The sequence below is a fragment of the Enterococcus sp. DIV0682 genome, assembly GCF_051712685.1.
Classification (GTDB): domain Bacteria; phylum Bacillota; class Bacilli; order Lactobacillales; family Enterococcaceae; genus Enterococcus; species Enterococcus faecalis.
On the sequence record NZ_JBIOPK010000001.1, the window covers coordinates 856615 to 913540 of the forward strand.

At 35.5% G+C, this 56926-nt stretch carries 64 protein-coding genes and 4 pseudogenes (2 of these 68 running past the window's edge); 49 read left to right on the forward strand and 19 right to left on the reverse strand.

Annotated elements, in window-relative coordinates; all coding sequences use genetic code 11:
* Positions 1-1447: the 3' portion of an ATP-dependent chaperone ClpB gene (clpB, locus tag IGK96_RS04135; protein WP_002362158.1), read on the forward strand. It extends 1160 nt beyond the left edge of the window; the window shows 1447 of its 2607 coding nt (coding positions 1161-2607); the start codon falls outside the window, past its left edge; its stop codon occupies positions 1445-1447.
* 34 nt (positions 1448-1481) lie between these two features.
* Here the strand turns inward: clpB and IGK96_RS04140 are convergent, their stop codons facing one another.
* Complete coding sequence (locus tag IGK96_RS04140) at positions 1482-1961, reverse strand: nucleoside 2-deoxyribosyltransferase (protein WP_002362157.1); 480 nt, start codon at positions 1959-1961, stop codon at positions 1482-1484.
* Between the two features lie 23 nt (positions 1962-1984).
* Positions 1985-3205, reverse strand: coding sequence for a GNAT family N-acetyltransferase (locus tag IGK96_RS04145; RefSeq protein WP_002356813.1), 1221 nt, complete (start codon positions 3203-3205; stop codon positions 1985-1987).
* Positions 3206-3451: 246 nt separating this feature from the next.
* On the opposite strand from IGK96_RS04145, the gene lepA reads away from it, so the two are divergent.
* The gene (lepA, locus tag IGK96_RS04150) at positions 3452-5287 is read left to right on the forward strand and encodes a translation elongation factor 4 (RefSeq protein WP_010709699.1); all 1836 of its coding nucleotides are present in this window, start codon (positions 3452-3454) and stop codon (positions 5285-5287) included.
* A 185-nt stretch (positions 5288-5472) separates the two neighbouring features.
* Positions 5473-6297, forward strand: coding sequence for a helix-turn-helix domain-containing protein (locus tag IGK96_RS04155; protein WP_438755863.1), 825 nt, complete (start codon positions 5473-5475; stop codon positions 6295-6297).
* A 29-nt stretch (positions 6298-6326) separates the two neighbouring features.
* Here IGK96_RS04155 and IGK96_RS04160 read toward each other — a convergent pair whose 3' ends face one another.
* Positions 6327-7007: an IS6-like element IS1216 family transposase gene (locus IGK96_RS04160; RefSeq protein WP_001015311.1), complete on the reverse strand. Its 681-nt coding sequence runs from the start codon at positions 7005-7007 to the stop codon at positions 6327-6329.
* A 284-nt stretch (positions 7008-7291) separates the two neighbouring features.
* Between IGK96_RS04160 and IGK96_RS04165 the strand changes: the two genes are divergently transcribed.
* The 10 genes and pseudogenes from IGK96_RS04165 (at position 7292) to IGK96_RS04210 (ending at position 13630) form a co-directional block, all read left to right on the forward strand.
* Positions 7292-7462, forward strand: a complete 171-nt coding sequence (locus IGK96_RS04165; protein ID WP_000713595.1) for a hypothetical protein — start codon at positions 7292-7294, stop codon at positions 7460-7462.
* 13 nt (positions 7463-7475) lie between these two features.
* Positions 7476-8093 carry a recombinase family protein gene (locus tag IGK96_RS04170; RefSeq protein ID WP_001062587.1) on the forward strand — a complete coding sequence of 206 codons (618 nt, stop codon included), beginning with the start codon at positions 7476-7478 and terminating at the stop codon, positions 8091-8093.
* Complete coding sequence (locus tag IGK96_RS04175; RefSeq protein ID WP_013438841.1) at positions 8093-10237, forward strand: type IA DNA topoisomerase; 2145 nt, start codon at positions 8093-8095, stop codon at positions 10235-10237. The genes IGK96_RS04170 and IGK96_RS04175 overlap by 1 nt, the downstream gene beginning before the upstream one ends.
* Positions 10238-10370: 133 nt before the next feature.
* Positions 10371-10610, forward strand: coding sequence for a peptide-binding protein (locus IGK96_RS04180; protein ID WP_000635249.1), 240 nt, complete (start codon positions 10371-10373; stop codon positions 10608-10610).
* Between the two features lie 48 nt (positions 10611-10658).
* Positions 10659-10742, forward strand: coding sequence for a 23S rRNA methyltransferase attenuation leader peptide (locus IGK96_RS04185; RefSeq protein WP_001814874.1), 84 nt, complete (start codon positions 10659-10661; stop codon positions 10740-10742).
* Positions 10743-10866: 124 nt separating this feature from the next.
* Positions 10867-11604, forward strand: a complete 738-nt coding sequence (erm(B), locus tag IGK96_RS04190; protein ID WP_001038795.1) for a 23S rRNA (adenine(2058)-N(6))-methyltransferase Erm(B) — start codon at positions 10867-10869, stop codon at positions 11602-11604.
* A gap of 169 nt (positions 11605-11773) precedes the next feature.
* Positions 11774-12034: pseudogene (locus IGK96_RS04195) on the forward strand (topoisomerase DNA-binding C4 zinc finger domain-containing protein); the annotation flags it as partial.
* 102 nt (positions 12035-12136) lie between these two features.
* The gene (locus tag IGK96_RS04200; RefSeq protein ID WP_104802047.1) at positions 12137-13033 is read left to right on the forward strand and encodes a ParA family protein; all 897 of its coding nucleotides are present in this window, start codon (positions 12137-12139) and stop codon (positions 13031-13033) included.
* Positions 13034-13124: 91 nt separating this feature from the next.
* Positions 13125-13340: a peptide-binding protein gene (locus tag IGK96_RS04205; protein ID WP_001835296.1), complete on the forward strand. Its 216-nt coding sequence runs from the start codon at positions 13125-13127 to the stop codon at positions 13338-13340.
* A 17-nt stretch (positions 13341-13357) separates the two neighbouring features.
* On the forward strand, positions 13358-13630 hold the full coding sequence (locus IGK96_RS04210) for an antitoxin (protein WP_002326825.1): 273 nt from the start codon (positions 13358-13360) through the stop codon (positions 13628-13630).
* Between the two features lie 132 nt (positions 13631-13762).
* Here the strand turns inward: IGK96_RS04210 and IGK96_RS04215 are convergent, their stop codons facing one another.
* Both IGK96_RS04215 and IGK96_RS04220 read right to left on the reverse strand, forming a co-directional pair.
* A complete protein-coding gene (locus IGK96_RS04215) occupies positions 13763-14443 on the reverse strand; it encodes an IS6-like element ISEnfa1 family transposase (protein WP_000191454.1) in 681 nt (226 codons plus the stop codon).
* A gap of 38 nt (positions 14444-14481) precedes the next feature.
* A complete protein-coding gene (locus IGK96_RS04220) occupies positions 14482-14646 on the reverse strand; it encodes a helix-turn-helix domain-containing protein (RefSeq protein ID WP_001808810.1) in 165 nt (54 codons plus the stop codon).
* Between the two features lie 36 nt (positions 14647-14682).
* On the opposite strand from IGK96_RS04220, the gene IGK96_RS04225 reads away from it, so the two are divergent.
* The 5 genes from IGK96_RS04225 (at position 14683) to bcrD (ending at position 18282) form a co-directional block, all read left to right on the forward strand.
* Positions 14683-15009 (forward strand): DNA-binding protein, encoded by a 327-nt coding sequence (locus IGK96_RS04225; RefSeq protein ID WP_002387760.1) that lies wholly within the window; start codon positions 14683-14685, stop codon positions 15007-15009.
* Positions 14999-15613 (forward strand): bacitracin resistance transcriptional activator BcrR, encoded by a 615-nt coding sequence (gene bcrR, locus IGK96_RS04230; RefSeq protein ID WP_000395511.1) that lies wholly within the window; start codon positions 14999-15001, stop codon positions 15611-15613. Before IGK96_RS04225 ends, bcrR begins: the two co-directional genes overlap by 11 nt.
* 182 nt (positions 15614-15795) lie before the next feature.
* The gene (gene bcrA, locus IGK96_RS04235; protein ID WP_002346952.1) at positions 15796-16713 is read left to right on the forward strand and encodes a bacitracin ABC transporter ATP-binding protein BcrA; all 918 of its coding nucleotides are present in this window, start codon (positions 15796-15798) and stop codon (positions 16711-16713) included.
* The gene (locus IGK96_RS04240) at positions 16706-17455 is read left to right on the forward strand and encodes an ABC transporter permease (protein ID WP_000933358.1); all 750 of its coding nucleotides are present in this window, start codon (positions 16706-16708) and stop codon (positions 17453-17455) included. The genes bcrA and IGK96_RS04240 overlap by 8 nt, the downstream gene beginning before the upstream one ends.
* Positions 17455-18282, forward strand: a complete 828-nt coding sequence (bcrD, locus tag IGK96_RS04245) for a bacitracin resistance undecaprenyl-diphosphatase BcrD (protein ID WP_086321365.1) — start codon at positions 17455-17457, stop codon at positions 18280-18282. Before IGK96_RS04240 ends, bcrD begins: the two co-directional genes overlap by 1 nt.
* Positions 18283-18489: 207 nt before the next feature.
* On the opposite strand, the gene IGK96_RS04250 is transcribed toward bcrD, so the two are convergent.
* The gene (locus tag IGK96_RS04250; RefSeq protein ID WP_000191454.1) at positions 18490-19170 is read right to left on the reverse strand and encodes an IS6-like element ISEnfa1 family transposase; all 681 of its coding nucleotides are present in this window, start codon (positions 19168-19170) and stop codon (positions 18490-18492) included.
* Positions 19171-19364: 194 nt separating this feature from the next.
* Here IGK96_RS04250 and IGK96_RS04255 point away from each other — a divergent pair.
* Positions 19365-19853 (forward strand): annotated as a pseudogene (locus tag IGK96_RS04255) (DnaJ domain-containing protein).
* A gap of 84 nt (positions 19854-19937) precedes the next feature.
* On the opposite strand, the gene IGK96_RS04260 reads toward IGK96_RS04255, so the two are convergent.
* Positions 19938-20534, reverse strand: a complete 597-nt coding sequence (locus IGK96_RS04260; RefSeq protein ID WP_002326773.1) for a TetR/AcrR family transcriptional regulator — start codon at positions 20532-20534, stop codon at positions 19938-19940.
* A 310-nt stretch (positions 20535-20844) separates the two neighbouring features.
* On the opposite strand from IGK96_RS04260, the gene narA reads away from it, so the two are divergent.
* Positions 20845-21726 (forward strand): ionophore ABC transporter ATP-binding subunit NarA, encoded by an 882-nt coding sequence (gene narA, locus IGK96_RS04265; RefSeq protein WP_002326774.1) that lies wholly within the window; start codon positions 20845-20847, stop codon positions 21724-21726.
* 23 nt (positions 21727-21749) lie between these two features.
* Positions 21750-23363 (forward strand): ionophore ABC transporter permease subunit NarB, encoded by a 1614-nt coding sequence (gene narB, locus IGK96_RS04270; protein ID WP_002333004.1) that lies wholly within the window; start codon positions 21750-21752, stop codon positions 23361-23363.
* Positions 23364-23434: 71 nt separating this feature from the next.
* Here the strand turns inward: narB and IGK96_RS04275 are convergent.
* The 4 genes and pseudogenes from IGK96_RS04275 to IGK96_RS04290 form a co-directional block, all read right to left on the reverse strand.
* Positions 23435-23995: pseudogene (locus tag IGK96_RS04275) on the reverse strand (IS30 family transposase); the annotation flags it as partial.
* Between the two features lie 5 nt (positions 23996-24000).
* Positions 24001-24681 carry an IS6-like element IS1216 family transposase gene (locus IGK96_RS04280; RefSeq protein WP_001015311.1) on the reverse strand — a complete coding sequence of 227 codons (681 nt, stop codon included), beginning with the start codon at positions 24679-24681 and terminating at the stop codon, positions 24001-24003.
* Positions 24682-24708: 27 nt separating this feature from the next.
* On the reverse strand, positions 24709-25077 hold the full coding sequence (locus IGK96_RS04285; protein WP_113826336.1) for a sigma-70 family RNA polymerase sigma factor: 369 nt from the start codon (positions 25075-25077) through the stop codon (positions 24709-24711).
* 262 nt (positions 25078-25339) lie between these two features.
* Positions 25340-25561: a hypothetical protein gene (locus IGK96_RS04290; RefSeq protein ID WP_225588169.1), complete on the reverse strand. Its 222-nt coding sequence runs from the start codon at positions 25559-25561 to the stop codon at positions 25340-25342.
* 267 nt (positions 25562-25828) lie between these two features.
* Between IGK96_RS04290 and arsD2 the strand changes: the two genes are divergently transcribed.
* The 8 genes and pseudogenes from arsD2 to IGK96_RS04330 all read left to right on the forward strand — a co-directional run bounded on the left by arsD2 (position 25829) and on the right by IGK96_RS04330 (position 33233).
* The gene (gene arsD2, locus IGK96_RS04295; RefSeq protein WP_003744430.1) at positions 25829-26140 is read left to right on the forward strand and encodes an arsenite efflux transporter metallochaperone ArsD-related protein; all 312 of its coding nucleotides are present in this window, start codon (positions 25829-25831) and stop codon (positions 26138-26140) included.
* Positions 26141-26159: 19 nt separating this feature from the next.
* On the forward strand, positions 26160-27899 hold the full coding sequence (gene arsA, locus IGK96_RS04300) for an arsenite efflux transporter ATPase subunit ArsA (RefSeq protein ID WP_003744432.1): 1740 nt from the start codon (positions 26160-26162) through the stop codon (positions 27897-27899).
* A gap of 90 nt (positions 27900-27989) precedes the next feature.
* Positions 27990-28283 carry an ArsR/SmtB family transcription factor gene (locus tag IGK96_RS04305; protein WP_002333381.1) on the forward strand — a complete coding sequence of 98 codons (294 nt, stop codon included), beginning with the start codon at positions 27990-27992 and terminating at the stop codon, positions 28281-28283.
* Positions 28284-29333, forward strand: a pseudogene (locus IGK96_RS04310) (FAD-dependent oxidoreductase); the annotation flags it as partial.
* 24 nt (positions 29334-29357) lie between these two features.
* Entirely contained in the window at positions 29358-29537 is a 180-nt protein-coding gene (locus IGK96_RS04315) for a hypothetical protein (protein ID WP_003744454.1), read from the forward strand.
* Positions 29538-29614: 77 nt separating this feature from the next.
* Positions 29615-30550 (forward strand): ABC transporter ATP-binding protein, encoded by a 936-nt coding sequence (locus IGK96_RS04320; protein ID WP_002372158.1) that lies wholly within the window; start codon positions 29615-29617, stop codon positions 30548-30550.
* A complete protein-coding gene (locus tag IGK96_RS04325; RefSeq protein ID WP_003744460.1) occupies positions 30543-31313 on the forward strand; it encodes an ABC transporter permease in 771 nt (256 codons plus the stop codon). The genes IGK96_RS04320 and IGK96_RS04325 overlap by 8 nt, the downstream gene beginning before the upstream one ends.
* A 282-nt stretch (positions 31314-31595) precedes the next feature.
* On the forward strand, positions 31596-33233 hold the full coding sequence (locus IGK96_RS04330) for a peptide ABC transporter substrate-binding protein (RefSeq protein ID WP_162782692.1): 1638 nt from the start codon (positions 31596-31598) through the stop codon (positions 33231-33233).
* A 71-nt stretch (positions 33234-33304) separates the two neighbouring features.
* Here IGK96_RS04330 and IGK96_RS04335 read toward each other — a convergent pair whose 3' ends face one another.
* The 5 genes from IGK96_RS04335 to IGK96_RS04355 all read right to left on the reverse strand — a co-directional run bounded on the left by IGK96_RS04335 (position 33305) and on the right by IGK96_RS04355 (position 37047).
* Positions 33305-33985: an IS6-like element IS1216 family transposase gene (locus IGK96_RS04335; RefSeq protein ID WP_001015311.1), complete on the reverse strand. Its 681-nt coding sequence runs from the start codon at positions 33983-33985 to the stop codon at positions 33305-33307.
* A gap of 394 nt (positions 33986-34379) precedes the next feature.
* On the reverse strand, positions 34380-34634 hold the full coding sequence (locus IGK96_RS04340; RefSeq protein WP_010709162.1) for a hypothetical protein: 255 nt from the start codon (positions 34632-34634) through the stop codon (positions 34380-34382).
* Positions 34635-34750: 116 nt separating this feature from the next.
* Positions 34751-35419, reverse strand: coding sequence for a CPBP family intramembrane glutamic endopeptidase (locus tag IGK96_RS04345; protein WP_113851217.1), 669 nt, complete (start codon positions 35417-35419; stop codon positions 34751-34753).
* Between the two features lie 35 nt (positions 35420-35454).
* Positions 35455-35772 carry a heavy metal-binding domain-containing protein gene (locus IGK96_RS04350; protein WP_010818065.1) on the reverse strand — a complete coding sequence of 106 codons (318 nt, stop codon included), beginning with the start codon at positions 35770-35772 and terminating at the stop codon, positions 35455-35457.
* A 102-nt stretch (positions 35773-35874) separates the two neighbouring features.
* On the reverse strand, positions 35875-37047 hold the full coding sequence (locus IGK96_RS04355) for an IS256-like element IS256 family transposase (RefSeq protein ID WP_438755877.1): 1173 nt from the start codon (positions 37045-37047) through the stop codon (positions 35875-35877).
* Between the two features lie 674 nt (positions 37048-37721).
* On the opposite strand from IGK96_RS04355, the gene IGK96_RS04360 reads away from it, so the two are divergent.
* On the forward strand, positions 37722-37922 hold the full coding sequence (locus tag IGK96_RS04360; protein ID WP_010717203.1) for a hypothetical protein: 201 nt from the start codon (positions 37722-37724) through the stop codon (positions 37920-37922).
* 22 nt (positions 37923-37944) lie between these two features.
* Here the strand turns inward: IGK96_RS04360 and yajC are convergent, their stop codons facing one another.
* Entirely contained in the window at positions 37945-38220 is a 276-nt protein-coding gene (gene yajC, locus IGK96_RS04365) for a preprotein translocase subunit YajC (protein WP_265643739.1), read from the reverse strand.
* A 224-nt stretch (positions 38221-38444) separates the two neighbouring features.
* Here yajC and IGK96_RS04370 point away from each other — a divergent pair, with 224 nt between their 5' ends.
* From IGK96_RS04370 to IGK96_RS04380, 3 genes are all read left to right on the forward strand, one after another.
* On the forward strand, positions 38445-38660 hold the full coding sequence (locus tag IGK96_RS04370) for a leucocin A/sakacin P family class II bacteriocin (protein ID WP_010709166.1): 216 nt from the start codon (positions 38445-38447) through the stop codon (positions 38658-38660).
* The gene (locus IGK96_RS04375) at positions 38661-39002 is read left to right on the forward strand and encodes a bacteriocin immunity protein (protein WP_104680787.1); all 342 of its coding nucleotides are present in this window, start codon (positions 38661-38663) and stop codon (positions 39000-39002) included. It begins immediately after the preceding gene.
* Between the two features lie 323 nt (positions 39003-39325).
* Positions 39326-39415 (forward strand): type I toxin-antitoxin system Fst family toxin, encoded by a 90-nt coding sequence (locus IGK96_RS04380; RefSeq protein WP_233701589.1) that lies wholly within the window; start codon positions 39326-39328, stop codon positions 39413-39415.
* Positions 39416-40345: 930 nt separating this feature from the next.
* Here IGK96_RS04380 and IGK96_RS04385 read toward each other — a convergent pair.
* The gene (locus IGK96_RS04385; protein WP_000195429.1) at positions 40346-41518 is read right to left on the reverse strand and encodes an IS256-like element IS256 family transposase; all 1173 of its coding nucleotides are present in this window, start codon (positions 41516-41518) and stop codon (positions 40346-40348) included.
* A gap of 244 nt (positions 41519-41762) precedes the next feature.
* On the opposite strand from IGK96_RS04385, the gene IGK96_RS04390 reads away from it, so the two are divergent.
* From IGK96_RS04390 to IGK96_RS04415, 6 genes are all read left to right on the forward strand, one after another.
* Positions 41763-43700: a BspA family leucine-rich repeat surface protein gene (locus tag IGK96_RS04390; protein WP_240186056.1), complete on the forward strand. Its 1938-nt coding sequence runs from the start codon at positions 41763-41765 to the stop codon at positions 43698-43700.
* A gap of 15 nt (positions 43701-43715) precedes the next feature.
* On the forward strand, positions 43716-44354 hold the full coding sequence (locus tag IGK96_RS04395; RefSeq protein ID WP_014862303.1) for a SpaA isopeptide-forming pilin-related protein: 639 nt from the start codon (positions 43716-43718) through the stop codon (positions 44352-44354).
* A gap of 73 nt (positions 44355-44427) precedes the next feature.
* Positions 44428-44994: a WxL domain-containing protein gene (locus IGK96_RS04400; protein ID WP_014862302.1), complete on the forward strand. Its 567-nt coding sequence runs from the start codon at positions 44428-44430 to the stop codon at positions 44992-44994.
* A 185-nt stretch (positions 44995-45179) separates the two neighbouring features.
* Complete coding sequence (locus IGK96_RS04405) at positions 45180-45419, forward strand: hypothetical protein (protein ID WP_240186057.1); 240 nt, start codon at positions 45180-45182, stop codon at positions 45417-45419.
* A gap of 22 nt (positions 45420-45441) precedes the next feature.
* Positions 45442-45648 (forward strand): hypothetical protein, encoded by a 207-nt coding sequence (locus IGK96_RS04410; RefSeq protein WP_113851221.1) that lies wholly within the window; start codon positions 45442-45444, stop codon positions 45646-45648.
* Positions 45645-46658 (forward strand): DUF916 and DUF3324 domain-containing protein, encoded by a 1014-nt coding sequence (locus tag IGK96_RS04415; protein WP_104837108.1) that lies wholly within the window; start codon positions 45645-45647, stop codon positions 46656-46658. Before IGK96_RS04410 ends, IGK96_RS04415 begins: the two co-directional genes overlap by 4 nt.
* A 216-nt stretch (positions 46659-46874) precedes the next feature.
* Here IGK96_RS04415 and IGK96_RS04420 read toward each other — a convergent pair whose 3' ends face one another.
* Positions 46875-48206 (reverse strand): IS1182 family transposase, encoded by a 1332-nt coding sequence (locus tag IGK96_RS04420; protein WP_014862281.1) that lies wholly within the window; start codon positions 48204-48206, stop codon positions 46875-46877.
* Between the two features lie 388 nt (positions 48207-48594).
* Between IGK96_RS04420 and IGK96_RS04425 the strand changes: the two genes are divergently transcribed.
* The 10 genes in view from IGK96_RS04425 to IGK96_RS04470 are tightly spaced (at most 36 nt apart) and all read left to right on the forward strand, a layout consistent with a single transcriptional unit that may run on beyond the window.
* Positions 48595-49374: a hypothetical protein gene (locus IGK96_RS04425; protein ID WP_014862297.1), complete on the forward strand. Its 780-nt coding sequence runs from the start codon at positions 48595-48597 to the stop codon at positions 49372-49374.
* A 36-nt stretch (positions 49375-49410) separates the two neighbouring features.
* A complete protein-coding gene (locus IGK96_RS04430; RefSeq protein ID WP_113851223.1) occupies positions 49411-50355 on the forward strand; it encodes an LCP family glycopolymer transferase in 945 nt (314 codons plus the stop codon).
* Positions 50356-50370: 15 nt separating this feature from the next.
* A complete protein-coding gene (locus IGK96_RS04435) occupies positions 50371-51150 on the forward strand; it encodes a YveK family protein (protein ID WP_014862295.1) in 780 nt (259 codons plus the stop codon).
* 11 nt (positions 51151-51161) lie between these two features.
* A complete protein-coding gene (locus IGK96_RS04440; RefSeq protein WP_014862294.1) occupies positions 51162-51854 on the forward strand; it encodes a CpsD/CapB family tyrosine-protein kinase in 693 nt (230 codons plus the stop codon).
* Between the two features lie 19 nt (positions 51855-51873).
* Positions 51874-52635 carry a tyrosine-protein phosphatase gene (locus IGK96_RS04445; protein WP_010709693.1) on the forward strand — a complete coding sequence of 254 codons (762 nt, stop codon included), beginning with the start codon at positions 51874-51876 and terminating at the stop codon, positions 52633-52635.
* A gap of 12 nt (positions 52636-52647) precedes the next feature.
* Entirely contained in the window at positions 52648-54465 is a 1818-nt protein-coding gene (locus IGK96_RS04450) for a polysaccharide biosynthesis protein (protein ID WP_014862293.1), read from the forward strand.
* Between the two features lie 10 nt (positions 54466-54475).
* Positions 54476-55108, forward strand: coding sequence for an acetyltransferase (locus IGK96_RS04455; protein ID WP_014862292.1), 633 nt, complete (start codon positions 54476-54478; stop codon positions 55106-55108).
* A gap of 1 nt (position 55109) precedes the next feature.
* A complete protein-coding gene (locus tag IGK96_RS04460) occupies positions 55110-56228 on the forward strand; it encodes a DegT/DnrJ/EryC1/StrS family aminotransferase (protein WP_010709690.1) in 1119 nt (372 codons plus the stop codon).
* Positions 56221-56838, forward strand: coding sequence for a sugar transferase (locus IGK96_RS04465; RefSeq protein WP_010709689.1), 618 nt, complete (start codon positions 56221-56223; stop codon positions 56836-56838). Before IGK96_RS04460 ends, IGK96_RS04465 begins: the two co-directional genes overlap by 8 nt.
* A 7-nt stretch (positions 56839-56845) precedes the next feature.
* Positions 56846-56926, forward strand: partial view of a glycosyltransferase family 4 protein gene (locus IGK96_RS04470; RefSeq protein ID WP_104837106.1) — the 5' portion only. It continues 1134 nt past the right edge of the window; the window shows 81 of its 1215 coding nt (coding positions 1-81); it begins with the start codon at positions 56846-56848; its stop codon lies off the right edge, out of view.

The window sequence follows — 56926 nt, forward strand, 5'->3', positions numbered from 1 at the left end:
CTTACCAGATAAAGCGATTGACTTAGTCGATGAAGCTAGCGCAACGATTCGAGTGGAAATGAATTCAATGCCAACAGAGCTCGATCAAGTAACACGTCGGTTAATGCAACTAGAAATTGAAGAAGCGGCCTTGAAAAAAGAATCGGATGATGCAAGTAAAAAACGGTTAGCCAACTTGCAAGAAGAATTAGCAGATTTGCGTGAAGAAGCCAACTCAATGAAAATGCAATGGGAAACGGAAAAAGAAGAAGTTAATGCGGTTTCCAACAAACGTGCAGAGATTGATAAAGCAAAACACGAATTAGAAGATGCTGAAAATAATTATGATTTAGAACGAGCGGCTGTTTTGCGTCATGGAACAATTCCACAATTAGAACATGAATTGAAAGAATTGGAAGAAAAGAACGCTAAAGATAACGTTAAAATGGTACAAGAATCGGTTACTGAAAACGAAATTGCGCAAGTGGTCGGTCGTTTAACCGGCATTCCTGTGACAAAATTAGTTGAAGGCGAACGAGAAAAATTAATGAAACTGAATGAAACATTACACAAACGTGTGATTGGTCAAGATGAAGCCGTGGATGCTGTTAGTGATGCGGTGATTCGTTCAAGAGCAGGCTTACAAGATCCAAATCGCCCACTCGGTTCGTTCCTTTTCCTAGGACCAACTGGTGTTGGTAAAACAGAACTTGCTAAAGCTTTAGCTGAAGATTTGTTTGATTCTGAAGATCATATGGTACGGATTGACATGAGTGAATACATGGAAAAACATGCCGTGTCTCGTTTGGTTGGTGCCCCTCCAGGCTATATTGGTTATGAAGAAGGTGGTCAGTTAACAGAAGCTGTTCGTCGAAATCCATATACAATTGTTTTATTAGACGAAATTGAAAAAGCGCACCCAGATGTCTTTAATATCTTATTACAAGTTTTAGATGATGGTCGTTTGACAGATTCTAAAGGTCGGGTCGTTGATTTTAAAAATACGGTTTTAATTATGACAAGTAACATCGGCTCTCAGCTTTTATTGGAAGGTGTGACACCTGAAGGAACAATTCCAGAAGAAGTTGAAAATCAAGTCATGAATATTCTAAAAGGACACTTTAAACCAGAGTTCTTAAACAGAATTGATGATACTATTTTATTTACACCATTAAGCTTGGATAATGTGAAAGGAATCATTGGTAAAATGACCGCACAACTTGCTCATCGTTTAGAGCAACAAGAAATTGTGTTGGAAATCACTGATGAAGCTAAAACATGGATTGCTGAAAATGGGTATGAGCCAGCTTATGGAGCTCGTCCGTTAAAACGTTTCATTACTCGCGAAGTCGAAACACCATTAGCAAAAGAAATTGTTTCTGGACGAGTAATGCCAAAAACAAAAGTCACGATTAGTCTATTAGACAATCAATTAGTTTTTGAAAATGAACCGATAGAAGAAGTATAAAAAAAGAACGAGCGAATTCGCTCGTTCTTTTTTATTATGACAATCGTTGCTTAATTTCTTCCAACAAATCCTCTTCTGAAGAAACAACCCGACCATTCAATTTAATCAAACCAACTGTATAAAGGTTTAAATAATGGAATTGATTTTCAGCGACTTCGTTCAAAGCATCAAGCTTTTGGTGATTATCAGCACCTTGTTGGCGGCTGTCTGTGTAAAGGGCAACCACCGGAATTCCTTTGGCATAAGCAACACCAATTTCGGAAGCTACGCCCGCATCAATGGTTGGGCCGTCTAATAAAGCAACCAATAAATCGCTAGCAAGGACATTTTCTGTATCTGCTAAGGCAATCATTTTACTATCGGCATAAGCAGATTTGTCGTTAATCGCCGCATTTTCTTGTGGTAAATAAAGATCGATTGTTTTATCCAATTGTCGAATTTGTTCGACTAAATAGGCATTATAACGTAAGTCAGCTTGCGAAAATAAAGGTCCTGCAAAATAAATTTTTGTCATTTGTCTGTCTCCAATCCAAGGGTTTAGAAATAATCACTGAAATAAGCTTCTTGGTCAGGAAAAATCCGTTCCAAAGAATTTAAAGTTTCTTTATCTGTATCAATGCGCTCAATTCGATGTAAGTACGAAGGGCGTCGGTAATTCATGACTAAACAAGTTAGTGTTTGAATATCTAAGTGAACGGCGGTGCCTAAAGGTTCATCCGTAATGGTTACTTGATCATTTTCATCCCAAATTAAGCCAAAAATACCATTATTCCACTCAGCAACAGGATCTTTAACGACAAAATGGAAGGGCTTAGCTGTACTTTCAAAAGGAAAATTTTCTAAAAAGGCTTTGACATCGACAATTCGAGCCATATAATAGGGCTCAATGCTTTCTTTAATTTGGCTGTCTTCTAAAAGAAAGGCTAATGGTTCATTTTTATAGATATCGCCCTTGACCCAATAAACCATCGAAAAATGCGCAGTAATAAAATTCCACAAGCCATTTCGGGCTTCTTGGTTCAAGTAAAACATTTCCTTAATATGAAATACCTCATCGGCCACCCAATAGAAAAGTACTCCTAAAGGTTCTTGATTGGCACCATAATAGACAGCAGCAGTCCGTTCTTCCTCGTTTTCGAAACGCCAATATTCTTCCCAGTTGAAGGCACTACGAATGAGCGCGCCGTGATTTTGACGAGCGAATCGCGCATAGACATCAAAGACATCTGGGTGATCGACAGCTAACCGTTCAATCATTCCTGGAACAGGAACGGTTTTTGGTAATTGCGTATCCCGAATTTTAAAAGATAACTTGTCGGACATGATTTCCCAACCTTTACGTCGGTAATAAGGAATGTTGTAAGGGAAAAGATAAGAAATCCACTGTTTATCTTGGCGCATTTCTTCTAATGCCGTTTGAATCAAGTCTTTCATTAAACCGTGGTTGGCATATTCAGGATAGGTACCGACACCAGTAACGCCGCCCATTTTATACAAAGCACCATGGATATTGACTTCGCATGGATAGATAGCAATTTGTGAAATTAATTGATTTTCGTGAAACCAGCCAAATACTTTTGAAAGTTCTAAAATCGGTTGTTTTGATTTGATAAATGCGCGTTTGTTTTCAAAACCACTTTCTTCAATATCTGCTTCAGTCACTTGAAAAACATAGGAAAGAAGTTCATTAAATTGATCAATGTGTTCTTCCTCAACAGGCTTTAAGGTCAGTTGCTTTCGAAATTCTTGTTCATCCATTTTTCCATCTCCAATAAATTTACTGTTTTTAGTATACCAAATTTTTCGAAACTCTGTTAGCCTTTCGAAACCAAAAGAATAAAAGGGAAGTGCTTTAAATCTTCTTCAAAAATTGGTATAATGAAAAGTGCTGATTATCCTAGACCTTTAAACATGATAATTTGATAAAAAAGGCAACTAAAATATAACAATTGATTGATGAAGCTAGCAGGGAGCTAGCTTTTCTTAAAAGAAATGAGGCAAAAAATGAACAATAAAGAAATGAAAGCAAGACAAGAGAAAATTCGTAATTTCTCGATCATTGCCCACATTGACCATGGGAAGTCAACTTTAGCCGACCGGATTTTGGAAAAAACAAATACAGTTAGCAGTCGAGAAATGCAAGATCAATTACTTGATTCAATGGATTTAGAGAGAGAACGCGGCATTACCATCAAATTAAACGCAATTGAATTAAACTATACAGCCAAAGATGGTGAAACCTATACTTTCCATTTGATTGACACACCAGGGCACGTCGATTTCACCTACGAAGTTTCTCGTAGCTTGGCAGCTTGTGAAGGGGCTGTTCTAGTTGTTGATGCGGCGCAAGGAATTGAAGCGCAAACGCTAGCAAATGTCTATTTGGCATTGGATAATGACTTAGAAATTTTACCTGTTATTAATAAAATTGATTTACCCGCCGCTGACCCAGAGCGTGTTCGGACAGAGATTGAAGACGTAATTGGAATTGATGCATCGGAAGCTGTTTTAGCAAGTGCCAAAGCAGGGATTGGGATTGAAGATATTTTAGAACAAGTGGTGGAGTATGTACCAGCTCCATCAGGCGATATTGAGGCTCCTTTAAAGGCTTTGATTTTTGACTCTATTTACGATAGTTATCGGGGGGTCGTTTTAAACATCCGTGTAATTGACGGTGTCGTTCGTCCTGGGGATAAAATCCAAATGATGAGTAACGGTAAAACGTTTGATGTAACAGAAGTCGGCGTTTTTTCACCGAAACCAATTGCTCGTGATTATTTAATGGTTGGTGATGTGGGTTATATCACTGCTAGCATTAAAACGGTTCAAGATACACGGGTCGGGGATACAGTGACTTTGGCCGACAATCCAGCAGCAGAAGCACTACCAGGCTACCGCAAAATGAATCCAATGGTTTATTGTGGCTTATATCCAATTGATACGTCGCGCTACAATGATTTACGGGAAGCATTAGAAAAATTACAATTAAATGATGCGGCGTTACAATTTGAACCGGAAACATCGCAAGCCTTAGGGTTTGGTTTCCGTTGTGGTTTCTTAGGTTTGCTACACATGGATGTTGTTCAGGAACGTTTGGAACGAGAATTTAATTTAGAGTTAATTACAACAGCACCGTCTGTAATCTATCACGTTAATAAAACTGACGGAACAACCGTTGTTGTTGACAACCCAGCTGAATTTCCAGAACCAGTAACGATTGAATCTGTGGAAGAACCTTATGTTAAAGCGCAAATCATGGTGCCAAACGATTATGTAGGAGCAGTAATGGAATTATCACAACGTAAACGTGGCGAATTCATTACAATGGATTACTTAGACGATTATCGTGTAAACGTAGTTTATGAAATTCCGTTATCTGAAATCGTGTTTGACTTTTTCGATAAATTGAAATCAAGTACAAAAGGCTATGCATCCTTAGATTACGAAATGGCTGGCTATCGTACCAGCCGCCTAGTGAAAATGGATATTCTATTAAATGCTGAAAAAGTGGATGCGTTAAGCTTTATTGTTCACCGAGATTTCGCATTTGAGCGTGGTAAAGCGATTGTTGAGAAACTGAAAAAACTAATTCCACGTCAACAGTTTGAAGTCCCAGTTCAAGCGGCGATTGGTCAAAAAATTGTGGCTCGTTCAGATATTAAAGCCTTACGCAAAAACGTACTGGCTAAATGCTATGGTGGCGATGTTTCTCGTAAACGTAAATTGTTAGAGAAACAAAAAGAAGGGAAGAAACGGATGAAACAAATTGGGTCCGTGGAAGTTCCTCAAGAAGCCTTTATGGCGGTTCTGAAAATGGATGAGCAAGATAACGAGAAATAGCTTGTTATCAATATGAAAGCCTATTAAATAAGGGTTTTCGAGTTGTTGGAAAAGCGTGATTTTGCTGTTTAAAGAAATTTAAACTGTCATATTACTGTCACAGCTATAAAAAAATTAACAAAAATGGAATATTTTCTTGAAGATTTTTTTCTATCAGTGTAGGATAAAAGCATCTCATTAAGGAGGTGCTTTTTATTTTTGAAAATAATAGTGGGAATATCCTAAAATCTTTAAGGAAAGAACAAAAATTGACTCAAAAGAAGCTATCTGAGTTAACAGGGATTTCTCAAAGTGCTTTAGTCAAGTATGAGAATGGTACAAGAGGTATTTCAAAAAATGTAGATATTGCGCTAAGCAAGGCTCTGAATGTAGATTCATTGCTTAAAAATGAAGTAGAGAATTTGAGTTATATGATTAACCGAATAATAGAATATAGGGATCTAAATAATTTATCTAATAAAAATTTAGCAAATAAAATCGGAATTAGTGAAGCTTTACTAAGTTATATTTTAAATGGAAGGAGAAAACTTTCAAAAGAGATTCAAAGAAAAATTGCATTATTTTTGTTAAATGATGGAAATGAAAGTTTGATAGATACTAAGTTAGGTGGTGCTTCTTTAAATTTTCCGAGTATTGATAAAAATTTGATGGGGAACAGAATAAAAACTATTCGAAAAAATAGAGGAGAGAGTTTAGAAAAATTTGGTCAAAACTTCACTTGTCCAGCTAGAAAAAATGTGATTAATAGATGGGAAAATGGTGTAAATATTCCTGATGTAGAAAGATTGATGAACGTTGCTTACCTTGGGGGGACGACTGTTCCTGCTCTCTTATATGGAGAAGGTTATAAAAATATGTTAAAAGAGGGAAAGAAGATTAGAAAATTTGAAAAATTGGCTCCTTCTATGCTGGGGGTTAGATTTCGTAAAATTCGAAGTGATTATCGTTTAGAAAGAATAAATTTCGGTAAACTTTTTTCCCCATCGGTTCTGTTGCAAAGTTTTAAATAAAGAATAAAATCCCTTACGGTATCTATGATTTAAGCTGGGATTCCCAATAATACCTTGATTTCAGTACAGACCGAAAACCCGAAGAGAGTGCCTTCTTTTCGGGTTTTCTTATATAATCCTCGGATGGCTTCCATACCTTTAATCGTGGTAGAGGCAGTGCGTAAACTTCGATAGAATTTATTGCGTCTCTTTACTGGACGATGGTCTTGTTCAATCAAATTATTCAGGTATTTAATGGTACGATGTTCTGTCCCTTGATAAAAGCCGTATTCTTTTAGTTTCTTAAAGGCACTTGTAATAGAGGGGGCTTTATCTGTGACTACAACCTTCGGTTCATCAAACTGCTTCACTAACCGCTTAAGAAAAGCATAGGCTGCTTGTGTGTCCCGTTTTTTACGTAACCAAATATCCAAGGTTAAACCATCTGCATCGATGGCTCGATACAAATAATGCCATTTTCCTTTAATTTTGATGTACGTTTCATCCATTTTCCATGAATAAAAGGATTTTTTATTTTTCTTTTTCCAAATTTGATAGAGTAGTTTGCCATATTCTTGCACCCAACGATAAATCGTCGTATGAGAAACGTTAATGCCACGATCATATAAGATTTCTTGAACTTCACGATAGCTAAGGTTATAACGAAGATAGTAGCCCACGGCTACAATAATCACATCCTGCTGAAATTGCTTTCCTTTAAAATGATTCATCGTCATTCCTCCTGCTATCTTTTTCTATTATTCTACCTTATTTGATAGTAGATTTAAAACTTTGCAACAGAACCCCGAAAACTTTTAGTTGGCTTGGACTGAACGAAGTGAGGGAAAGGCTACTAAAACGTCGAGGGGCAGTGAGAGCGAAGCGAACACTTGATTTTTTAAGTTGCTATCATTTATAGGTCAATAGAGTATACCTATTTGTCCTAATATGATTTTAGCAGTATAATTGACTTGGTGAATAGGTCATTTAAGTTGGGCATAATAGGAGGAGTAAAATGAAAAAATTTATTTATCGAGTTTTAGAAAATGACGAAGTGGTGGCTATTTTTAATGAGCAACAATATGCGCAAGATTTTATCGCTTACGAAAAGACAATTTCTGATAAGCAATTTGAAATTGAAAAAGTAGATATTGCTGATTGGTTATTGCAACCGAGAGAATTTTAGAGGTTGGTTGAAAATGGCTAAAATTGGTTATGCACGTGTCAGTAGCAAAGAACAGAACTTAGATCGGCAATTACAAGCGTTACAGGGCGTTTCTAAGGTCTTTTCAGACAAATTAAGCGGTCAATCGGTCGAACGCCCACAATTACAAGCTATGCTTAACTATATTCGTGAAGGGGATATTGTTATTGTTACTGAATTAGATCGATTAGGACGAAATAATAAAGAATTAACAGAATTGATGAATCAAATTCAAATTAAGGGGGCAACCCTGGAAGTCTTAAATTTACCCTCAATGAATGGTATTGAAGATGAAAATTTAAGGCGTTTGATTAATAGCCTTGTCATTGAATTGTACAAGTATCAAGCAGAATCAGAACGAAAAAAAATTAAGGAACGTCAGGCACAAGGAATCGAAATTGCTAAGAAAAAAGGCAAATTCAAAGGTCGTCAGCATAAATTTAAAGAAAATGATCCACGTTTAAAGCATGCTTTCGATTTGTTTTTGAATGGTTTATCCGATAAAGAAGTTGAAGAACAAACTGGAATCAATCGCCGAACGTTTAGAAGGTATCGAGCAAGATATAACGTGACAGTCGATCAAAGAAAAAACAATGAAAAGAGGGATAGTTAATGAGTACGGTTATTTTAGCTGAAAAACCAAGCCAGGCATTAGCCTACGCAAGTTCTTTAAAACAAAGCACCAAAAAAGACGGTTATTTTGAGATCAAAGACCCACTATTTACAGATGAAACGTTTATCACCTTTGGTTTTGGGCATTTAGTGGAATTAGCAGAACCAGGTCATTATGACGAAAAGTGGCAAAATTGGAAACTTGAATCTTTGCCGATTTTTCCTGATCGATACGATTTTGAAGTTGCAAAAGATAAGGGAAAGCAGTTTAAAATTGTTGCAGAACTTCTCAAAAAGGCAAATACAATTATTGTTGCAACAGATAGCGACAGAGAAGGTGAAAATATCGCCTGGTCGATTATCCATAAAGCAAATGCCTTTTCAAAAGATAAAACATTTAAAAGACTATGGATCAATAGCTTAGAAAAAGATGTAATCCGAAGCGGTTTTCAAAATTTGCAACCTGGAATGAATTACTATCCCTTTTATCAAGAAGCGCAAACACGCCAAATTGCCGATTGGTTGATCGGCATGAACGCAAGCCCTTTGTATACGTTAAATTTACAACAGAAGGGCGTACAAGGTACATTTTCACTAGGACGTGTTCAAACGCCCACCTTATACCTTATTTTTCAGCGCCAGGAAGCCATAGAGAATTTTAAAAAAGAACCTTTTTTCGAGGTGGAAGCTAGTATAAAAGTAAACCAAGGGTCGTTTAAGGGCGTTCTAAGCCCCACACAGCGTTTTAAAACCCAAGAGGAGCTTTTAGCTTTTGTTTCTTCTAAACAAGCTAAAATAGGCAATCAAGAGGGGATAATTGCTGATGTTCAAACCAAAGAGAAGAAAACGAATAGTCCGAGTTTGTTTTCTTTAAGTAGTTTGCAATCAAAAGTCAATCAGCTTTATAAAGCGACAGCGAGCCAAACTTTAAAAGCTATGCAAGGACTGTATGAAGCAAAATTATTGAGTTATCCAAGAACAGATACACCATTTATTACAGAGAACGAATTTGCTTATTTAAAAGCGAATTTTGGCAAATATAGCGGTTTTTTAGGACTTGATCTTGAAATGGTTCAAACAGAGCCTAGAAAGCGTTATGTGGACGGTAGTAAGGTACAGGAACACCACGCCATTATCCCAACAAAACAAGTACCTACCGAATCTGCATTAGCGAAAATGGACGATTTACAACGAAAAATTTATGCTTTAGTCGTTAAAACGACCGTTGCCATGTTTTTACCTGATTACTTGTATGAAGAAACCAAGATACAAACGAAAGTAGCTGATTTGCTGTTTCAATCGATCGGAAAGACACCAAAGCAAGAAGGGTGGAAAATTCTTTTCAAACAACAAACCAAAGAAGAAAAAGAGGACGTTCAAACGTTACCACTCGTTATCATTGGCGAACGTGCCGAAGTTGGTGTTAAGAGTGTTGAAAAAGAAACGCAACCGCCAAAAGCTTTTACAGAGGGTACATTATTAACTGCTATGAAAACGGCGAATAAAACGGTTGATGATGAAGAAGCAATCAAGATTTTACAAGAAGTTGAGGGGATTGGAACAGAAGCGACAAGAGCAAGTATTATTGAAGCGTTAAAACAAAAAGAATATATCCAAGTGATTAAGAATAAGCTTGTTGTAACTGAAAAAGGAAAATTATTGTGCCAGGCAGTTGAAAGTCAGCACCTTTTAACGAGTGCTGAAATGACGGCTAAATGGGAAACGTATTTAAAAAAAATCGGTAAAAGAGAAGGCAATCAAGAGAACTTTATTACGAATATCAAAAAATTCATTGTTCATTTACTGGAAGCTGTACCTAACGATATAGAAAAACTAAATTTTTCTGATTACCAGGAACAGAAAGAAAAAGAAGCAGAAAAAAGTATTGTAGGAAAATGTCCTAAGTGTGGCAACAATATTGTATTAAAAAAATCGTTTTATGGTTGTTCAAATTATCCTGAATGTAAGTTTACTTTAGCTGAACATTTTAGAAAGAAAAAACTAACCAAAACGAATGTAAAAGAATTACTGGAGGGAAAAGAAACCCTGGTAAAAGGAATCAAAAACAAAGAGAAAAAGCCCTACAATGCCGTTGTAAAAATTGGGGAAAAGGGATATATTGATTTTATATCTTTCTCAAAATAAACATAAAAGCCCTTTAAAGAGGGCTTTTATATATTAATCACAAATCACTTATCACAAATCACTTATCACAAATCACAAGTGATTTGTGATTGTTGATGATAAAATAAGAATAAGAAGAAATAGAAAGAAGTGAGTGATTGTGGGAAATTTAGGCGCACAAAAAGAAAAACGAAATGATACACCAATCAGTGCAAAAAAAGATATAATGGGAGATAAGACGGTTCGTGTTCGTGCTGACTTGCACCATATCATAAAAATCGAAACAGCAAAGAATGGCGGAAACGTAAAAGAAGTTATGGAAATAAGACTTAGAAGCAAACTTAAGAGTGTGTTGATAGTGCATTATCTTAAAATTTTGTATAATAGGAATTGAAGTTAAATTAGATGCTAAAAATTTGTAATTAAGAAGGAGGGATTCGTCATGTTGGTATTCCAAATGCGTAATGTAGATAAAACATCTACTGTTTTGAAACAGACTAAAAACAGTGATTACGCAGATAAATAAATACGTTAGATTAATTCCTACCAGTGACTAATCTTATGACTTTTTAAACAGATAACTAAAATTACAAACAAATCGTTTAACTTCTGTATTTGTTTATAGATGTAATCACTTCAGGAGAGATTACATGAACAAAAATATAAAATATTCTCAAAACTTTTTAACGAGTGAAAAAGTACTCAACCAAATAATAAAACAATTGAATTTAAAAGAAACCGATACCGTTTACGAAATTGGAACAGGTAAAGGGCATTTAACGACGAAACTGGCTAAAATAAGTAAACAGGTAACGTCTATTGAATTAGACAGTCATCTATTCAACTTATCGTCAGAAAAATTAAAACTGAATACTCGTGTCACTTTAATTCACCAAGATATTCTACAGTTTCAATTCCCTAACAAACAGAGGTATAAAATTGTTGGGAATATTCCTTACCATTTAAGCACACAAATTATTAAAAAAGTGGTTTTTGAAAGCCGTGCGTCTGACATCTATCTGATTGTTGAAGAAGGATTCTACAAGCGTACCTTGGATATTCACCGAACACTAGGGTTGCTCTTGCACACTCAAGTCTCGATTCAGCAATTGCTTAAGCTGCCAGCGGAATGCTTTCATCCTAAACCAAAAGTAAACAGTGTCTTAATAAAACTTACCCGCCATACCACAGATGTTCCAGATAAATATTGGAAGCTATATACGTACTTTGTTTCAAAATGGGTCAATCGAGAATATCGTCAACTGTTTACTAAAAATCAGTTTCATCAAGCAATGAAACACGCCAAAGTAAACAATTTAAGTACCATTACTTATGAGCAAGTATTGTCTATTTTTAATAGTTATCTATTATTTAACGGGAGGAAATAATTCTATGAGTCGCTTTTTTAAATTTGGAAAGTTACACGTTACTAAAGGGAATGGAGATAAATTATTAGATATACTACTGACAGCTTCCAAGAAGCTAAAGAGGTCCCTAGCGCCTACGGGGAATTTGTATCGATAAGGGGTACAAATTCCCACTAAGCGCTCGGGACCCCTTGTAGGAAAATGTCCTAAGTGTGGCAACAATATTGTATTAAAAAAATCGTTTTATGGTTGTTCAAATTATCCTGAATGTAAGTTTACTTTAGCTGAACATTTTAGAAAGAAAAAACTAACCAAAACGAATGTAAAAGAATTACTGGAGGGAAAAGAAACCCTGGTAAAAGGAATCAAAAACAAAGAGAAAAAGCCCTACAATGCCGTTGTAAAAATTGGGGAAAAGGGATATATTGATTTTATCTCTTTTTCAAAATAAACATAAAAGCCCTTTAAAGAGGGCTTTTATATATTAATCACAAATCACTTATCACAAATCACAAGTGATTAATCACAAATCACTTGTGATTTGTGATTCTTAATGATACAATATTACTATACAAAAAAAGAATGGGGCGTAGTTATGGAGAAGGAAAAACTAAAAATACTTGAAGAATTAAGACGTATTTTAAACAATAAAAATGAAGCAATTATTATCTTGAATAATTACTTTAAAGGTGGTGTTGGAAAGTCCAAATTATCGACTATGTTTGCTTACTTGACAGACAAATTGAATTTAAAAGTTTTAATGATCGATAAGGACTTACAGGCAACATTGACAAAAGACTTAGCAAAAACTTTTGAGGTAGAATTGCCACGTGTCAATTTTTATGAAGGCTTGAAAAATGGAAACTTGGCTTCTTCTATTGTTCATTTGACTGATAATTTAGACTTGATCCCTGGCACGTTTGATTTGATGTTACTGCCAAAATTAACTCGCTCATGGACTTTTGAAAATGAAAGTAGATTGCTTGCTACTCTTTTAGCACCTTTAAAAAGTGACTATGATCTCATTATTATTGATACTGTACCAACGCCAAGCGTTTATACAAATAATGCAATCGTGGCGAGTGATTACGTTATGATCCCTTTACAAGCAGAAGAAGAAAGTACAAACAACATTCAAAAATATATTTCCTATTTGATTGATTTACAAGAACAATTTAACCCTGGACTAGATATGATCGGTTTTGTTCCTTATTTAGTTGATACGGACAGCGCAACGATAAAATCAAACCTGGAAGAACTGTACAAGCAACATAAAGAAGATAACTTGGTTTTCCAAAATATTATCAAGCGAAGTAATAAAGTAAGTACCTGGTCTAAAAATGGAATTACAGAACACAAAGGCTATGACAAAAAAGTTTTATCCATGTATGAGAACGTATTTTTTGAAATGCTTGAGCGAATTATTCAATTAGAAAACGAAAAAGAATAGAATCACAAATCACAAGTGATTAATCACAAATCACTTGTGATTTGTGATTGTTGATGATAAAATAAGAATAAGAAGAAATAGAAAGAAGTGAGTGATTGTGGGAAATTTAGGCGCACAAAAAGCAAAACGAAATGATACACCAATCAGTGCAAAAAAAGATATAATGGGAGATAAGACGGTTCGTGTTCGTGCTGACTTACACCATATTATAAAAATTGAAACAGCAAAAAATGGCGGAAACGTAAAAGAAGTTATGGATCAAGCCTTAGAAGAATATATACGGAAATATTTACCTGATAAACTTTAAAAAGGAGTGAAAATGAAATGGCAGTTACGTATGAAAAAACATTTGAAATAGAGATCATTAACGAATTATCGGCAAGCGTTTATAATCGAGTATTAAACTATGTTTTGAACCATGAACTAGATACTAAAAATACTCGTTTACTAGAAGTGAATCTTTTAAATCAATTAGAAGTGGCACAAGAAGTTGATTTATTTCAACAACCATTTGAAGAATTACAAGCTATTCATGAGTATTGGCGGTCAATGAATCAATATTCAAAACAAATTTTGACAAAAGAGAAAGTGGCTTAACATGGCGAATATTACTGACTTCACCGAAAAGCAATTTGAAGATCGTTTAGAAAAGAATGTTGAACGACTAACTAAAAATGGTTCTGTTGCAAAGTCTCAAAAAGGTCATTAGTTTTTCAAGATGATTCTTATTTAAGCAGGGATTCCTAATAGTCCTTTGATTTCTGTACAGACGGAAAAGCCAAAAAGAGACCCTTCTTTTCGGCTTTTTTTATAAATTCCTCGAATCGCTTCCATGCCTTTAATCGTGGTTGAGGCTGTTCGCAAACTTTGGTAAAATTTGTTTCTTCGCTTAATTGGACGATGGTCTTGTTCAATCAGATTATTCAGATACTTGATTGTTCGATGTTCTGTTGTTATATACAGTCCATTTTTCTGAAGCTTTCTGAAGGCACTCTTAATAGAGGGTGCTTTATCCGTTACTAGAACCTTTGGTTCTCCAAACTGGTTCTTCAGTCGTTTTAGAAAAGCATACGCAGCCTGTGTGTCGCGCTTTTTCCGTAACCAGATATCTAAGGTTAAGCCATCTACATCGATAGCGCGATATAAATAATGCCACTTTCCTTTAATTTTGATATAAGTCTCGTCCATTTTCCATGAATAAAAGGACTGTTTGTTTTTCTTTTTCCAAATTTGATAAAGAATCTTTCCGTATTCTTGCACCCAACGGTAAATTGTGGTGTGACAAACGTGAATTCCTCGGTCATACAGAATTTCCTGCACTTCACGATAACTCAGGTTGTACCGAAGATAGTAGCCGACGGCTACGATAATCACGTCTTTTTGAAATTGTTTTCCTTTGAACTGAGTCATCTTCATTCCTCCAAGCTATCTTTTTCAATTATTTTACCTCAAAATGAGCTTATCGGAAACTTTGCAACAGAACCCATAATAGAGCGTGGCGTAAGGTCTACCAGTTGGGCAAGATATTCCTGTGTCCACCCTTTTGCTTCCCGAGCTTTTTTTATCGCTATACCTAACGGCTTAAAATCAAGTTTTCTTTCATCTTGGTACATTTTAATATCACCCTATATCATTGTACATTTCGGGTGATGATATTTGAACGAAGTATGATTTTATGTTTAGTAGTGTATAATTTCGTATTAGTGGAGAGAAAATTGCTATTATTCGTCATTCCGTATATAATAATTATATACTCTTTGCGAAAGGAAGTTGATATTATGGATTACATTTCTGTGAAAGCCGCTTCTGAAAAATGGGGCATATCGGAAAGACGGATACAAAAATTATGTGAGGAAAATCGCATTGACGGAACTGAAAAATTTGGTCGTGCATGGATGATACCAAAAGATGCAGAAAAACCCGTTGATGGACGTATGAAAACAAGGAACAAACAGGAGGAGAATCATGGAATTTAATGAAAAGCTACAACAGCTTAGGACTGGAAAGAACTTAACGCAGGAACAACTTGCGGAGCAATTATATGTATCAAGAACAGCCATTTCAAAATGGGAAAGCGGCAAGGGTTACCCTAACATTGAGTCGCTCAAGTGTATTTCTAAATTCTTTTCTGTGACCATAGATGAACTACTATCGGGCGAAGAACTGATTACACTTGCCGAAACTGAAAATCGTTCCAACTTGAAAAAGATTTACAACTATATTTATGGAATATTGGATATGATGGCAGTTGCGTTTATATTTCTTCCGTTATATGGAAACTCTGTTGGCGGTTATGTTTATGCGGTCAATCTACTATCATTTACAGCCACCACACCATTCAATCTTGCAGTCTACTGGAGTGCTTTTGCCGCCTTGATTGTAATAGGGATTGCTAAAATAATACTTACCCATTTAGATAAAGAAACATGGGGCGGCATTGCTACAAAATGCTCCCTTGGACTCACTGCTTTGGCTATCTGTTTCTTAGCAGCAGCAAGAGAACCATATATAACAGCACTTATGTTTCTGCTGTTTGTCGCAAAAATAGTTGTTTGGATTAAGCAGAACGGAACAAAGTAAAAACGATATAAATCCCTTGAAATAGGCTCTGACACGATAAGTGTCGGGGCTTTTTTTCATGTTGACATGATAGATGTAGGCGATGTGACGGTAGGTTTCTTGGCTTTTGATATAGCTCCTGTGATAATAAAATTGTGGTCAGTGAAAACAAGAACAGCAACCAACGGAAAGGAAAATCAAATATGGATTATATCATTGAAACAGAAAATCTTACGAAGCGATACGGAACAGCCACCGTTGTCGATAAGGTCAATCTTCATGTGCCAACGGGCAAAATTTATGGTTTGCTCGGCAGAAACGGAGCAGGCAAAACCACAGCAATGAAAATGATGTTGCAGCTTGCTCTCCCAACGGATGGAACGGTACGCTTGTTTGGCACAAACTATAAGGAAAATATCCATACCCTTTATAGCAAAGTAGGCTCTATTATCGAAACACCGGGATTTTACAGTAATTTAACAGGGTATGAGAATTTGCAAATTCTCGCTAAACTGCGAGGGGGAGTATCTAAAAGTGGAGTAGAAAAAGCTCTTGAAGTTGTGGGGCTGCATAAAGAGAAAAGAAAAGTCTTTTCCGATTATTCCCTCGGAATGAAGCAACGGCTTGGTATTGCCGCCGCCATTATGCACGAGCCGGAGCTTTTAATACTTGACGAACCGATTAACGGACTTGACCCCATTGGAATAGTTGAAATACGCTCATTTTTATCTGAACTTAGTCACAATCATGGCATTACCATTTTTATCTCAAGCCATGTTTTAAGCGAGATTGAACAGATAGCAGATATTATCGGCGTTATGCACGAGGGGCATTTAGTAGAGGAAGTGAATATATCCGAGCTTCACAAAAGGAATCGAAAATACATTCAATTTGATTTATCTGACAGTGAGATAGCTGGAAAGATTTTAGAAAGCCACTACCACATGACGGATTTTACAGTGCAGGACGGTACGGTGAGAATTTATGACTTTAGCCAAAGTGTTGGAGAAATCAATCGAGAATTTGCACGAAATGGACTGCTCGTGACAAGGATAGATGATAGTGAGGAAAACTTAGAGGACTACTTTTCTAAACTGATTGGAGGTGGCGGTATTGCTTAATCTTATTTCTTGTGAATTATTAAAACTAAAGCGTTCAAAAATGGTGCTAATTAGTGTGGCAGGGGTATTATCTACCCCACTTTTGATGTTAATAGAAGCCTTGCAAACACATTTTGATAAGCCGGAGATTATCTTTACCTTGTCTGACATATACAGCGACAGTGTACTGTATATCATGCTGCTGGTAAACATTATGATATATGTGGCAATTGCAGCTTACTTGTTTAGCAGAGAGTACACAGAAAGCACACTCAAAACCATATTGCCCATACCCATTTCAAGGACAAAACTATTAATTGGAAAATTTTGCACCCTGCTTCTTTGGATTGTTATGCTCACCCTTGTAACATGGGCAGGTATATTTATCGCTTGTGGGCTATATCACGCTGTCTTTACATTGGAGGGATATAGCTTACTAGTGGCAATAGTATGGCTCCCCAAGTTTTTGTTTGGCAGTATCCTGATGTTTTTAACAGTTTCTCCTTTTGTGTTTGTTGCTATGAAAACAAAAGGATTTGTCGCCCCGATGATTGGCTCTGCCGTGATTGTCATGGGAAGTGCCGCACTTTCAAATCAAGAATGGGGAGCGTTGTATCCGTGGACAGCCACCTATTTCTTGGTGCAGGGTAAACTTCAGAGTACCGGCTATCCTACACTGCTGTCTGTATCTATTATTATTCTTGTATCAGCAGTTGGTTTTCTTATGACCTTTCATCATTTTAAAAAGGAGGATTTGAAATAATGGTACTTGATTTTATAGAAATTTTAAAAGTTATTTTTCTTGGAATTGTTGAGGGTATTACTGAGTGGCTACCTATCAGCAGCACAGGACATATGATTCTTGCGGACAAATTTATCACACTTAATATGAGCGAAGCATTTAAAGAAATGTTTTTTGTTGTTATTCAACTTGGAGCTATACTCGCAGTGGTTGTAATGTTTTGGAACAAGATGTTTCCATTTCAGCTAAAGGATAAATCGCAGCCACTTGTTAAAAAGGATACTTTCTCGTTGTGGTTCAAGGTTGCAGTGGCTTGTATACCGTCAGGTATTATGGGGATTTTATTTGATGATTATTTGGATGCTTACCTCCAAACCCCCATTGTGATTTCAATCATGTTAATCTTTTATGGTTTGTTATTCATTCTCATAGAAAATTGGAATAAAAAGCGTACTCCTACTACTATGGCACTTTCTGACATCAGCTATAAAACAGCAATCTTGATAGGGGCATTTCAAGTGTTATCACTTATACCCGGCACATCACGGTCGGGAGCAACGATTATAGGTGCTTTACTCATAGGAGTTTCACGAGTGGCAGCAGCAGAGTTTACTTTTTTCCTCGCAGTACCTACTATGCTTGGAGCAAGTGCTTTTAAGCTGTTAAAATTCGGGTTTGATTTTACAAGTGCAGAACTGCTCGCTCTTGTTCTCGGTATGGCTGTGGCATTTGCGGTATCTGTCTTAGTAATTAAATTCCTAATGAACTTTATCAAAAAACATGATTTTAAGGTGTTTGGTTGGTATCGAATTGTGCTTGGTATCTTGGTATACTTGTTGTACTTATAACAGTAATGTGATAGAAAAACAATTCCATAAGCAATAATCTGCCGCACGACGGCAAAAGAAAAAAGCCGTCGTACAGCAGACATATTTTCACGCCTATGAAACGGTGGCTTTGATTTTCAGAGCCGCCGTTTCTTTGCGTTTACACAAACCAATGGGTTCTGTTGCAAAGTCTCAAAAAGGTCATTAGTTTTTCAAGATGATTCTTATTTAAGCAGGGATTCCTAATAGTCCTTTGATTTCTGTACAGACGGAAAAGCCAAAAAGAGACCCTTCTTTTCGGCTTTTTTTATAAATTCCTCGAATCGCTTCCATGCCTTTAATCGTGGTTGAGGCTGTTCGCAAACTTTGGTAAAATTTGTTTCTTCGCTTAATTGGACGATGGTCTTGTTCAATCAGATTATTCAGATACTTGATTGTTCGATGTTCTGTTGTTATATACAGTCCATTTTTCTGAAGCTTTCTGAAGGCACTCTTAATAGAGGGTGCTTTATCCGTTACTAGAACCTTTGGTTCTCCAAACTGGTTCTTCAGTCGTTTTAGAAAAGCATACGCAGCCTGTGTGTCGCGCTTTTTCCGTAACCAGATATCTAAGGTTAAGCCATCTACATCGATAGCGCGATATAAATAATGCCACTTTCCTTTAATTTTGATATAAGTCTCGTCCATTTTCCATGAATAAAAGGACTGTTTGTTTTTCTTTTTCCAAATTTGATAAAGAATCTTTCCGTATTCTTGCACCCAACGGTAAATTGTGGTGTGACAAACGTGAATTCCTCGGTCATACAGAATTTCCTGCACTTCACGATAACTCAGGTTGTACCGAAGATAGTAGCCGACGGCTACGATAATCACGTCTTTTTGAAATTGTTTTCCTTTGAACTGAGTCATCTTCATTCCTCCAAGCTATCTTTTTCAATTATTTTACCTCAAAATGAGCTTATCGGAAACTTTGCAACAGAACCAGGAAAAGAGTAGTTACCAAAAAACGGTAACTACTCTTTTTTTATAAAAACATTTCCTCAAACGCCTAACAAAAATGGTTGTCAAAAAGCCAAAAATCAAAAAGAAAAGGAATGATAAAAATGAAATACATTAAAAACGTTGAAACATTGGAAGAATTGAAAAAAGCCTACAAAAAGTTAGCTTTGAAGTTACACCCCGATTGTGGAGGGAATGAAGAAGAAATGAAAACTTTGAACAATGAATATGACGAACTGTTTAGCAAACTTAAAAACACTCATAAGAATAAAGACGGTGAAACTTACACCAAAGAAACAACAGAAACACCCGAACAGTTTAAGGATATTATTAATAAATTGTTCAATCTAAAAATGGACGGCGTAGCAATCGAAGTAGTAGGAACATTTATATGACTAACAGGTAATACAAAACCATATAAAGAAGATATAAAAGCCCTAGAATTCCGATATTCACCTAAAAAATATGCTTGGTATAAAGCCCCTAAAGATTACAAAAAAAGAAGCCGACTACGATCAATCTGTGAGAAGCGGCTGTCTCTGAGACAATTGCATCACATTTTAGTTGTGAATATGTATCTCAAATACACCTAGCAGATGAATCGATTCTGATTTGTATGCATACATTTTATTTTTTTGTGGATTCGGCGAGTATTTCTTCTTTTGTTGTTCGTAAAACTATTGTCTCGGAGCGATTCCTTTTACCAACAGCTCAGTCCATTCCGCTGTATAAGGCAGGATTTTCTCATAAATCTGCGGATTAGAGATGCCTTCGATCATGGCTTGAAAATACAACATCAAAAATTCATCTGAATATTTTAAATCGACTTTTCCTTCTTTACGCCCGCGATGGAATAAATCCAACATAATGCCAAAACTTTGCTTTGTATAAGCTTCCATCATTCGGGTAAAGCCGCTGTCTTCTTTTTTAGTGTAATAGCTCATTAAATCTAGGTAAAATTGTTTATTGATTTTTTCGAGGTAATCGATTTTATTTTGACTCATGGCGATCAAAGTTTCTTCAAATGATGCATTTTTCTCCATGATTTTTTTAGCTTTTTCCCCCATTTCATCCATTGACCGGATAAAGACTTCATGAATGAGCTTTTCTTTGCTGCCAAAATATTTAAAAATAGAAGTTTTTCCTACATTGGCCTTTTTGGCTACGGCATCGATCGTTAAATTCTCGATTCCCGTATCTGTATTCATCAGATCAAAAGCAGCTCGTAAAACTTTTTTCTTTTTTTCTTCTGTTCTTCGTTCAAAACCATCCATTAAAAATACCTACTTTCTATAAAAAAGAACTTTTTGTTTATCATAGTTCAAAAATAGCTTCGTATATATTATATAGGAAATAATACGAACTAACAATGGAATCATAGGTTTAAATTTAAAATTATTTTTATTGACTGTTAAAATAAAAAAGAGTATTATTGGAGCTGTAAAAGAACTTTGGTTTGAAACAAAGTATAAAGGGGTATTTTATGAACGATACGTATTGTATTGGTTCATAAAAAAGGTGCGTTTTGTTCAGACTGGAAAGCTCGTTATAAAATCATGTCAAAAGAAAAGGGAGTTATGTACCATGACAGAAATTGTAAAAGTACAAGGCTTGCAAAAAAAATTTGGTAAATTCCAGGCGTTGAAAGATGTCTCATTCACAGTAAACGCCGGTGAAGTTGTTGGTTTTATCGGACCAAATGGAGCAGGAAAGTCAACGACGATTCGTACACTGCTAGGAATCATCAACCGAGACGAAGGAGATGTCCAAATATTCGGAAAAGATGTTTGGAAAGATAGTCTAGAAATCCATAAACGAATTTCGTATGTTCCTGGGGATGTTGCTCTTTGGGGCAGCCTGACTGGTGGAGAGATCATTGATCTATTTATCAAACTTCATGGCGGCGGGAGCAAAGCAAAGCGTGATTATTTAATCAAACGATTTGAACTTGATCCAAAGAAAAAAGCCAAAGGTTACTCTAAAGGAAATCGTCAAAAAGTCGGTTTGATTGCTGCACTTTCAGTTGAATCTGATCTGTATATTTTAGATGAACCGACTTCAGGACTAGATCCATTGATGGAAGCAGTATTCCAAGAAGAAGTAGAAAAAATCAAAAATGATGGCAAAGCGATTCTATTATCTTCACATATTTTAAGTGAAGTTGAACGATTAGCAGATAAAGTAGCAATCATTCGACGTGGAGAAGTAGTTGAAACAGGTACATTAGATGAATTGCGTCATTTGACTCGCTCAACAGTTACATTGGTGACAAAAGGCGATATTGAGAAACTTGCGACGCTCTCTGGCGTGCATGATTTTGTTCAAAAAGACGGCAAAGCAACTTTTTCTGCTGACAATGAAGCGATGAATACGATTCTGACCGAGGCAACCAAATTAGGTGTGATAAAAATCGAATCTGTACCGCCAACGCTCGAAGATTTATTCATGCGTCACTACGAAGGCTGATTGTCGGAACGGAGGAAAAGAAAATGAATGAAAAATTTGCGCGTTGGAACGTATTGTTCATTCAATACGTGAAACGCGATTGGAAAAAAATAATTGTTTGGGTTTTAGGTTTGGGTTTGTTCTCAGGAGCATATGTACCAGCATTTGAAGAGATTGCTAAAGGACAAGGTCTTTTAGGGATGTTTGAAACGATGCAAAATCCAGCGATGATCTCGATGGTTGGACCTACACCAATCAAAATAGGTACGGATTATACTTTAGGAGCGATGTATGCTCAAGAGATGTTGCTGTTTTGCGGATTGTTCGCAATGATTATCTCAGCACTTCATGTGGTGAGCCACACGCGAAAAGAAGAAGAATTAGGTTTGACTGAATTGGTTCGCTCATTTCGAGTAGGACGACAAGCCAATTCATTAGCTGTTATCAGTGAGATGCTGTTGATCAATCTTTTATTAGGTCTTTTAATCGGCGGACTCATGATGAGTTTTGGTGTAAAAACGATTGATGCCGAAGGAGCTTTCTTGTTCGGAGGATCAATTGCATTGGCGGGAATTATCGGTGGTGTATTGGCACTTGTGATGTCGCAGATTATGGCGACTTCTACTGGAGCAACCGGCTCGACATTAAGTCTTATAGGACTTTTGTATATCGTGCGCGCTGGAACAGATGTGTCTAATCTTGATCTATCAATGTTCAATCCAATGGGATGGATTTACTTGACCTATCCTTTCACAAAAAATAACTGGCTACCATTATTATTTGCTTTGATTTTTAGTCTTGTTTTTACCGTACTTGCGTTTGTGTTGGAAGAACATCGCGACATGGGCGCAGGTTATCTTCCTGAACGAGAAGGACGTGCGACGGCGAAGAAATCACTACTTTCTGTACCTGGTTTGTTTTTCAAGATTAATAAAGGAGTAATGATTGGTTGGCTGATCGCATTTGTGGTTATGGGAGCTGCGTATGGCTCCATTTATGGAGACATGCAAGTCTTTCTTGGCGGAAATGAACTGATGAAACAAATGTTCACTCAATCTGGCGTTTCCATTGAAGAATCCTTTACGGCAACGATCATGATGGTAATGATTGGATTAGTCACAATCTTGCCAATCGCGGTGGTCAATAAATTATTTGCAGAAGAAACAAGACTGCATCTGAGTCAACTGTATGTAACGAAGATTACGCGAGGCCAATTATATTGGACAACGATATTTTTAGCTATTTTTGCTGGAGTCGTAGGCATTGGCTTAGCATCAGCGGGATTAGGTGGAACGGCGATTTCTGCGATGAAAAATGAATCGACTATGGATCTGACCGATTTCTTAGCTGCTGGATACAATTTTCTCCCTTCCATCTTATTTTATATTGGTTTGGCTGCTTTAGCGTTAGGCTGGTTGCCAAAATTTGGAAAAGTAATCTATGCTTATCTAGGCTATTCCTTTGCTTTGAATTATTTCGGCGGAATCTTAGATTTGCCGGATTGGTTCTCAAAAACGGCGATTCAAAGTTGGATTCCACGCTTACCGATGGAAGAATTTGATGGAACGATTTTTGCAGTAATTACTGTTATCAGTATCGTCTTCTTATTTGTCGGCTATTTAGGATACAAACGCCGTGATATGGTAGAAGGCGCTTAAAAATTGAATTTCTAAAAAACCGTTCAGATTTACGAAAGTCGATTTGAGCGGTTTTTTTATGGCTTCAATTGTCAAATTAAGTGCAACGATTCATTAAAAAATACTTCATAAGGGGTTTTCCAATTTAGACATTTCCGTGGTCGCGTGTTTAATTTATTCGCCCATTCTTGAATTTGACTATTGAAAATACCTGAAATATCTTCACCTTTGGGTGAATATTCTCGTAATAAACCATTAGTATTTTCGTTTGTACAACGTTGCCATGGGGCATGTGGATCTGGAAAATACACTTTAGTGCCATTTAATTCTAGCGTTATTCGACTATGTTGGGAGAATTCTTTTCCTCTATCGGGTGTAACGGTTTTACATTTATCTTCTCCTACATTTCTTATTAGATTGATCATACAATCAACCACATTTTTAGAGATTTTCTTTTCAACCTTACCAAGTAGGGAGAAACGAGATCTACGATCGACTAGAGTTACAATACGAGCCCTACCTGTTTTACCGGCTACAGTATCAGCTTCCCAATGACCAATCTCAAGGCGCTCATTGGCAGCAGATGGCCTTTCATGGATCGTATGGTTCTGTTGCAAAGTTTTAAATAAAGAATAAAATCCCTTACGGTATCTATGATTTAAGCTGGGATTCCCAATAATACCTTGATTTCAGTACAGACCGAAAACCCGAAGAGAGTGCCTTCTTTTCGGGTTTTCTTATATAATCCTCGGATGGCTTCCATACCTTTAATCGTGGTAGAGGCAGTGCGTAAACTTCGATAGAATTTATTGCGTCTCTTTACTGGACGATGGTCTTGTTCAATCAAATTATTCAGGTATTTAATGGTACGATGTTCTGTCCCTTGATAAAAGCCGTATTCTTTTAGTTTCTTAAAGGCACTTGTAATAGAGGGGGCTTTATCTGTGACTACAACCTTCGGTTCATCAAACTGCTTCACTAACCGCTTAAGAAAAGCATAGGCTGCTTGTGTGTCCCGTTTTTTACGTAACCAAATATCCAAGGTTAAACCATCTGCATCGATGGCTCGATACAAATAATGCCATTTTCCTTTAATTTTGATGTACGTTTCATCCATTTTCCATGAATAAAAGGATTTTTTATTTTTCTTTTTCCAAATTTGATAGAGTAGTTTGCCATATTCTTGCACCCAACGATAAATCGTCGTATGAGAAACGTTAATGCCACGATCATATAAGATTTCTTGAACTTCACGATAGCTAAGGTTATAACGAAGATAGTAGCCCACGGCTACAATAATCACATCCTGCTGAAATTGCTTTCCTTTAAAATGATTCATCGTCATTCCTCCTGCTATCTTTTTCTATTATTCTACCTTATTTGATAGTAGATTTAAAACTTTGCAACAGAACCGGGCAATTTCACTATCTGTTTTACATTGAATATATTTTTCATAAAGTAGTTTTTTTTCTTTGAAGTTTAGTTGTTCAATAGCCCTAGATAGCGCTTCGTTCTCAGCGAAATTTTCTAGATTCATAATTTCAGATTCTGAGATAAAATCAAGAGATAAATAAGATTCGGATATACTGCTTCTCATAATATCTTCTAATGAATCAGTTGGAAAGTAGGTATGAGAATATTTTTGTTTCTTTTTTAGGCAAGCACTGGCAGAATTTTTAATAGATTGCTGTACATAACTAACAAATAAATAGTTAACTTCAACTTCTGATTTCATGATTGAATCATCCTTTACTAATTATTTAATTTATACTGCCAGTAACCTCGAGTCACTTTCTCGACGTTTATAGAAGAATCTGAATTCATTCTTGGTAAAATATTGTTCGTCAAATTTGAGTAGTTGATAGATAGTTGAAAATCATTAATCAATTTTTCATATATTTGTTTATTACTTAGTGGCACACCATGACTTTTAAGAAGATGAGAAATTTGTAATGCTATTTTTGAGTAAGGAAGGTAGGATTTTCCTTCTTTTTTTGCTAATTTGCTAATAAGTACTTAGCGTTCTCAATATCTTCTTTTTTAATATGATTTTGTCTCATTGTCGAATATTCATTATTTTCGTGAACATTCGTGTTAGTTTGACTAAGCTCATTTAATCGCTCTTTTAAGTCAAAATATTGTTCAGTTAGTTGTCGTCTTTCAGTCATAATTGCTTGCATAAGATGGTAAATGACTTTTTTTTCTTCTGAAATATTCATGTTTTCTCCTTTCAAATTAGGTATTCAACAATAAATTGAAATACCTAATGGAAAAAGCAACAAATATTATATATTGACAACACATAGATTCTCATCTATATTATACATAGATGTCCGTCTATATGAAAGGGTGAGGCGTATTGAAATGAAAAGACTTAGTTGATATCAAAAAAGTATAAAAATAAACAGTAGTCTTAAGGGAGACAATCTCCTTATTTTTTTGAGCATCACATAGATGTGCATCTATGTGGTTGAGGAAGGGATAAAATGAAATCATTAGTTTTATTTGAGTCAGAGATGTGTTGTGGTATCAAGATGACAGGAGCAGAAGTAAATAAAAATCTACTATATTTGAGCCCAACATTACAGAAAATTCAACGAGAAACAAATTACGAAGTGGAGCGTCATAGCTTAACAATTGAACCAAATGTATTTTTGGAAAATGAGGAAGTCAAATCATTAATAGATAAAAATGGCATTAGTGTCTTACCGATAACCATTGTGGATGGAGAGGTAAAAAAGTTTGGTGCCTATCCCTCATTAAAAGAATTTGAAAATTTTACAGGTGTAAATGAATAAAAATTTAGGAGGAAATATCATGGAAATGTATCAACCAGAGGCAATTCATTTAACGAAATATCTATTTTTCACAGGTAAAGGAGGCGTTGGGAAAACTTCTACAGCTAGTGCTACAGCAACTTATCTAGCTGACAAAGGGAAACAAGTCATGTTGGTTAGTACCGACCCAGCAAGCAATTTGCAGGATGTCTTTGAATTAGAACTCTCAAATAAAGGGACTAAAATTCCTAATGTAGAAGGTTTAGTTGTCGCCAACTTTGACCCTGTGGAGGCGGCTAATGACTATAAAGAAAGTATTGTAGGACCTTATCGTGGTAAATTGCCAGATTCAGTTTTGGAAAATATGGAAGAACAATTGTCAGGCTCTTGTACTGTAGAGATAGCCTCATTTAATGAATTTGCCAATTTTTTAACGGATAAAGAAGCCTCTACAAAATTTGATCATATTATTTTTGATACTGCCCCAACAGGTCATACTCTGAGAATGCTTCAATTACCTTCTGCTTGGAATAATTATTTAGATGAGAATGAGACCGCAACTGCTCCTTTAGGACAATTATCAGGTGCTGTAGACAAAAAAGAAATGTATGATCTAGCTGTTAAAACCTTAATTGACGGTCAGAAAACGACGTTGATGTTGGTAACGAGACCGCAAAAAACGTCTTTATTAGAAGCAGATAGAGCGTCAAAAGAATTGGAAGAAATGGGGATTAAAAATCAAGCATTAATTATTAATGGGGTACTGGAAGAAGCAACAGATAAAGTCTCTGAGGAATTTTATGCTATTCAACAGGAAGCATTAAAACAGATGCCAGCAAGTTTAGCTAAGTATCCAGAATATTTTGTACCATTACGTCCATATAATTTAACTGGAATTGAAAATATTAGAAAATTATTGAATGAACATCAAGAAGAACTATTGACGGGATCAATTAAACCAAAAGAATTTCCCCACTTACAAGCCATTGTGGATAATTTATATAAAACGGATAAAAAAGTTATTTTTACAATGGGTAAAGGTGGCGTAGGGAAGACGACGATAGCCGCAGCAATTGCAATGGCATTAGCGGATAAAGGGAAAAAAGTTCATTTAGCAACGACTGATCCAGCAGCACATCTTCAATTTGTTATTTCAGAAACTGACAAAATTAGCGTGAGTCATATTGATGAAGAAAAAGAACTAGCAGATTATCAGTCTGAGATATTAACAAAAGCTCGTGAAACAATGTCAGAAGAAGATGTGGCATATGTTGAAGAAGACTTACGTTCCCCTTGCACACAAGAGATTGCTGTTTTTAGAAAGTTTGCGGAAATAGTTGAAGGAGCAGATAGTGATGTTGTTGTGATTGATACCGCACCAACAGGTCATACACTATTGCTATTAGATTCAACACAAAGCTACCACAAAGAGATTGAACGTTCTTCTGGAGATATACCCGAGTCTGTTCAAAAGCTACTGCCTAAGTTACAAAATGGGGATGAAACAGAAGTAGTAATGGTCACATTACCCGAAGCAACACCTGTTTATGAATCAATTCGATTAAAAGATGACTTGGAGAGAGCGGGAATCGCTCGTACTTGGTGGGTAGTGAACAATAGCATGCTTTCTAGCGGAACAACGAACCCAATGCTTTTAGCAAGAGCACAAAATGAAGAAGTTTGGATTGATAAGGTAGCAGAGCTGTCTAACAATCATTACGCAGTGATTGAATGGAAAGCTGAGGATATTTCAGGAGATGCTTTAAGAGATATTTTATAATTTACGAGATAACTCATATTTTACTCATTGACAAAACATAGATAAAGTTCTATATTAAATATAGATGAACATCTATATGGAGGTGAGAATATGGATTATTTAGGATTATCAAAAATTATGAAGGCAATTGCAGAGCCTAATAGACTTCAAATATTAGATATGATTTCAACTGGTGAAAAGTGTGCATGTGATATTTTGGATAATTTTGATTTTACTCAGCCGACACTATCACATCATATGAAGGTTTTAATTGAGGCGGGAGTAGTAACCGCACGTAAGGAAGGCAAATGGCAATATTATTCTCTGGTAACAGAGAACATTGAAGAATTTCAAGAATTAATACATCAGATATTGAATATAAAACAAAAAGAAGGAGTTATGTAAAAGCTCCAACTGAATACAACAATCACAAAAGTAATAGAGAAGGATGGCTATATTACTGAATTAGCAACCAATCAAGAGCAAACAATCAAATCGGATTTAGTCATTCTTGCAGCTGGTGTTACTCCGAATACTTCACTTATTCAATCGACAACTATTCAATTGGGAAAATCTGGTGCGATTAAAGTGAATAAGAAAATGCAGACAACGGTACCACATATTTATGCGGTAGGAGATGTTGCTGAGAGCTATTCTGTCATTACAGATAAACCAATATATCGTCCACTTGGATCAACTGCTAATAAGATGGGTAGAATTGCTGGTGATATCATCACAGGAGGAACACTGGAACATCGTGGTATTTTAGGAACTGGTATTGTTCGAGTTTTTGATTTAGCGGTTGCATATACTGGTTTAACAGAAAAAGAAGCTAAATTAGAAGGATTAGAGACAGCTATTCTTTATAATATTAAGCCAGATCATGCGGACTACTTAGGTGGAAAAGAGCTGACAATCAAAGCTTTAGCAGATAAAAGTAGCGGGAGAATTCTTGGAGCTCAGATTATTGGAGAGCAAGGTGTAGATAAACGAATTGACGTAATTGCCACTGCAATTTCATTTGGTGCAGTAGCAGAAGATTTGTTCCATTTAGACCTTGCTTATGCACCACCATTTGCGACAACGAAAGACCCCGTTCTTTATACTGGAATGGCGTTAGATAATGCAATAAGCAATGGAACACCTTTAATGACCCCAACTGAATTGATTGAGCGACAAGCAAGTGGAGAACAACTGCAAATTATTGATACTCGTTCCAAAAAACAATATGAAATTTCTTGTGTTAAAGGGGCTATCCATATTCCATTAGCAGAAATACGTGATAGAGTGGCGGAGCTAGATAAAAATGTAACAACAATCACGTATTGTAATAAGGGCGTAACTGGAAATGCTGCTCAAAATATCCTGTTAAACGAAGGATTTAAAGAAGTCTATAATTTATCTGGAGGAAATAAAAATTACCAGATAATTGCCCAAATGCTCGCCTCTAACTGATTTAATGATGAAGGGATTAAATAGATGACAGAAGAAAAAAGAGCGCTGGCAAGACTTGCTGGTATCTTGGGAGCTTTCCTCGCTGCCAAACTATTAAACTATCAAATAAATGTTAGTATATTTGTAAATTTTGTTATAATTGTTGTGGTTCTATATGTTTTAGCTAAAAAAAGAGAATCTAAAGCTAAAGAAGACAGAAAATAGTTTGTCGCAAATGCAGTTGCACCTTGACTGCATTTGTTTTTTGACAAAAGAAATATGAGTAAGGAGGTAATGAGTAAATGAGCTATGCACTAGATTTAAAAGGCTTAAAAAAAGTATATGCGACCGGTGTTGAGGCGCTGCGTGGTATTGATTTAACTGTAGAAGAAGGAGATTTTTATGCACTGCTAGGTCCAAACGGTGCTGGAAAATCAACAACAATTGGAATTATTACCTCACTTGTTAATAAGACTGCTGGTCAAGTAAAGGTTTTTGATTATGATATTGATAATGATTTAGAGCGAGCAAAGCAACAGATTGGTCTTGTGCCGCAGGAATTTAATTTTAATCCGTTTGAAACGGTTCAACAAATTGTAGTAAATCAAGCAGGATATTATGGTGTCTCAAGAAAAGAGGCACTGAAACGTAGTGAAAAGTATTTGAAGCAGTCCAATTTATGGGAGAAAAGAAACGTTCGTGCCCGTATGTTATCTGGAGGGATGAAACGAAGACTTATGATAGCTCGAGCATTAATGCACGAGCCACGTCTGCTAATTCTTGATGAACCAACTGCTGGAGTGGACATTGAGCTTAGAAGAGAAATGTGGGCATTTTTAAAAGAGTTAAATGAAAGTGGCACAACAATCATTCTTACAACTCATTATTTAGAAGAAGCAGAGATGCTTTGTCGTAACATTGGAATTATTCAATCAGGTGAGCTAATTGAGAATACAAGTATGAAAGCACTTCTATCAAAACTACAATATGAGACTTTCATTTTTGATTTAGATAGCTACGACAAAAAGCCTGTGATAAAAGGTTATAAGCACTTTTTTGAAGATGATCTAACACTTGCTATAGAAGTTGAACGAAATCAGGGAGTTAATAATATTTTTGAGCAGCTCAATCAGCAAAATATCAAGGTTCTTTCTATGCGCAATAAATCAAATAGATTGGAAGAGTTGTTCTTAAAAATTACCGAAGACAAACATCAAAAGGAGGAGAAAAATGTTTAGTATCTACTTTACAGCACTTAAAAGCTTAGCAGTTAAGGAAACCAACCGTTACCTACGGATATGGGTACAAACTTTAGTGCCTCCTGTTATTACGACCTCATTATATTTTGTTATTTTTGGAAAAATGATTGGTGGTCGTATTGGTGATATGGGCGGCTTCTCCTATATGGAATTTATTGTACCAGGTTTAATTATGATGTCTGCAATCACAAGTTCTTACGCAAATGTTTCTTCATCTTTCTTTTCTCAAAAATTCCAAAAGAATATTGAAGAGCTATTAGTTGCACCTGTACCCACACATGTTATTATTTGGGGATTTGTTATTGGTGGACTGGGTAGGAGTATCTTAGTTGGGACATTGGTTACAGTCATTTCTCTATTTTTTGTTCCACTTCATGTTTATTCATGGTTTATTGTGGTGATTACATTATTGATGACTGCAATTTTATTTTCATTAGCAGGCTTAATTAATGGTGTTTTTGCACAATCTTATGATGATGTTTCAATTGTACCAACATTTGTTTTACAGCCATTAACTTATTTAGGTGGTGTATTTTACGCCATTTCAATGCTACCACCTTTTTGGCAAGGAGTTTCAAAAGTCAATCCTATCGTTTATATGATTTCTGGGTTCAGATACGGTTTTCTTGGGACAACTGATGTGCCACTCGTCATTTCTATAACGATTCTAATTCTTTTTATTATCATCCTTTATTCTGTTTGTTGGTATCTTGTTGATAAAGGGAAAGGGCTGAGAAGCTAGTTCAAAATAAATCTATCATTTTATCGTTGAACAGCAGAAGGCTTTTGCTCAACAGAGGATGATTAAAGAAGGTTGGTTAGTCAGCGAGAGGCTGCAAAGCAAATCGACGAATGACGAGAGCAAGAAAGCAGCGTATATCTATCCATGCTTTCTTTCAAAAGACAGCAGTTTTTGGGATTTTCTAGTGAACGGCTTTTCAAAGCATCGAATGACCAGCTTATGGTTATCGTATGTTTAACAATAAAACAGCTAAAGAGCGTATGGAATCAAGGAGGAGAGAGAATGAAGAAATTTAGTGTATGGATGGTCGTAGCAGGTTTATTGCTTAGCGCCTGCAGCACTGGGGGGCAAAGCGGCAGCGATTCTTCAGGGGAAACGACAGAGGTAAAACAAGAAATCAATGTTGCTTCTGGTGGAGAGCTTTCTACGTTGGATAGTGCACATTATACAGATGTTTATAGCTCAGATATGATCGGTCAGGTTGCCGAAGGCTTGTATCGTCTGAACAAGGATCAAGACCCGGAGCTTGCGATGGCGGCAGAGGAACCGACAGTTAGTGAGGATGGTCTGGTGTACACCTTCAAGCTTAGGGAAGCGAAATGGTCGAACGGTGATCCTGTGACTGCTGATGATTTTGTGTATGCGTTCAAGAATGTGGTTGATCCAGCCTATGGTTCCAGCAGCAGCAACCAAATGGATATCTTTAAGAATGGACGTAAAATCCGAGACGGTGAATTGACGTTAGATGATTTTGGCGTGAAGGCGATTGATGATCAAACATTGGAGCTGACCTTAGAATATCCGGCACCGTATCTTTCTCAAGCGTTGGTGGGAACACCGTTTATGCCAAAGAATGCAGCATTTGCGGAGGAGAAGGGGACGGACTATGGAACATCAACCGATAATTTTGTCGGCAATGGTCCATTCTTGATTTCAGGCTGGGATGGTACGACAGAAAGCTGGAAGCTGACAAAGAATCCTGATTACTGGGATCAAAAAAATGTGAAATTGGATACGATCAATGTTCAGGTCATGAAGGAAATTGCGACAGGGACAAACCTGTTTGACAGTGGTGAATTGGATTATACGGTTTTAGCTGATACTTATGCGTTGCAGTATAAAGATTCCCCACAGGCTTACTTCATTCCAAAGGCGATGGTCGGCTATTTGAGTCCAAACCACAAAAGAGAAGTAACAGGGAATGTTCATGCACGTAAGGCCATTCTTCAAGCAATCGATAAAGAAGCGTTTGCTACTGATATTCTTGGCGATGGCTCTACAGCCTTGAACGGCTTTGTGCCGAAAGATTTTGCGAAGGACCCGGATGATGGTGAAGATTTCCGGGAAGAAAACGGTGATTTATTGCCTTACAATCTGGAAGCTGCTAAGAAGGAATGGGAACTGGCTAAACAAGAGCTCGGAAAAGATGAAATTGAATTAGAATTGATGTCTGCCGATTCAGCGATTGCTAAAAAGACGATTGAATTCGTTCAAGGACAACTACAGGAAAATCTATCTGGATTGAAAATTGTGTTGAAATCCATTCCGTTACAAAATCGATTGGATTTACAGACAGAAGGCAGCTTTGATTTGGTTTTTGGCACATGGACACCAGACTACGCTGATCCAATCAACTTCTTGGAGTTTTATGATTCAAAGAGTGGATTGAATACTGCCGGTTATGACAATGCTGATTATGATAAAGGCTTGAATGATGCCCGTATCACGTTGGCAAACGAACCGGAGAAACGTTGGGAAAAACTGCTGTCTCTTGAAAAAATACTCGTTCAGGATGATGCGGCAGTGCTGCCATTATACCAAGGAGCAATTGGCTACCTGAAAGCTGATCGTCTGAAGGACTTACAGGTCTTTTCATTTGGTCGAACTGTTTCTTATCGAACAGCGTATGTTGAGGAATAAAAAAGTATCATCGTACCGGTTCTGTTGCAAAGTTTTAAATAAAGAATAAAATCCCTTACGGTATCTATGATTTAAGCTGGGATTCCCAATAATACCTTGATTTCAGTACAGACCGAAAACCCGAAGAGAGTGCCTTCTTTTCGGGTTTTCTTATATAATCCTCGGATGGCTTCCATACCTTTAATCGTGGTAGAGGCAGTGCGTAAACTTCGATAGAATTTATTGCGTCTCTTTACTGGACGATGGTCTTGTTCAATCAAATTATTCAGGTATTTAATGGTACGATGTTCTGTCCCTTGATAAAAGCCGTATTCTTTTAGTTTCTTAAAGGCACTTGTAATAGAGGGGGCTTTATCTGTGACTACAACCTTCGGTTCATCAAACTGCTTCACTAACCGCTTAAGAAAAGCATAGGCTGCTTGTGTGTCCCGTTTTTTACGTAACCAAATATCCAAGGTTAAACCATCTGCATCGATGGCTCGATACAAATAATGCCATTTTCCTTTAATTTTGATGTACGTTTCATCCATTTTCCATGAATAAAAGGATTTTTTATTTTTCTTTTTCCAAATTTGATAGAGTAGTTTGCCATATTCTTGCACCCAACGATAAATCGTCGTATGAGAAACGTTAATGCCACGATCATATAAGATTTCTTGAACTTCACGATAGCTAAGGTTATAACGAAGATAGTAGCCCACGGCTACAATAATCACATCCTGCTGAAATTGCTTTCCTTTAAAATGATTCATCGTCATTCCTCCTGCTATCTTTTTCTATTATTCTACCTTATTTGATAGTAGATTTAAAACTTTGCAACAGAACCCCAATAATCATAGAAAAAAAGCAAAAAAATAGTGCAAGATAGGTCTCACTGGCTGTCAAAAAATCACCTCATAAGAATTATTATATAGTTTCTGATTACTTATTGTTTCATCATTTAGCAGAAAAGAATTGAAAAAAGTCGTAAAATTGATAAAATAATAGTGTGAAACAACCATATCCTTAATATAATAGTGCCAGTGTGTATGTGTAAAGTAATACCTCGAATTTTTATGGTTGTTGCTTTTTTTATTTTAGAGATGTATAAAACACCATAAAATTAAGCTAAATAGCGAATTTTATGGTGTTTTAAGTGAAGTAAAATTAACCAAGTGCAAAAAATAGAAATGTAAAATATAAAACTGGATAAATGTTGATAATACCACCTAAGATAAAAGCAATTTTTTGGTAAGTTTTATATCCTTTTTTATAATTGAAAATAGCTAAAATAAAACCAATAATTCCTAAAATTAGTCCTACTACCGTTTGTTGAGAATGAATATATAGTTGTGGTGTCAGTACTAAAAGGTTTGCTACTACTCCGAAAAAGAGAATGAATGTAGATAGATATTTTTTCATATAGTTTCCTCCTTAAGATTAGTTAAGAGTATAAAGATTTATACCTATAAAATATGATAAAAAAGCATTAGTAAATATTACATATTTTCAAAACTTGTTAATCTTTTGTTAGATTATTATATAAGACCATAAGCTATAGCAATTGCAGGGAATAAGTTGTTTAAAAAGTGTATGGATATGCTTACTCTTAAGTCTTTTGTTTTGTAGTAAGAAACTGAAAGGATAATCCCCATGAAGAAATACATTCCAAAGCTGATAAAATTTGTAGGGCCATGAATAATCCCAAATAAAAAAGAACTGATTAATATTGCTAATAGGGCATTATTTTCTACAAGATATCCTATGATACCTCCTCTAAATACAATTTCTTCCATAATTGGTGCAGCAATTCCTAACAATAAAACCACTAAAACAGGAGATACTCCACTAAATAATTTAATAAGAGTCGAATCATTTGCTGTAGTTGTGTGTCCTTGCATATTTAATAACAATGTTCCACCAATAGCTATGCCTCGATCTATTAATGTTGCTACTAAAATAATCAAAATATTTTTTTTAGTAAGAAATAGATGATTTGTTTTTATAATGTTCATTCTTTTAGCTAAGTAGATTAAAAAAAGAATATTAATAACAACAAGTATGACTGTAACAAGTGTCGAGGAAATATTTAAGTTTTTTTCTCCTGCATCTAAAGATAATTGTTTTATTACTCCAAAAGCAGTGATTCCAATTTGACTAATTATAAATAATATGAAAATTGAAAATATTCTTTTTGCATAGTTCATATAATCACTCCTATTAAAACCAATGTTCGTTTTTTCTATTGATTCTTAAATTTAACAGCTGTACCATATGCTACAACTGACTGCATGTCATTACTAATAGATCCAGAGTCAAAACGCATAGCAATAATAGCGTCGGCCCCAATATTTTTTGCTTCTTCTTTTAAACGGTCCATTGCTATTTTTCGTGCTTCTTGTTGCATTTCTGTATATGCTTTTATTTCTCCTCCAACTAAATTTTTAAAGCCTGCGCCAATATTTTTTACAATATTTTTAGAATGTGTTGTTACACCAAATACTACATCAAGTGTTTCGTATTCTTTACCATATAATTTTTCTGAAGTTGTTATGAGCATATTAAAAAACCCCTTTCAAAATTTTATATTATAAATATAGCATATGAAAGAGAGTCAAGTCCAGACTCCTGTGTAAAATGCTATACAATGTTTTTACCATTTCTACTTATCAAAATTGATGTATTTTCTTGAAGAATAAATCCATTCATCATGTAGGTCCATAAGAACGGCTCCAATTAAGCGATTGGCTGATGTTTGATTGGGGAAGATGCGAATAATCTTTTCTCTTCTGCGTACTTCTTGATTCAGTCGTTCAATTAGATTGGTACTCTTTAGTCGATTGTGGGAATTTCCTTGTACGGTATATTGAAAGGCGTCTTCGAATCCATCATCCAATGATGCGCAAGCTTTTGAATATTTTGGTTGATCGATATAATCATGAATCAATCGATTTTTAGCCTCACGCGCTAAGCTAATATCTGTGAACTTAAAAATTCCTTTAACAGCTTCTCTGAAAGATTTTGAATTTTTTTTAGGAATGGTGGTAAAGATATTTCTTAGGAAGTGAACTTGGCATCTTTGCCAACTTACGTTGGTGAAGGATTTTCTAATGGCAGAGACTAATCCTTTGTGCGCATCAGAAATAACGAGTTCCGTACCTTGTAAACCGCGTTCTTTTAGGTATTCAAAAAATGTTGTCCAGGTCTCTTCGCTTTCGCCACTTTGAATCATGAAGCCGATAATTTCACGGTCGCCATCTTTGGTTATTCCAATCGCTATATGACAGCTTTTTGAGAGTACTCGATTTTCTTCTCGTACTTTTATATAGAGTACATCGGTCATTAAGTAAGGATAATTTTTTTCTGATAATAAACGATTCTGCCACTCGTTAACCATAGGTTCTAGCTGTTCTGTTAAGCTAGAAACGAAGGACTTAGAGACGGATTTACCACAAAGTTCTTCCACAATTTTTGATACTTTACGAGTTGAAACGCCTGATACATACATTTCCAACATTGAAGCCATGAGGGCTTTTTCGTTTCGTTGATAACGTTCAAACACTGTGGGTGAAAAATGGCCATCACGTGTTCTGGGTACTTTTAATTCTAGCGTGCCTACACGTGTCGTAAAGCTGCGCTCATAATAGCCATTTCGTTGACTTTGTCGGTTTTCTGTTCGTTCATATTCTTTTGCTTGAATATATTCTGTTCGTTGATTTTCCATTAGTTGATTAAATACCGTTGTTAAAATATTTTTAGAAACGTCATCCTTTACAGAATATTCAATAATGCTTTGAATCTCTTCGCTTTTCAGTGTAAAATGTACTTGGGTCATGTAAAAGTCCTCCTGGGTATGTTTTTGTCGTTAAAAACATTGTACCGTAAAAGGACTGTTATATGGCCTTTTTACTTTTACACAATTATACGGACTTTATCTGAAAGAGAGGAAAAAAACTTACAATATTGTTATTTTATAACTTAAAGTAACTGACTAAAATTGATTAGCTATAATAAATATTGATCTTATCAATAAATATAACTGTTGTTTTTTTATAGAAGAGAATTAATATAGGTATTCTAAGGAGATGAAAAGTATTTAAATTTATTGAATTTCTGATAAAATAAATTTTGGTAATAACCACTTTGCCAATAGTAGTAGTGTCATGAATTTAACCCTCGATTTTAAGTGGTTATTGCCTTTATTCTTATAGGGTGAAATTTTTTATAACTTCTTTATTTCTTTTTTAGGCATTGATAAATTCCTACCAAGATAGAGGCTACATAAAAAAGGCAGATACTTAAGAAGAGTATATTCATGATTTCCTCCTAGTTAAATGAAAGTCATGAATAATTGTACCAAGATTTTTTAGGGAAGTTAAGATTGAAATAGGAAAGTAAATACGATAAAATTTTTATAGACTGTTACGTTGAAATTGTTCTTCAGAGACTATTTCTTCCAAACCACCTACTAGATAGGTGGTTTTAATTATTATTTTCGGAGGTTGTGTTTTGGCCAAAAAAAGTAAGGATTTAATAGATATAGGATCATTTGTGCATTGTCAATCTGTTATGGGACAAACGCTCAAAGGAAAAGTTGAAGTGATAAATCAATATACAGTGATCGTTTTTGATGGAGAATTTCGTCATGTGGTCACGAAAAAACAGTTGAAAGAATTAGGCTATTGTTTGCCAAATAAAAGAAAAAAATAAGCAGAGAGGGATTCCTTTCTGCTTATTTTTTCGTTCGTATAGATTGTTGATCGAAGTCGAAAAGTGCGCCTTCACAGTCAAGAGTTACCTTCTTTTTATCTGAAGATATTTCAGAAATTACTCCATGTAACCCTCCAATAGTCACAACAGCGTCTCCTGGTTGTAAATTGTTTAAAAAATCTTGTCGTTCTTTTTGTTGCTTTTTTGTGTACGAAACAAATAAAAATACATAGCAACAATAACTAGCAGCATGATAAGCATCAGTTTCATTTCTTCTTGTTAATTTGAAATTTTTTATATAGACATCAAGGCTATTTTATAAAAAGAAAGTATTGATGGCAATATTTGTTTTGAATGAAATGGTACAATAATCAGGTAAAAAATAATTAGAACTTATAGATACCAACTTACAAAAATGTTAGGAAAATTCTTTTGTTTTAACATTTACAAAGCTATACCAATAGTTCTATAATTTCTATATAGAAGACGTTTTCTAATTTTTATTTTTCGAGGTGAACATTAATGAAAAAGAAATTAGTTAAAGGCTTAGTTATTTGTGGCATGATTGGAATTGGTTTTACAGCATTAGGAACAAATGTAGAAGCTGCCACGTATTACGGAAATGGTGTGTATTGTAATAAGCAAAAATGTTGGGTAAATTGGGGACAAGCTTGGTCAGAAGGAGTTAAACGTTGGGGAGATAATTTGTTTGGTAGTTTTAGTGGAGGAAGGATTTAAATGATTGATATTGAGGAAACAAAAAAAATAATTCATGAACTATATAATAGTTTAATGAAGCGTGATAAGACCAAAGCTATATTAGATATTACAGATGTTTTACTGCAAGTCTATAAAAAAATAGATAGCGAAAAATATCCAGAAATATTAATAAATAAATTGGTGAATTATATCTACATCGTTGGATTTGACAATAAAATTCATTTTTTAGGAAATGATGAAAAGTTATTAATTAAATTGGGAGATATATCTAAAAAGGCTGGAATTAACAGTAAATATAAAGCTAATTTTACAGATAAGTCTCAATTCTATAGTTATTCTGAAAAAGTACCTATTAGATAAATATAAACTAGTATGTATTACACAAAAACTCACTGTTGATTAGAGCAGTGAGTTTTTTAAATACCAAGGTGCAGTAATCAAAGACAACAATAAAATAAGTGCTGTTGCATATGTACAATGCATCTGTGGTTGTCTTGCAAGCAGAGTTACGAGTGATTCAGGAAAGTATAAATATTTCTAGTGTAAATGAGTTTACACGCTAGCATAGGACAGTTAAATAAATTATTGAAGATTTTATTATTGAATTGGCAGAATTTCAATCTATGATATAATTAATGCGGCAGCTCGCCTCGATTGGAGGTGTGTTATTTGTGAAAGATTTAATGTCGTTGGTTATCGCACCAATCTTTGTAGGATTGGTTCTGGAATTGATTTCTCGTGTGTTGGACGAGGAAGACGATAGCCGAAAGTAAGCTGTTATCAACACACACGCTAGGAGTCGCAACTAGTGTAAAAAAAAAGCAATCCTATTCGCCGTAGGATTGCTTTTTGTGTTATTTGTACGATTTAATGTCGTTTCGCATCTTTAGTATAACATATTTTTGTAGAAGGTCAAATAGAAGTGAATGTTCTATTTTTATACAATTAGAAACTAATTAACCCACATATTTGTGTGCATGTTTATGCGCACGACCATGCGTGTAAGTTATGTTGCACACTTGATTAATAAAGTTTTATTGAAAACGATTAACATAATTGTAAGTTTTCTTAAACGTTATATTTATGATTGACCTAGTGCTTTTTTATGTAATAAATTATTTAGTCGTTTGTGAGTAGTTGTTTCTTTTTTTATAGAAAGAACTAGGTCTAAAGGAGTTAATTTTATTCTATTCGTTATTCGCGCATGGCAATTCCCTAGTTCTTTCAGCAAATTAGCTTCTATACAGGCTAATTCGTCTTTTGCTTTTTACGATAAAATAACACCTTTCTTTTACCATCCGCTTTTTTGTATCTTTGAAAGATAGTGTAAAATACTGTGATATTTTTAATAAAGTATATTTGAAAAGAGGAATGGAAAATATGGTTGTTTGTTACCATATGGAAGTTGTTTATAACAACAAATGTAAAAATCAAATCAAAGACACTAAAATAAACGTATAGATATATTTATTTAGTGATTGCAAATAAGTCAAAAGACTACAAATTTATATTGTTGTATAAGTTATTTATTAGGTAAAAATAGTGAAAGAGACAAAAGAAATTTTTGTCTTATTTTCAAACAAAAAAAAGTTGTTATTTTATTGTTTTTTTCCGCTTGATATGTAAGGTTTTAATTTATAAAAATAAATTTTTAGTCAAGTCCAGACTCCTGTGTAAAATGCTATACAATGTTTTTACCATTTCTACTTATCAAAATTGATGTATTTTCTTGAAGAATAAATCCATTCATCATGTAGGTCCATAAGAACGGCTCCAATTAAGCGATTGGCTGATGTTTGATTGGGGAAGATGCGAATAATCTTTTCTCTTCTGCGTACTTCTTGATTCAGTCGTTCAATTAGATTGGTACTCTTTAGTCGATTGTGGGAATTTCCTTGTACGGTATATTGAAAGGCGTCTTCGAATCCATCATCCAATGATGCGCAAGCTTTTGAATATTTTGGTTGATCGATATAATCATGAATCAATCGATTTTTAGCCTCACGCGCTAAGTTAATATCTGTGAACTTAAAAATTCCTTTAACAGCTTCTCTGAAAGATTTTGAATTTTTTTTAGGAATGGTGGTAAAGATATTTCTTAGGAAGTGAACTTGGCATCTTTGCCAACTTACGTTGGTGAAGGATTTTCTAATGGCAGAGACTAATCCTTTGTGCGCATCAGAAATAACGAGTTCCGTACCTTGTAAACCGCGTTCTTTTAGGTATTCAAAAAATGTTGTCCAGGTCTCTTCGCTTTCGCCACTTTGAATCATGAAGCCGATAATTTCACGGTCGCCATCTTTGGTTATTCCAATCGCTATATGACAGCTTTTTGAGAGTACTCGATTTTCTTCTCGTACTTTTATATAGAGTACATCGGTCATTAAGTAAGGATAATTTTTTTCTGATAATAAACGATTCTGCCACTCGTTAACCATAGGTTCTAGCTGTTCTGTTAAGCTAGAAACGAAGGACTTAGAGACGGATTTACCACAAAGTTCTTCCACAATTTTTGATACTTTACGAGTTGAAACGCCTGATACATACATTTCCAACATTGAAGCCATGAGGGCTTTTTCGTTTCGTTGATAACGTTCAAACACTGTGGGTGAAAAATGGCCATCACGTGTTCTGGGTACTTTTAATTCTAGCGTGCCTACACGTGTCGTAAAGCTGCGCTCATAATAGCCATTTCGTTGACTTTGTCGGTTTTCTGTTCGTTCATATTCTTTTGCTTGAATATATTCTGTTCGTTGATTTTCCATTAGTTGATTAAATACCGTTGTTAAAATATTTTTAGAAACGTCATCCTTTACAGAATATTCAATAATGCTTTGAATCTCTTCGCTTTTCAGTGTAAAATGTACTTGGGTCATGTAAAAGTCCTCCTGGGTATGTTTTTGTCGTTAAAAACATTGTACCGTAAAAGGACTGTTATATGGCCTTTTTACTTTTACACAATTATACGGACTTTATCAAGAGGAAAGTATTGAAAATTAACTTATATTGTGAATAATATCTTTTGTAATTTTAATTTGTAAAACAAAAAAATTGTCGTTTGTGACATAGATAACTCAAGAAGTTTATTTTTTTTTAATATAAAAACACAAAGGAGGAAGTATGTTGAGAAAAACAATGTCTATAATAACAGTAATTTCTTTATTTAGTACAATGTTGTTGCCAATAACAGTAATGGCAGAAGAAGCTAAATCAGAGGAATTAAATAAAAAAGAAACTACAGTTTTACCTGAAAATAAAATAGATATGGAGATATCTGATGAAAAGCTGAAAAATAATGAGCAAATTCCTTCTGGAGAAATAAATATAACTGATAATTCAGATGGAATTTCTAAAACAGAGGTAACGGAACAAGAGCAAGAAGAAAATAACATTGTTAAGACTAGTCCTGAAAAAACGGAAATAAGTACTTTAGATTCAAGTACTTATGCAAATAGTGATGGATGGGAATACACAGATAAAGGAACATATTGTGTGATTACAGGTTATTCTGGTAACGAACAAGAATTAATTGTACCTAATGAAATTAATGGTAAGCCAACCAAAATAACTAACAAAACCTTCAAATCCTACTTTTTAGGCGGAGCACAACCAGAAAGTATTAAGATACTTTCTGGTCGTTTGGGAAAAGTGGGAGTCGAAGGGACTTCTCTTGAATATGCCATTAATGGTATTAAATCCTTAAAAAATCTTGATTTAAGTGGATTAGATACAAGTAACGTCACAAATATGTCTGGTATGTTGCAAGATAATAGTTTGACTAATCTAAATTTAAGTGGATTAGATACAAGTAATGTTACGAGAATGGACATGATGTTGCGAGGAAATAAGTTTAGTAGCATTGACGTAAGTAATCTAAATACAAGCAATGTTACAAATATGTATAGTATGTTTTCATCGAATCCTTTAATTAGTATTGATTTAAGTAATTTTGATACAAGAAATGTTACGGATTTAGGTGATATGTTTTATAATTGTCCCAATTTAACAAATTTGGATTTAAGTAACTTTGATACAAGTAACGTCACAAATATAGCTTTTATGTTTAAGGGTTGCTCAAGCTTAACAAATGTAAATTTAAGTAGTTTTAATACCAGTAAAGTAATATCATTGAGATCGCTGTTTGAAGGGTGTAGTAATTTAAGCAATTTAGATTTAAGTAATTTTGATACTAGTAATGTAATTAGACTGGATAATATGTTTGCGGGTTGTTTAAAATTAACAAAATTGGATTTACGAAACTTTAATTTAAAAAATCTCGATTTTAATAATACTACTGGTCTAAAAGCAGTTTTCAAAACAGTGGTGGATACTCCATTAACCATTATTGCTACAGATCCTTTTTTCTTTAGCTATCAATATGACGAGGATAAAAGAACTATGCCTCAAATCTTGTTCAATGCAAATGGAGGAATTTATGCTAATGGGAAAACACAGTTAAATTATTTTACAAGCTGTGCTATCCGGCCAGAAGAGACAAGCTTAGAAAAATTAGAGGAATTCAAACAAAACAATCTGCCAACAAAAACTGACTTTCTTTTCAATGGGTACACAACGACAACAGATACGTCACAAGCAACTAGTGTGTTGGATTTAATTGGTACAGTTTATGATGCACAATGGAAAAAAACAATTTCTTTAGAAGTACCTGCCACAATATCTTTTGGTACTCACAAATTAAGTAAGGGAACGAATTATTATTCAGTAGATACTGTAGAAGGAACTGACTTATCGGTGACAGATAATAGAGGAATAGGAAGTAAGTGGCAGTTGACGGCAAAACTACAAACTCCTTTCACAAATAATGGAAAGAGTCTTTCCAACAGTTTAGTTTACAAAACTTCTACAGGGGAAGAAACTATTACAGAAAATGCTGCACAAGTTATAGCAACGCATACTACAAGTACTGATTCAGAGAAAACAGTTGTTTCCGATAATTGGACGAATACTCAAGGGTTAATGCTAAAGCTTGAAGAAGGAAAAGCATATGTTGGAGACTACAGTGCTACAATTGAATGGACATTAAATGATACACCATAGAAAGGAATAGAAGCGATGAAAAAAATCTATCAATGGTTATTAATGGGGAGCTTAATGGTTTTGACTTTTTGTTTAGGCATTACTACTTATGCAGAATCTAAAACGAGTCAAGCTGGAATTACTTTTACTGGTGATGGTTCGATTGAAGTCTCTGTAACTTTGCAAAAAAAGGATAAAGAAACAAAAGAAGTATTATCAGGAGCGACGTTTGAACTACGAGATGAAAAAGGAACAGTAGTAGAAGTAGCTCAATCGATGACGACAGATGGAAAAGGAGAAATACACCTTACCCGATTGTTTCCAGGAAAATATACGTTTGTGGAAACAAAAAGCCCAAAGGGATATCAACTAGATCAAACCCCAATCTCATTTGAAGTGGGATTTGATCAAACTTCTGTAAAGGTTACAGCTTATAATGAAAAAAGTAAAAAAACAGGTGGCACAACGCAATCAACAGCGCCTGTAGAGAGTACGAACAAAAATCAAAGTACAAGCAGTAAAAAGCCTGTAGCTCAAAAACAAGAAGTCGCTAAGAAAGCAAAAGGAAACCTTCCGAAAACAGGAACCAAAATGTCATCTGTTTGGATAATTCTAGGTATCCTTATTTTGGCAAGTGCTATTTATGGGATGTATCGGAAATATATAACAAAGTAGCTAAACAAGTGGAATAAACAAATCTTAGATTTTGTTTATATAAATATTTTTTTTAGAAAGAAGGAGAAAATTTATGAAATCAATGAAATTAACTAGTGCATTAACAGTGGCTATGATTGCAGGAGGGATTGGATTCTCTTCAATTTCTGCAGATGCAGTAGCGCCACAACAAACTACAGGAAAAGTAACATTTACAGCAGGAGATTTAACGTTGGATAAAGTGCCAAGTTTTGATTTTGGTACACAACAAATTACCACACAAGATCAAGACTATGATGCACAAGCACAAAGTGAAGTTCAGGTGACAGATTTGCGTGGCTCATCAGCTGGATGGACACTAACAGTTACAGCTGGGAAGTTGAAAGCTGGAGTAAAAGAATTAACAGGGGCTCAAGTTAGTCTAGCTAGTGGAGCAGTAGCTAATTCAAGTAATGAAACAGTCACAGCTTCAGATACGACTTTGACACCAGAGCAGTCAGTGAAAGTGATGAATGCAGCAGCTGGAAACGGAAATGGAGTGACGACCGGGACTTGGCAAACAACAGGCGTGAAATTACACGTTCCAGGAACTTCAACGAAATCAGCAGAACAATATACTGCAGATTTAACTTGGACATTAACGGATGCGCCAGCACCGTAAAATAATAAAAGAAAAAGAGGGAAGCAAATCGCTTCCCTTTTTCCAAAGAAGAATGGGTGTATTTAACAGTGGGAAGAAAGTAAATGGAGTAAAGAGATATGTATGAAACATGATGTATAAATGATGAAAAAATTCTTCAGGACAAGAACAAAATTAAAGCAACACGAATAGAATTATTACGTTTGATGGCATTAGATGATGAATGGCATAGAGATGAAACCAGTGAATTATATAAGAAAATTATGGCGTGTAGTGAAGAATTACGACGATTAACTTCTGATAAGCGAAAAATTCGTAGAATGAGCCAAGAAGAATATATGCGTTTACGAGCATTGGGGTATACACTCCATGAGATTGCGGATTATTATGGTGTCTCTGTATCTTATTTAAATAAATGGCGTCAAAACAAAGGGATAATCGTATAACTAATGAAAGAAGGGATGAACTGTGAAAAAAAGATGGCAACAAGTACAATCAATTATGCTTTCCTATTTTGCAACAATTATAGGATTACCTGTAATCTATTCTTTGGATCAACAACTGCCTATTTTTAGTGGTTTTACAGATACCTGGTGGCAGACAATTGTTTATACATTTCCCATGATTTTAGGAATTGGGTTAATTAAAATGATTAGAAAGGATGAAAGAGTATGAAACAAATAGCAGTATACATAGGAGTAGGAATCGTTTCGCTACTCAGTTTAATAGGTTTTTCCCTTACGGGAGTAGCGACAGAAAATCAAGCAGATTTTTCAGTAAATGCAGAACAATCTGCGTATCAAGTGGATAAAAGTAAAACGTATTTTGATTTGTCGTTACCTGTGAATGAATCTGTCCCTTTGGTTATACATGTAACAAACAATTCGGAGGAAGTAATTGAAGTGGCAGGAGAATTGAGTCCAGCAACTACCAATATTAATGGTGTAGTAGAATATGGTAAGACTCAAAATCAACTTACTTCGAGTGTTCCTTTTGATATTACGAAAGTTGCTTCTTTTGAAAAAGAAAAGCAAACAATTGCCCCTAAACAAACGGTAGATTTTGTAGTAAATATTTCTGTTCCGACTAAAGATTATGCAGGGGTTGTGGCAGGAGGAATTACTCTTCGGGATGTTACAGAAGAAAAGACTTCAAGTGAAACAAAAGGGATGTTTAAAAATAAATTTGCCTATGCCATTGCATTACTTGTCCATGGAGATAAAACACCTGTAGAAAATGCCGTTACGTTAAAAGAAGTAACCCCTACACAGGTAAATAGTCGGAATGTAGTTAGTGCAGCAATTGAAAATAAAACTGCAAACTATATTAATAAAGTATCGATTGAAGCAAGTGTAACAGATGCCAGTGGAAAAGAAGTGTTGAGTGAAAAGAAAGAAGACATGCAAATAGCGCCTAGTAGTCTGTTTCAGTTTCCAATTTATTATGAAAAACAAGCGATGAAGGCAGGGAAGTATACGTTAACAATGACCGTAAGGTCAGAAAAGCAAGAATGGCAATTAAAAAAATCATTTACAATTACAGAAGAAAAAGCTACTGCATTGAATAAAACAGATGTTTCAAAGAAAGAAGAAAGTAGAAACGTTCAGTGGTTAGTACTTGGTTTAGTAGGAATTATTTTTTTACTGTTGATTATTCTTGTAGTTGTATTGAGAAAGAAACGATAAGTAATTTTTAATCATTTCGAGAATTTATTATACTTATGCTCGTTAAATCTTTGATTATTTTATAAATCCAGTCTGCAAATAAAAGAAAAAGCCTTCTAAGTGAAGGCTTTCAGACTGTAGACAAATACGTTCAACATTCAGAAAATAGAGTGTTGAGCGTATTTTTTTAACTTAGTATCAAAATCAAAGTAAAAAAATAAAGGCATTCGCCTTTTTCTAGCCCCACAGGGCTAATTTCTTTAAATTCATTACAGCAAAAATTAGCCTCGTATGCACTGCGACTTTTTCCAAAGTTCGGTATTTTGTCCAGCGCATCCCGTGCTTCTCTTTTGCATCAGCAAATACTCTTTCAATGGTTTCTTTACGTTTGCGGTATGTTTCTCGATTGAAGGAAGTATGACGAAGATGTTCTGCATTCTCTACCCCAGCTTGCCAGATATGACGAGTCACTACTTTTTGATGATTTTGACTTCTTGTGCACTGTTTCAATTGCGGACAATTCTGACAAATGTAAGATTTTGACTTATATTCACGGTATCCCTCTCGAGTAAGTATAGAAAAACGTAAGGGTTGATTTTCAGGGCACAGGTAACAATCGTAGTATTCGTCATAGACAAATTGATTTTTGGCTAGTAACGTTCGATCACCTCTAGGTCGTGTATATGGAAGAACAGGATGAAGATTTCTCCGTCGGAGAAATTCTATAAAAGTGGCAGTTTTATACCCAGCATCAGCAGCCACAGCATGTATCGCTGGAAATTTAGTACAGATAGAGGCAACTAAATCAGGAGCAATTTGACTATCATGACGGTTACCAGGCGTCACAATGACGTCTAAAATGAATCCGTGTTCATCACAACCAGTATGAGCAGAATAAGCAAATTGTTTTTCTCGTTCTCCTTTTACATAATATCCACTCTCCGGGTCTACTTTACTTACTTTTCGTTCTTTCATCTCACTTTCTGTTGGGAAAATAAAAGGTCGCTTTCCTGCCTTGATGCGTTCCTCGTTAATTTCTTTCTCTAATTCTGATTGATAGGCTTTTGCTTCAATATGCGTCATTTCTCTAGTAAAATGATGCTTATTTGCATTGGCTTTGATATGAGTAGAATCCATATAGAGAACATCTTCCGTAATCATCCGAGCCTTGACAGCTTGTTCCAGTATGTAGGCAAAGATATCTTCAAAGAGTGTGGTATCTCGAAAGCGGCGAACATAGTTTTTTCCAAAGGTAGAGAAATGCGGAATGGTTTCATTGAAATCGTAGCCTAAAAACCAACGATAAGCGACATTAGTGTCTATTTCTTTTATCGTTTGACGCATGGAACGGATACCAAAGAGATATTGAATGAAGACGATTTTTACTAAAACCACAGGATCAATACTTGGTCGACCTAAGGTCGAATAAGTTGATTCAACAATTGGATAAATGAAGGTAAAATCGATTGCTTTATCTACTTTTCGAATCAAGTGATCTTTTGGTACAAGATCTTCCAAGGAAATCATCATGTATTGATCTCTTCCATTCATTGGATGTTTTGACATCATTTTTTCCACGCTCCTTTAAAACGTTTTCATACATTAAGTATAAAAGAAAAAACTGTAGACGTCATCCCCTTTTTGGGGACTTTGTCTACAGTCTGAGAATTTACATAGTTAAAATCTGTAAAGTGTTATTTTTTTATTGTTCGTTTTAATCTTACCATAAACTTCTTTAATGAAAAAGAAGTTTATGGTAAGATTACATAGAGCCCTTTTAATGATTATATTTAAGAAAATTCTTTATTTAATTTGTTGATTCATTTATACTTGAGATGGATGATTGTCAATGGCCAAGTTAAAATGTAGGTTTTTGGCCATTTACAGGATGATTTTTATGTTATGAAAAAGCACTTATTTTTTTACTCATGTATAATAAATGATTAGGAGTGAATATATGGAGAAGCCGATTGTTAAAATATTCGCTGTTACTGCGGTAGGATTAGGCGCGGCGGTGATTTGTGGATTTGGCTATTACATAAATAACCAAAAACAGCATGAACAACGCATTGCATATGCTGAATCTGCCATCCTCGATCAAAAAGATACCTTAGCTTCTTTATCACAAGAAGCAGACAATTTATATAGCACAAAAGAGAAAGTTTTTCTGAAACCAGAAGCAACAAAGGACGAGACCTCTAGACTCTCCAGCAGATTATCTTCCGTCAAGTTGTCAGCAGACGACCACGGCATCGACCAATCAGAACTTCCACAAGAAGTTGCTGCTATCCAAACCACAAAAGAAACTGTATCGAACCAATTAAAAGATGCAGAAGCAAAACTAAACGTACAAGAATCTGTGAATCAACTTTTTACTGAAAAAATCTCTAATTGGCAACAAGCTGAAGATGATGTAATTATTAGAGAAAATATAACGGAAAAGGATATTGCCAACATACGTGAAAACTTGAACTTTTTCAAAGAAAACGCTTGGAAAACATCGATGATCCAGTATTTAGGATTTGCTGACGCACAAGTCGCACAGGTCAATGAATTAAATCAAGCATTTGATACTTTATTAAAAGACGGTCAAGTAACTGCTGAGGCTACTTATGATCAATATTTGACAGTGCTTAATCAAATCGAACAAGTCCAAAACGAAAAAATAAAAGAAAAATACACAGCGATGGCAGAAACAGTCGCTCAACAAATGGGCTACGGTACGGTGAGTTATTGATGAACAAGTACAAGAGTTTCGTTAACGGAGGGGAAAATGGCAAAGCAAACAAGAAAATCAAGAGGGAAAAAAATATTTTTGATTATTTTAGGAATCGTTGTTGTACTGGTTTTAGCAGTTGTTGGGGTGGGAACTAAACTGTATCTAGATCTCTCCCATTCAATCAAGGAAACCTATCAAACAGTGGAAAGAGCAGAGGGTCCTAGAACAACACCAGTTGATTTAGCAAAGCAAGAATCTTTTTCGGTTTTATTGATGGGGATAGATACAGGAGATTTAGGACGTGTAGACCAAGGCCGTTCTGACACGATGATGGTTGCTACAGTAAGTCCAGAAGATAAACAAACAACCATCGTCAGCATTCCTCGAGATACCTATGTCGAGATTGTTGGACATAATACAACAGATAAAATCAACCATGCCTATGCATTCGGCGGAGCAGCCATGGCGATGGATACTGTTCAAAATTACTTAGATATTCCAATCGATCATTATGTATCCATCAACATGAAGGGTTTAAAAGAATTGGTTGATGCTGTGGGCGGTATCGAAGTCAACAATGACATCACTTTTTCACAAGACGGTTATGATTTCACCATCGGAAAAACCACATTAGATGGCGATCAAGCATTAGCATATTCCCGGATGCGTTATGAAGATCCAAATGGGGACTATGGAAGGCAAGAACGTCAACGGAAAATCGTTGAAGGAATAGCGAGAAAAGTCTTGAGTCTAAATGGTGTCAGCAACTACCAATCCGTCTTAAATGCTTTAGAAACAAATATGAGAACTGATATGAGTTTTACTGATATTCGAAAAATCGCTTTCGATTGCCGCGATGCATTTGGCACGATCAAACAAGATCAAATGCAGGGAGAAGGATTTATGCAAGACGGCATCTCCTATCAAAGAGTAAGTGATCAAGAGCTTGAACGTGTACAAAAAGAATTGAAAGACCAATTAAATCTAGAGACTAAATAGGAAAGTGGAGAAAAAATGGAAGAGACAATCAGCTTAAAAGAAATTTTTGAAACATTGCGTAAACATTTGGTAACCATCCTTATTTCAATGTTTGCCGGTTTAGCAATCGCAGGAGTTGCAACATTCTTTATCTTAACACCTAAATACAGTTCACAAGCACAGCTGATCGTGACCTTGCCGCAGTCAGATACGACCAATGCAAATGATGTCAATATGAACTTGCAAATGATCAATACGTATAAAGATATGATCGTCAGCGACTTGGTTTTAAATGAAGTCAAAGACCGATTGGAAACGGAAGACAACGTGAAAATGACGGCTGGAGAAATAAAAGAATCTATTTCAGTTAATCAGTCTCAAAATTCACAGATGTTCTCGATCCAGGCAACAGATACGAATGCAGTAACGGCACAAAAAGTCGCCAATATGACAGCACAAGTCTTTCAAGAAAATGCTAAAGATGTGATGAATGTTGATAAGATCTCAATTATTTCAGCAGCTGTTGCGAATACGACACCTGTTTCTCCAAATAACAAATTGAACTTAGTCATTGGTTTGATATTAGGTTTAATGGTCGGTATCGGGATTGCGTTCTTGATGGAATTGCTTGACCGAACAGTGAAGGATAAAAAATTCGTAACTGAAACATTAGGCTTCCAGGTTTTAGGAACAGTTCCTGAAATGTCAGCGAAAGAATTAAATGCTGGTATTCGCAAAAAAGGACCCGCTCCTGTACATCATGGAACAGTAAATGAAAAAAACGGCCCTTCACGCAGAAACCGCTCAAGAGTCTAGGAGGAAGAAAAATGGCACACAAACAAAAAACACCACAAACACAAGCAGTCAGCTTGATTACATTGACAAACCCTTCTTCACCGGTAGCTGAACAATACCGCATGATCCGAACGAATATCCAATTTGCTTCACCAGGTGGTCAGCAAATCAAAACGATCGTTGTTACTTCTTCTGGACCAGGAGAAGGAAAATCAACAACTGCAGCGAATATGGCTGTTGTATTTGCAAAATCTGGCCAACGCGTTTTATTAGTAGATGCCGATTTGCGGAAACCAGTTTTATATAAAACGTTTAAATTGACCAATATCAGCGGGTTAAGCACGATCCTCAGCACGGCAGGGAATATTGCAGATGAAGTACAGAAAACACCAATTGAGAATCTGTCTGTTTTGCCTAGTGGTCCTAAACCACCAAACCCATCAGAATTGCTGAATTCCCCAAGAATGGATCAGCTTTTAGCAGAAGCAAAAGATCTTTATGATGTCATTATTTTTGACATGCCGCCAGTCGTTGCAGTCACAGATGCCCAAATCATGTCTTCAAAAACAGACGGTACGTTATTAGTTGTACGCGAAAACACGTCACGCAAAGAGTCATTGACAAAAGCAAAAGAACTGTTAGACATGGCTCAAGCAAAAGTCCTCGGCGTTGTGTATAACGGAGCAGAACACAGCAAAGATGCAGTCTATTATTACGGAGATTAACTTATAGGAGACGAGAGAAATGATTGATTTACATTGTCATATTTTACCAGGGATCGATGACGGTGCAGAAACACTAGAAGCAAGTATTGCCATGGCGGAAAAAGCAATTAGCCAGGGCATCACACATATTCTGTGTACGCCCCATCACAACAATGGAAAGTATCGAAATGAAAAGTCGGAAGTGATTTCTCTGGTCTCTTTTGTGCAATCTGAATTTGACAAACGACAGTTGCCAATAACGTTATTGGAAGGACAAGAAATAAGAATCACCGGTGATTTGATTGAAGACATCCGTCGAGATGAAATCTTATTTACAGACCTAGATGATACCTATTTATTGATTGAATTTCCGACACTGGAAGTGCCGTTATATGCAGAACGGCTTTTTTTTGAATTGCTGCAAATGGGAAAGAGACCCGTCATTGTTCATCCAGAACGCAATGCACACTTCAGAAAAAATCCCAATCATTTAGTGCCCTTCCTCGATATGGGATGCCTTGCTCAATTGACTGCACCCAGTTACATGGGTGTGTTTGGTAAAGATATCCAAAAAACAGCCAAAACAATGGTCAAACATAATCTGGTCCAAATGACTGCGTCAGATGCCCATGGTATATCTAAACGAACCTTTTATCTCAAAGAATGCTATGAGCAGATAGCCAAGGATTTTGGACAGGAAAAAGTAGCGCAGATGAAACAAGTAGCAAAGGATTTAATCAATGGAGATGAGGTTGTTTATCCAGAATATACAGAAGTGAAGAAGAAGTTTGGGTTATTTTAGGGGGAATATAGGGTGTTTGTATTAACAAGGAGAAGAAAGATCATTACCTTGATTTTAGTGGATAGTTTATTATTGATTGCCGCCAATATAGAAGCTGTAGAGTTCATGAAACCATTTGTCGGTATACCAAGAAATCTTGTTTTTGTTTCGGCAGGTTTATCTGTGGGTTTCTACTTGTTTTATGGCAGTTTATTCAAAGTATTTACTAGGATTAACCGCTATACAAATTTAAGAGAGATGATTGTGATTTTCGGCTCGCTAACCGCAAGTGCAGGTTCAAGTATTATTGTTTTATCTTTTTTCAATGAACGTTATAGTCTACGCTTAGTGACATTCATTTATCTTCTCTCATTATTGTTGATCATAGGCAGTCGTTTGGTCTGGCGGATTTATGTCGAAAGAAAAAACAGAAGCTATTCATCCGTTGAATCAGCTAAAAATACAATCATTGTTGGTGCTGGTGAAGGCGGCCGTATTTTATATAACAGTTTTATAGGGTCTAAAACTGCTCAAAGTATTCGTATAGTGGGGTTTGTCGATGATGATCCTAACAAACAAAATATCTATCTTTCAGGTAAAAAAGTATTAGGGATGCTAAAAGATTTGCCTGAATTAATTCAAAAATATGATGTCGAAATGGTCACTATCGCTATTCCTTCCTTATCACGAGAAAAATTACGTGAACTATTTGAATTAGTTGAATCTTCTCATGTCAAAGTCAGCACGATGCCTTCCATGGAAGAACTTGCTTCGGGAAAAACTAGCGTGTCTAAGTTGAAAAAAATCGATGTAGTCGATTTGTTAGGAAGAGACGAAGTAGAACTGGATATTGAATCGATCCAAGACCAAATCACAGAAAAAGTGATTCTTGTCACAGGTGCGGGCGGTTCGATTGGTTCAGAAATCTGTCGCCAAATCATTCAATTTTGTCCTGCGAAGTTATTGTTGCTAGGTCATGGAGAAAATTCGATTTATCTCATTGATCGTGAATTGCGTATAAATGATAAAAAGAAACGTACAGAAATTGTACCGATTATTGCGGATATCCAAGATCGAAAGAAAATCCATGAGATCATGGCGCAGCATCAGCCAGATATCGTCTATCATGCAGCAGCTCACAAGCATGTTCCATTGATGGAATGCAATCCAAAAGAAGCAGTCAAAAACAATATTTTTGGAACAAAAAATGTGGCAGAAGCAGCGAAAGTAGCCAAGGTCAAGAATTTCGTCATGGTATCGACAGATAAAGCTAACAATCCGCCAAATGTCATGGGCTCAACCAAACGAATCGCTGAAATGATCGTGACAGGATTGAATGAAGAAGGATGCACGAAGTTTTCAGCAGTGCGTTTCGGGAATGTACTGGGTTCTCGAGGCAGTGTGATCCCAGTCTTTCGTGAACAAATTGCAAAAGGCGGACCAGTGACGATCACTGATTTCCGCATGAGCCGCTATTTCATGACGATTCCTGAAGCAAGCCGATTAGTGATTCAATCAGGAGCGTTAGCAAAAGGTGGCGAAATCTTTGTTTTAGATATGAGTGAACCAGTGAAAATCGTTGATCTGGCAAAAAATATGATTCGTTTGAGCGGCTATAGTGAAGATGAAATCGAAATTGTTGAAACAGGGATTCGCCCAGGTGAAAAATTATATGAAGAATTGTTATTGGATAAAGAAAGAAATGATGAAGTAGTTTACGAAAAAATCTTTGTCGGGAACATCAAAGGGTATTCGATGAAGACCGTAATGGAATTTGTTGATAGCTTGCCGCAAGATGACAAGCAGTTAGCCAAAGATATTGTCGCTTTTGCGAATGCTTCGAATAAGTAGGGGGAGTTACGTGAAAACAATTATTGTAGGCGCAGGTGGATTTGGTAAAGAGATTGCTTTTTTACTGCAAAGTTTCCCTGAATATGAACTGATTGGTTTCGTTGATGATGAATCAAACATACACGGTGATAAAGTAGTAGGCAAACCTGTTTTAGGAAATATAAAATCTCTAATGAATATAGACAAGAAAACTGCTGTCTTTATGGGGATTGCTTCTCCCCGTATAAAAGAGAAAATATATCAAACGTTAAAAGGAAACACTAATTTGATTTTCCCAAATTTGATTGCGCCTAGTGCATTAATAGGAATAAATATCCATTTAGGTATTGGGAATATCTTGATGCCGTATACGTCCTATACAGCCGATATTGTTCTAGGAAATTTTAATATGATCAATATCAGTTCTACTATTGGTCATGATGCAAAAATAGGTGATTATAATTCTATTTTTCCTAGTGTAAACCTTTCCGGGAAAGTTACTTTAGGCGATAAAAATCAAATAGGTGTCGGAACTAAAATTATACAAAATATAGCTATTGGTAATGGAAATATTATAGGTGCAGGAAGTGTAGTGATTAGAGATATCGAAAATCATACTAAAAATGTTGGTGTACCTGCTAGAATCATAGAAAGATGGGATTAAATTGGATAAAAAAAGAATATTATTAGCTTCTCCTCATATGAGTGAAGAAGGTTATGAACAAGCGTATGTAAAAGAAGCGTTTGATACAAATTGGGTGGCTCCTTTAGGCATGAATGTCAATGGTTTTGAAGAGGAATTAGCAGAATATGTTGGAACTGGACATGCTGCGGCACTTTCTTCAGGTACTGCCGCTATACATTTAGCATTAAAAGCAGCAGGGGTCGGTAAAGATGATATAGTGATTTGCCAATCCCTAACTTTCTCTGCCACAGTGAATCCAGTTATTTATCAGAATGCTGTACCAGTATTCGTAGATAGTGATTATGAGACTTGGAATATGAGTCCAAGTCATTTAAGAGAGGCTTTAGAAAAATATCCTCAGGCAAAAGCTGTTTTAGTGGTGCATTTGTATGGTTTATCAGCTAATTTAGATGAAATAACGCAAATATGTGATGAGTATGGTGTGACCTTGATAGAAGATGCTGCCGAATCTTTAGGGACTACGTATAAAGGAAAATTTACTGGTACATTTGGTGAATATGGAATCTTTTCTTTTAATGGAAACAAAATAATCACTACATCAGGTGGAGGAATGTTAGTTTCTGAAAGCAAAGAGAAGATAGATAAAGTAAAATTTTGGGCTACTCAATCCCGTGAGAATGCACGTCACTATCAGCATAATGAGATTGGTTACAATTATCGTATGAGCAATATCGTTGCTGGTATTGGTCGTGGACAACTCAAAGTTTTGAAAGATAGAATTGAAAAGAAACGCTATATTTACGATTTTTATAAAAAAGAACTATCAAATCTGTCAAATATCCAATTTATGCCAGAAAATAGTTGGAATGAGCCTAATTATTGGTTGAGTGTAATAACAGTTAATGGGCTTGATTCTACTTTCCTTATTGATGAATTGGACAAAGACAATATAGAGGCGCGTCCAGTATGGAAACCAATGCATCTGCAGCCCGTTTTCAAACAATATGATTATATTGGTGATAATGTTGCAGAGACTTTATTTGAATCAGGTGTTTGTTTGCCTTCAGACACAAAAATGTCAGATGAAGATTTAAATCGCGTAGTAACTACCATTAAAAGAGTGATCAATCATGCGTAAAAAAACGTTTTATCAACTTATTGGAAAAAGAGCACTAGATATTTTATTATCAGGAATTGCTCTTATCATTTTATCTCCGATTATTTTGATTGTCGCAATATTAGTAAAAACTAAGCTTGGTTCTCCTGTTATTTTTAAACAAGAGCGTCCAGGTAAAAATGAAAAAATTTTTTCTATGTATAAATTTCGAACAATGGCTGATGAAAGAGATCAGAACGGAAATTATTTACCAGATGATGTTCGCTTAACAAAGTTCGGTAAAATGCTTAGAGCAACCAGTTTAGATGAACTACCTGAACTATGGAATATTTTAAAAGGGGATATGTCGATCGTTGGGCCTCGTCCATTATTAGTGGAATATCTGCCTCTCTATAATGAAAAACAGAAGAAAAGACACAACGTGAGACCTGGTTTAACTGGATTAGCCCAAGTTAACGGAAGAAATGCAATTAGTTGGGAAGAAAAATTTGATTTGGATCTCCAGTATGTGAAGAAAATCAGCTTTTTTGGTGATATAGCGATTATAGTTAAAACTTGCGCAAAAGTAATTATGAAAGAGAATATCGATGCAATCACCAACAGTACACCAGAAAAATTTAAAGGGAGTTAAATGCATTATGTCATTGAACGTTCTATTTCTTACTCTTTTAGATTTCGAAATTTTGGAGGAAAGTAATATTTATACTGATTTACTCTCT

What these genes read in the sequence shown, in the direction of transcription:
- IGK96_RS04140 (WP_002362157.1), bottom strand. Translation starts at nt 1,961, where the DNA reads ATGACAAAAATTTATTTTGCAGGACCTTTATTTTCGCAAGCTGACTTA.
- IGK96_RS04145 (WP_002356813.1), bottom strand. Translation starts at nt 3,205, where the DNA reads ATGGATGAACAAGAATTTCGAAAGCAACTGACCTTAAAGCCTGTTGAG.
- lepA (WP_010709699.1), top strand. Translation starts at nt 3,452, where the DNA reads ATGAACAATAAAGAAATGAAAGCAAGACAAGAGAAAATTCGTAATTTC.
- IGK96_RS04160 (WP_001015311.1), bottom strand. Translation starts at nt 7,007, where the DNA reads ATGAATCATTTTAAAGGAAAGCAATTTCAGCAGGATGTGATTATTGTA.
- IGK96_RS04165 (WP_000713595.1), top strand. Translation starts at nt 7,292, where the DNA reads ATGAAAAAATTTATTTATCGAGTTTTAGAAAATGACGAAGTGGTGGCT.
- IGK96_RS04170 (WP_001062587.1), top strand. Translation starts at nt 7,476, where the DNA reads ATGGCTAAAATTGGTTATGCACGTGTCAGTAGCAAAGAACAGAACTTA.
- IGK96_RS04175 (WP_013438841.1), top strand. Translation starts at nt 8,093, where the DNA reads ATGAGTACGGTTATTTTAGCTGAAAAACCAAGCCAGGCATTAGCCTAC.
- IGK96_RS04185 (WP_001814874.1), top strand. Translation starts at nt 10,659, where the DNA reads ATGTTGGTATTCCAAATGCGTAATGTAGATAAAACATCTACTGTTTTG.
- IGK96_RS04200 (WP_104802047.1), top strand. Translation starts at nt 12,137, where the DNA reads ATGATACAATATTACTATACAAAAAAAGAATGGGGCGTAGTTATGGAG.
- IGK96_RS04210 (WP_002326825.1), top strand. Translation starts at nt 13,358, where the DNA reads ATGGCAGTTACGTATGAAAAAACATTTGAAATAGAGATCATTAACGAA.
- IGK96_RS04215 (WP_000191454.1), bottom strand. Translation starts at nt 14,443, where the DNA reads ATGACTCAGTTCAAAGGAAAACAATTTCAAAAAGACGTGATTATCGTA.
- IGK96_RS04220 (WP_001808810.1), bottom strand. Translation starts at nt 14,646, where the DNA reads ATGTACCAAGATGAAAGAAAACTTGATTTTAAGCCGTTAGGTATAGCG.
- IGK96_RS04225 (WP_002387760.1), top strand. Translation starts at nt 14,683, where the DNA reads ATGATATTTGAACGAAGTATGATTTTATGTTTAGTAGTGTATAATTTC.
- bcrR (WP_000395511.1), top strand. Translation starts at nt 14,999, where the DNA reads ATGGAATTTAATGAAAAGCTACAACAGCTTAGGACTGGAAAGAACTTA.
- bcrA (WP_002346952.1), top strand. Translation starts at nt 15,796, where the DNA reads ATGGATTATATCATTGAAACAGAAAATCTTACGAAGCGATACGGAACA.
- bcrD (WP_086321365.1), top strand. Translation starts at nt 17,455, where the DNA reads ATGGTACTTGATTTTATAGAAATTTTAAAAGTTATTTTTCTTGGAATT.
- IGK96_RS04250 (WP_000191454.1), bottom strand. Translation starts at nt 19,170, where the DNA reads ATGACTCAGTTCAAAGGAAAACAATTTCAAAAAGACGTGATTATCGTA.
- IGK96_RS04260 (WP_002326773.1), bottom strand. Translation starts at nt 20,534, where the DNA reads ATGGATGGTTTTGAACGAAGAACAGAAGAAAAAAAGAAAAAAGTTTTA.
- narA (WP_002326774.1), top strand. Translation starts at nt 20,845, where the DNA reads ATGACAGAAATTGTAAAAGTACAAGGCTTGCAAAAAAAATTTGGTAAA.
- narB (WP_002333004.1), top strand. Translation starts at nt 21,750, where the DNA reads ATGAATGAAAAATTTGCGCGTTGGAACGTATTGTTCATTCAATACGTG.
- IGK96_RS04280 (WP_001015311.1), bottom strand. Translation starts at nt 24,681, where the DNA reads ATGAATCATTTTAAAGGAAAGCAATTTCAGCAGGATGTGATTATTGTA.
- IGK96_RS04285 (WP_113826336.1), bottom strand. Translation starts at nt 25,077, where the DNA reads ATGAAATCAGAAGTTGAAGTTAACTATTTATTTGTTAGTTATGTACAG.
- IGK96_RS04290 (WP_225588169.1), bottom strand. Translation starts at nt 25,561, where the DNA reads ATGAATATTTCAGAAGAAAAAAAAGTCATTTACCATCTTATGCAAGCA.
- arsD2 (WP_003744430.1), top strand. Translation starts at nt 25,829, where the DNA reads ATGAAATCATTAGTTTTATTTGAGTCAGAGATGTGTTGTGGTATCAAG.
- arsA (WP_003744432.1), top strand. Translation starts at nt 26,160, where the DNA reads ATGGAAATGTATCAACCAGAGGCAATTCATTTAACGAAATATCTATTT.
- IGK96_RS04305 (WP_002333381.1), top strand. Translation starts at nt 27,990, where the DNA reads ATGGATTATTTAGGATTATCAAAAATTATGAAGGCAATTGCAGAGCCT.
- IGK96_RS04315 (WP_003744454.1), top strand. Translation starts at nt 29,358, where the DNA reads ATGACAGAAGAAAAAAGAGCGCTGGCAAGACTTGCTGGTATCTTGGGA.
- IGK96_RS04320 (WP_002372158.1), top strand. Translation starts at nt 29,615, where the DNA reads ATGAGCTATGCACTAGATTTAAAAGGCTTAAAAAAAGTATATGCGACC.
- IGK96_RS04325 (WP_003744460.1), top strand. Translation starts at nt 30,543, where the DNA reads ATGTTTAGTATCTACTTTACAGCACTTAAAAGCTTAGCAGTTAAGGAA.
- IGK96_RS04330 (WP_162782692.1), top strand. Translation starts at nt 31,596, where the DNA reads ATGAAGAAATTTAGTGTATGGATGGTCGTAGCAGGTTTATTGCTTAGC.
- IGK96_RS04335 (WP_001015311.1), bottom strand. Translation starts at nt 33,985, where the DNA reads ATGAATCATTTTAAAGGAAAGCAATTTCAGCAGGATGTGATTATTGTA.
- IGK96_RS04340 (WP_010709162.1), bottom strand. Translation starts at nt 34,634, where the DNA reads ATGAAAAAATATCTATCTACATTCATTCTCTTTTTCGGAGTAGTAGCA.
- IGK96_RS04345 (WP_113851217.1), bottom strand. Translation starts at nt 35,419, where the DNA reads ATGAACTATGCAAAAAGAATATTTTCAATTTTCATATTATTTATAATT.
- IGK96_RS04350 (WP_010818065.1), bottom strand. Translation starts at nt 35,772, where the DNA reads ATGCTCATAACAACTTCAGAAAAATTATATGGTAAAGAATACGAAACA.
- IGK96_RS04355 (WP_438755877.1), bottom strand. Translation starts at nt 37,047, where the DNA reads ATGACCCAAGTACATTTTACACTGAAAAGCGAAGAGATTCAAAGCATT.
- IGK96_RS04370 (WP_010709166.1), top strand. Translation starts at nt 38,445, where the DNA reads ATGAAAAAGAAATTAGTTAAAGGCTTAGTTATTTGTGGCATGATTGGA.
- IGK96_RS04375 (WP_104680787.1), top strand. Translation starts at nt 38,661, where the DNA reads ATGATTGATATTGAGGAAACAAAAAAAATAATTCATGAACTATATAAT.
- IGK96_RS04380 (WP_233701589.1), top strand. Translation starts at nt 39,326, where the DNA reads ATGTCGTTGGTTATCGCACCAATCTTTGTAGGATTGGTTCTGGAATTG.
- IGK96_RS04385 (WP_000195429.1), bottom strand. Translation starts at nt 41,518, where the DNA reads ATGACCCAAGTACATTTTACACTGAAAAGCGAAGAGATTCAAAGCATT.
- IGK96_RS04390 (WP_240186056.1), top strand. Translation starts at nt 41,763, where the DNA reads ATGTTGAGAAAAACAATGTCTATAATAACAGTAATTTCTTTATTTAGT.
- IGK96_RS04395 (WP_014862303.1), top strand. Translation starts at nt 43,716, where the DNA reads ATGAAAAAAATCTATCAATGGTTATTAATGGGGAGCTTAATGGTTTTG.
- IGK96_RS04400 (WP_014862302.1), top strand. Translation starts at nt 44,428, where the DNA reads ATGAAATCAATGAAATTAACTAGTGCATTAACAGTGGCTATGATTGCA.
- IGK96_RS04405 (WP_240186057.1), top strand. Translation starts at nt 45,180, where the DNA reads ATGGCATTAGATGATGAATGGCATAGAGATGAAACCAGTGAATTATAT.
- IGK96_RS04415 (WP_104837108.1), top strand. Translation starts at nt 45,645, where the DNA reads ATGAAACAAATAGCAGTATACATAGGAGTAGGAATCGTTTCGCTACTC.
- IGK96_RS04420 (WP_014862281.1), bottom strand. Translation starts at nt 48,206, where the DNA reads ATGATGTCAAAACATCCAATGAATGGAAGAGATCAATACATGATGATT.
- IGK96_RS04425 (WP_014862297.1), top strand. Translation starts at nt 48,595, where the DNA reads ATGGAGAAGCCGATTGTTAAAATATTCGCTGTTACTGCGGTAGGATTA.
- IGK96_RS04430 (WP_113851223.1), top strand. Translation starts at nt 49,411, where the DNA reads ATGGCAAAGCAAACAAGAAAATCAAGAGGGAAAAAAATATTTTTGATT.
- IGK96_RS04435 (WP_014862295.1), top strand. Translation starts at nt 50,371, where the DNA reads ATGGAAGAGACAATCAGCTTAAAAGAAATTTTTGAAACATTGCGTAAA.
- IGK96_RS04440 (WP_014862294.1), top strand. Translation starts at nt 51,162, where the DNA reads ATGGCACACAAACAAAAAACACCACAAACACAAGCAGTCAGCTTGATT.
- IGK96_RS04445 (WP_010709693.1), top strand. Translation starts at nt 51,874, where the DNA reads ATGATTGATTTACATTGTCATATTTTACCAGGGATCGATGACGGTGCA.
- IGK96_RS04465 (WP_010709689.1), top strand. Translation starts at nt 56,221, where the DNA reads ATGCGTAAAAAAACGTTTTATCAACTTATTGGAAAAAGAGCACTAGAT.